The organism is Rhizobium sp. L9 (assembly GCF_002531885.1).
Taxonomy (GTDB): Bacteria; Pseudomonadota; Alphaproteobacteria; order Rhizobiales; family Rhizobiaceae; genus Rhizobium.
Genome location: NZ_NWSZ01000036.1, coordinates 1 through 55,545, shown reverse-complemented (window position 1 = coordinate 55,545; position 55,545 = coordinate 1). Strand labels below are relative to the sequence as shown.

At 61.1% G+C, this 55,545-nt stretch carries 56 protein-coding genes and 3 pseudogenes (1 of these 59 only partly in view); 28 read left to right on the top strand and 31 right to left on the bottom strand.

All coding sequences use genetic code 11. The annotated features are described in order from the left end of the window. Positions 1–1,143, bottom strand: the 5' portion of a protein-coding gene (locus CO660_RS28890) for a murein L,D-transpeptidase (protein ID WP_097601489.1). 759 nt of this gene lie to the left of the window's left edge; the window shows 1,143 of its 1,902 coding nt (coding positions 1–1,143); the start codon lies at positions 1,141–1,143; its stop codon lies off the left edge, out of view. Positions 1,144–1,218: 75 nt separating this feature from the next. Then, positions 1,219–1,548, bottom strand: a complete 330-nt coding sequence (locus CO660_RS32985; RefSeq protein WP_141504936.1) for a hypothetical protein — start codon at positions 1,546–1,548, stop codon at positions 1,219–1,221. On the opposite strand from CO660_RS32985, the gene fumC reads away from it, so the two are divergent. Then, complete coding sequence (gene fumC / locus CO660_RS28885; RefSeq protein ID WP_097601488.1) at positions 1,547–2,938, top strand: class II fumarate hydratase; 1,392 nt, start codon at positions 1,547–1,549, stop codon at positions 2,936–2,938. The genes CO660_RS32985 and fumC overlap by 2 nt on opposite strands. Before the next feature lie 176 nt (positions 2,939–3,114). Here the strand turns inward: fumC and CO660_RS28875 are convergent, their stop codons facing one another. Continuing rightward, complete coding sequence (locus CO660_RS28875) at positions 3,115–3,942, bottom strand: VCBS domain-containing protein (protein WP_097601487.1); 828 nt, start codon at positions 3,940–3,942, stop codon at positions 3,115–3,117. Positions 3,943–4,190: 248 nt separating this feature from the next. Here CO660_RS28875 and CO660_RS28870 point away from each other — a divergent pair, with 248 nt between their 5' ends. The 3 genes from CO660_RS28870 (at position 4,191) to CO660_RS28865 (ending at position 7,488) form a co-directional block, all read left to right on the top strand. Then, a complete protein-coding gene (locus tag CO660_RS28870; RefSeq protein ID WP_097601486.1) occupies positions 4,191–5,798 on the top strand; it encodes a fumarate hydratase in 1,608 nt (535 codons plus the stop codon). A 202-nt stretch (positions 5,799–6,000) separates the two neighbouring features. Next, a complete protein-coding gene (locus tag CO660_RS32980) occupies positions 6,001–6,183 on the top strand; it encodes a hypothetical protein (protein WP_141504934.1) in 183 nt (60 codons plus the stop codon). Positions 6,184–6,420: 237 nt separating this feature from the next. Next, positions 6,421–7,488, top strand: coding sequence for a GGDEF domain-containing protein (locus CO660_RS28865; protein ID WP_085778392.1), 1,068 nt, complete (start codon positions 6,421–6,423; stop codon positions 7,486–7,488). A gap of 191 nt (positions 7,489–7,679) precedes the next feature. Here CO660_RS28865 and CO660_RS28860 read toward each other — a convergent pair whose 3' ends face one another. Then, complete coding sequence (locus CO660_RS28860) at positions 7,680–8,291, bottom strand: pyridoxamine 5'-phosphate oxidase family protein (protein WP_097601485.1); 612 nt, start codon at positions 8,289–8,291, stop codon at positions 7,680–7,682. Positions 8,292–8,327: 36 nt separating this feature from the next. Further along, on the bottom strand, positions 8,328–9,302 hold the full coding sequence (locus tag CO660_RS28855) for an alpha/beta fold hydrolase (RefSeq protein ID WP_097601484.1): 975 nt from the start codon (positions 9,300–9,302) through the stop codon (positions 8,328–8,330). A gap of 47 nt (positions 9,303–9,349) precedes the next feature. Between CO660_RS28855 and CO660_RS28850 the strand changes: the two genes are divergently transcribed. After that, positions 9,350–9,817, top strand: a complete 468-nt coding sequence (locus tag CO660_RS28850) for a MarR family transcriptional regulator (protein WP_097601483.1) — start codon at positions 9,350–9,352, stop codon at positions 9,815–9,817. A gap of 102 nt (positions 9,818–9,919) precedes the next feature. Here the strand turns inward: CO660_RS28850 and CO660_RS28845 are convergent, their stop codons facing one another. Continuing rightward, on the bottom strand, positions 9,920–11,110 hold the full coding sequence (locus CO660_RS28845) for a low temperature requirement protein A (RefSeq protein WP_097601493.1): 1,191 nt from the start codon (positions 11,108–11,110) through the stop codon (positions 9,920–9,922). A 28-nt stretch (positions 11,111–11,138) separates the two neighbouring features. Next, positions 11,139–11,513: a DUF971 domain-containing protein gene (locus tag CO660_RS28840; protein ID WP_020921463.1), complete on the bottom strand. Its 375-nt coding sequence runs from the start codon at positions 11,511–11,513 to the stop codon at positions 11,139–11,141. A 183-nt stretch (positions 11,514–11,696) separates the two neighbouring features. On the opposite strand from CO660_RS28840, the gene moaA reads away from it, so the two are divergent. Further along, positions 11,697–12,743, top strand: coding sequence for a GTP 3',8-cyclase MoaA (moaA, locus tag CO660_RS28835; RefSeq protein WP_097601492.1), 1,047 nt, complete (start codon positions 11,697–11,699; stop codon positions 12,741–12,743). Positions 12,744–12,950: 207 nt separating this feature from the next. Here moaA and CO660_RS28830 read toward each other — a convergent pair whose 3' ends face one another. The 4 genes from CO660_RS28830 to CO660_RS28815 form a co-directional block, all read right to left on the bottom strand. Beyond that, positions 12,951–13,901 carry a sugar-binding transcriptional regulator gene (locus tag CO660_RS28830; protein WP_097601482.1) on the bottom strand — a complete coding sequence of 317 codons (951 nt, stop codon included), beginning with the start codon at positions 13,899–13,901 and terminating at the stop codon, positions 12,951–12,953. Between the two features lie 21 nt (positions 13,902–13,922). Next, entirely contained in the window at positions 13,923–15,389 is a 1,467-nt protein-coding gene (locus CO660_RS28825) for an FGGY-family carbohydrate kinase (RefSeq protein ID WP_097601481.1), read from the bottom strand. Positions 15,390–15,455: 66 nt separating this feature from the next. Continuing rightward, the gene (locus CO660_RS28820; protein WP_097601480.1) at positions 15,456–16,412 is read right to left on the bottom strand and encodes a transketolase family protein; all 957 of its coding nucleotides are present in this window, start codon (positions 16,410–16,412) and stop codon (positions 15,456–15,458) included. Further along, a complete protein-coding gene (locus CO660_RS28815; protein ID WP_097601479.1) occupies positions 16,412–17,221 on the bottom strand; it encodes a transketolase in 810 nt (269 codons plus the stop codon). The genes CO660_RS28820 and CO660_RS28815 overlap by 1 nt, the downstream gene beginning before the upstream one ends. Positions 17,222–17,433: 212 nt before the next feature. On the opposite strand from CO660_RS28815, the gene CO660_RS28810 reads away from it, so the two are divergent. The 5 genes from CO660_RS28810 to CO660_RS28790 all read left to right on the top strand — a co-directional run bounded on the left by CO660_RS28810 (position 17,434) and on the right by CO660_RS28790 (position 22,835). Next, positions 17,434–18,414 (top strand): ABC transporter permease, encoded by a 981-nt coding sequence (locus CO660_RS28810; protein WP_097601478.1) that lies wholly within the window; start codon positions 17,434–17,436, stop codon positions 18,412–18,414. A 116-nt stretch (positions 18,415–18,530) separates the two neighbouring features. Beyond that, positions 18,531–19,460, top strand: coding sequence for a sugar ABC transporter substrate-binding protein (locus tag CO660_RS28805; protein ID WP_085778401.1), 930 nt, complete (start codon positions 18,531–18,533; stop codon positions 19,458–19,460). Between the two features lie 28 nt (positions 19,461–19,488). Then, complete coding sequence (locus tag CO660_RS28800) at positions 19,489–20,967, top strand: sugar ABC transporter ATP-binding protein (RefSeq protein WP_097601477.1); 1,479 nt, start codon at positions 19,489–19,491, stop codon at positions 20,965–20,967. A gap of 124 nt (positions 20,968–21,091) precedes the next feature. Next, positions 21,092–21,880 carry an SDR family oxidoreductase gene (locus CO660_RS28795; RefSeq protein ID WP_097601476.1) on the top strand — a complete coding sequence of 263 codons (789 nt, stop codon included), beginning with the start codon at positions 21,092–21,094 and terminating at the stop codon, positions 21,878–21,880. Positions 21,881–22,052: 172 nt separating this feature from the next. Further along, positions 22,053–22,835: a glucose 1-dehydrogenase gene (locus CO660_RS28790; RefSeq protein ID WP_097601475.1), complete on the top strand. Its 783-nt coding sequence runs from the start codon at positions 22,053–22,055 to the stop codon at positions 22,833–22,835. Positions 22,836–23,094: 259 nt separating this feature from the next. On the opposite strand, the gene CO660_RS28785 is transcribed toward CO660_RS28790, so the two are convergent. Beyond that, complete coding sequence (locus CO660_RS28785; protein ID WP_097601474.1) at positions 23,095–23,862, bottom strand: SDR family oxidoreductase; 768 nt, start codon at positions 23,860–23,862, stop codon at positions 23,095–23,097. A gap of 332 nt (positions 23,863–24,194) precedes the next feature. On the opposite strand from CO660_RS28785, the gene CO660_RS28780 reads away from it, so the two are divergent. The 3 genes from CO660_RS28780 to mobB are packed head-to-tail and all read left to right on the top strand — an operon-like array spanning position 24,195 to position 26,260. Then, on the top strand, positions 24,195–25,103 hold the full coding sequence (locus tag CO660_RS28780; protein WP_097601473.1) for a DMT family transporter: 909 nt from the start codon (positions 24,195–24,197) through the stop codon (positions 25,101–25,103). Between the two features lie 9 nt (positions 25,104–25,112). Continuing rightward, positions 25,113–25,742 (top strand): molybdenum cofactor guanylyltransferase MobA, encoded by a 630-nt coding sequence (gene mobA, locus CO660_RS28775; RefSeq protein WP_097601491.1) that lies wholly within the window; start codon positions 25,113–25,115, stop codon positions 25,740–25,742. Next, positions 25,739–26,260: a molybdopterin-guanine dinucleotide biosynthesis protein B gene (mobB, locus tag CO660_RS28770; RefSeq protein ID WP_097601472.1), complete on the top strand. Its 522-nt coding sequence runs from the start codon at positions 25,739–25,741 to the stop codon at positions 26,258–26,260. The genes mobA and mobB overlap by 4 nt, the downstream gene beginning before the upstream one ends. Here mobB and CO660_RS28765 read toward each other — a convergent pair. The 3 genes and pseudogenes from CO660_RS28765 to CO660_RS28755 form a co-directional block, all read right to left on the bottom strand. Continuing rightward, a complete protein-coding gene (locus tag CO660_RS28765; RefSeq protein WP_097601471.1) occupies positions 26,192–28,354 on the bottom strand; it encodes a hybrid sensor histidine kinase/response regulator in 2,163 nt (720 codons plus the stop codon). The two genes, mobB and CO660_RS28765, sit on opposite strands and share 69 nt — an antisense overlap. Continuing rightward, the gene (locus CO660_RS28760; protein WP_097601470.1) at positions 28,329–29,840 is read right to left on the bottom strand and encodes an ATPase domain-containing protein; all 1,512 of its coding nucleotides are present in this window, start codon (positions 29,838–29,840) and stop codon (positions 28,329–28,331) included. The genes CO660_RS28765 and CO660_RS28760 overlap by 26 nt, the downstream gene beginning before the upstream one ends. Positions 29,841–30,003: 163 nt before the next feature. Next, a pseudogene (locus CO660_RS28755) lies at positions 30,004–30,898 on the bottom strand (LysR family transcriptional regulator). Positions 30,899–31,018: 120 nt separating this feature from the next. On the opposite strand from CO660_RS28755, the gene CO660_RS28750 reads away from it, so the two are divergent. Both CO660_RS28750 and CO660_RS28745 read left to right on the top strand, forming a co-directional pair. Continuing rightward, positions 31,019–31,414, top strand: a complete 396-nt coding sequence (locus CO660_RS28750; RefSeq protein ID WP_097601469.1) for a cupin domain-containing protein — start codon at positions 31,019–31,021, stop codon at positions 31,412–31,414. A gap of 12 nt (positions 31,415–31,426) precedes the next feature. Then, positions 31,427–32,001 (top strand): annotated as a pseudogene (locus tag CO660_RS28745) (aldo/keto reductase); the annotation flags it as partial. 64 nt (positions 32,002–32,065) lie between these two features. On the opposite strand, the gene maiA reads toward CO660_RS28745, so the two are convergent. The 6 genes from maiA to CO660_RS28720 form a co-directional block, all read right to left on the bottom strand. After that, a complete protein-coding gene (maiA, locus tag CO660_RS28740; RefSeq protein ID WP_097601468.1) occupies positions 32,066–32,701 on the bottom strand; it encodes a maleylacetoacetate isomerase in 636 nt (211 codons plus the stop codon). 11 nt (positions 32,702–32,712) lie between these two features. After that, positions 32,713–32,847, bottom strand: coding sequence for a hypothetical protein (locus CO660_RS34405; RefSeq protein ID WP_280953019.1), 135 nt, complete (start codon positions 32,845–32,847; stop codon positions 32,713–32,715). 40 nt (positions 32,848–32,887) lie between these two features. Then, entirely contained in the window at positions 32,888–33,304 is a 417-nt protein-coding gene (locus tag CO660_RS28735) for an organic hydroperoxide resistance protein (protein WP_097601467.1), read from the bottom strand. Between the two features lie 179 nt (positions 33,305–33,483). Continuing rightward, a complete protein-coding gene (locus tag CO660_RS28730; protein ID WP_097601466.1) occupies positions 33,484–34,806 on the bottom strand; it encodes an ATP-binding protein in 1,323 nt (440 codons plus the stop codon). Next, on the bottom strand, positions 34,803–35,543 hold the full coding sequence (locus CO660_RS28725) for a response regulator (RefSeq protein ID WP_097601465.1): 741 nt from the start codon (positions 35,541–35,543) through the stop codon (positions 34,803–34,805). The genes CO660_RS28730 and CO660_RS28725 overlap by 4 nt, the downstream gene beginning before the upstream one ends. Positions 35,544–35,653: 110 nt before the next feature. Next, positions 35,654–36,706 (bottom strand): alpha/beta hydrolase, encoded by a 1,053-nt coding sequence (locus tag CO660_RS28720; protein WP_097601464.1) that lies wholly within the window; start codon positions 36,704–36,706, stop codon positions 35,654–35,656. A 357-nt stretch (positions 36,707–37,063) separates the two neighbouring features. On the opposite strand from CO660_RS28720, the gene CO660_RS28715 reads away from it, so the two are divergent. Then, a complete protein-coding gene (locus tag CO660_RS28715) occupies positions 37,064–38,839 on the top strand; it encodes a cytochrome c biogenesis protein DipZ (protein ID WP_097601490.1) in 1,776 nt (591 codons plus the stop codon). A gap of 52 nt (positions 38,840–38,891) precedes the next feature. Continuing rightward, positions 38,892–39,650 (top strand): alpha/beta hydrolase, encoded by a 759-nt coding sequence (locus CO660_RS28710; protein ID WP_097601463.1) that lies wholly within the window; start codon positions 38,892–38,894, stop codon positions 39,648–39,650. Positions 39,651–39,738: 88 nt separating this feature from the next. On the opposite strand, the gene CO660_RS28705 is transcribed toward CO660_RS28710, so the two are convergent. Beyond that, positions 39,739–41,934 (bottom strand): OmpA family protein, encoded by a 2,196-nt coding sequence (locus CO660_RS28705; protein WP_097601462.1) that lies wholly within the window; start codon positions 41,932–41,934, stop codon positions 39,739–39,741. Between the two features lie 330 nt (positions 41,935–42,264). On the opposite strand from CO660_RS28705, the gene CO660_RS28700 reads away from it, so the two are divergent. From CO660_RS28700 to CO660_RS28685, 4 genes are all read left to right on the top strand, one after another. Next, positions 42,265–43,038, top strand: coding sequence for a transporter substrate-binding domain-containing protein (locus tag CO660_RS28700; RefSeq protein WP_085778417.1), 774 nt, complete (start codon positions 42,265–42,267; stop codon positions 43,036–43,038). Between the two features lie 113 nt (positions 43,039–43,151). Continuing rightward, positions 43,152–43,958 (top strand): ABC transporter permease, encoded by an 807-nt coding sequence (locus CO660_RS28695; protein WP_097601461.1) that lies wholly within the window; start codon positions 43,152–43,154, stop codon positions 43,956–43,958. Further along, positions 43,955–44,785: an ABC transporter permease gene (locus tag CO660_RS28690; RefSeq protein ID WP_097601460.1), complete on the top strand. Its 831-nt coding sequence runs from the start codon at positions 43,955–43,957 to the stop codon at positions 44,783–44,785. The genes CO660_RS28695 and CO660_RS28690 overlap by 4 nt, the downstream gene beginning before the upstream one ends. A 211-nt stretch (positions 44,786–44,996) precedes the next feature. Further along, positions 44,997–45,263, top strand: a complete 267-nt coding sequence (locus tag CO660_RS28685; RefSeq protein WP_097601459.1) for an usg protein — start codon at positions 44,997–44,999, stop codon at positions 45,261–45,263. Between the two features lie 10 nt (positions 45,264–45,273). On the opposite strand, the gene CO660_RS28680 is transcribed toward CO660_RS28685, so the two are convergent. Continuing rightward, on the bottom strand, positions 45,274–45,999 hold the full coding sequence (locus tag CO660_RS28680) for a DUF2270 domain-containing protein (protein ID WP_097601458.1): 726 nt from the start codon (positions 45,997–45,999) through the stop codon (positions 45,274–45,276). A gap of 114 nt (positions 46,000–46,113) precedes the next feature. On the opposite strand from CO660_RS28680, the gene CO660_RS28675 reads away from it, so the two are divergent. From CO660_RS28675 to CO660_RS28660, 4 genes are all read left to right on the top strand, one after another. Beyond that, positions 46,114–46,932, top strand: a complete 819-nt coding sequence (locus CO660_RS28675; RefSeq protein WP_097601457.1) for a methyltransferase — start codon at positions 46,114–46,116, stop codon at positions 46,930–46,932. Between the two features lie 102 nt (positions 46,933–47,034). Further along, the gene (locus CO660_RS28670; protein WP_097601456.1) at positions 47,035–47,721 is read left to right on the top strand and encodes a glutathione S-transferase family protein; all 687 of its coding nucleotides are present in this window, start codon (positions 47,035–47,037) and stop codon (positions 47,719–47,721) included. Next, positions 47,718–48,059, top strand: a complete 342-nt coding sequence (locus tag CO660_RS28665; protein ID WP_085778424.1) for a metalloregulator ArsR/SmtB family transcription factor — start codon at positions 47,718–47,720, stop codon at positions 48,057–48,059. Before CO660_RS28670 ends, CO660_RS28665 begins: the two co-directional genes overlap by 4 nt. After that, on the top strand, positions 48,056–48,532 hold the full coding sequence (locus CO660_RS28660) for an SRPBCC family protein (RefSeq protein WP_097601455.1): 477 nt from the start codon (positions 48,056–48,058) through the stop codon (positions 48,530–48,532). The genes CO660_RS28665 and CO660_RS28660 overlap by 4 nt, the downstream gene beginning before the upstream one ends. 16 nt (positions 48,533–48,548) lie before the next feature. On the opposite strand, the gene CO660_RS28655 is transcribed toward CO660_RS28660, so the two are convergent. From CO660_RS28655 to CO660_RS28625, 7 genes are all read right to left on the bottom strand, one after another. Next, complete coding sequence (locus tag CO660_RS28655; protein ID WP_097601454.1) at positions 48,549–49,004, bottom strand: DUF1801 domain-containing protein; 456 nt, start codon at positions 49,002–49,004, stop codon at positions 48,549–48,551. A gap of 34 nt (positions 49,005–49,038) precedes the next feature. Next, positions 49,039–49,506: a DUF1801 domain-containing protein gene (locus CO660_RS28650; protein ID WP_097601453.1), complete on the bottom strand. Its 468-nt coding sequence runs from the start codon at positions 49,504–49,506 to the stop codon at positions 49,039–49,041. A gap of 10 nt (positions 49,507–49,516) precedes the next feature. Then, on the bottom strand, positions 49,517–49,738 hold the full coding sequence (locus tag CO660_RS28645; RefSeq protein ID WP_097601452.1) for a hypothetical protein: 222 nt from the start codon (positions 49,736–49,738) through the stop codon (positions 49,517–49,519). A 47-nt stretch (positions 49,739–49,785) separates the two neighbouring features. Beyond that, positions 49,786–50,196 carry an SRPBCC domain-containing protein gene (locus CO660_RS28640; protein ID WP_097601451.1) on the bottom strand — a complete coding sequence of 137 codons (411 nt, stop codon included), beginning with the start codon at positions 50,194–50,196 and terminating at the stop codon, positions 49,786–49,788. Then, positions 50,193–50,516: a metalloregulator ArsR/SmtB family transcription factor gene (locus CO660_RS28635; protein ID WP_097601450.1), complete on the bottom strand. Its 324-nt coding sequence runs from the start codon at positions 50,514–50,516 to the stop codon at positions 50,193–50,195. Before CO660_RS28635 ends, CO660_RS28640 begins: the two co-directional genes overlap by 4 nt. Positions 50,517–50,782: 266 nt before the next feature. After that, entirely contained in the window at positions 50,783–51,958 is a 1,176-nt protein-coding gene (ssuD, locus tag CO660_RS28630; RefSeq protein WP_097601449.1) for an FMNH2-dependent alkanesulfonate monooxygenase, read from the bottom strand. A gap of 373 nt (positions 51,959–52,331) precedes the next feature. Continuing rightward, entirely contained in the window at positions 52,332–52,703 is a 372-nt protein-coding gene (locus tag CO660_RS28625; RefSeq protein WP_097601448.1) for a hypothetical protein, read from the bottom strand. A gap of 164 nt (positions 52,704–52,867) precedes the next feature. On the opposite strand from CO660_RS28625, the gene CO660_RS28620 reads away from it, so the two are divergent. Together CO660_RS28620 and CO660_RS28615 are read left to right on the top strand one after the other, a co-directional pair. Further along, positions 52,868–53,737, top strand: a complete 870-nt coding sequence (locus CO660_RS28620) for an NAD(P)-dependent oxidoreductase (RefSeq protein ID WP_097601447.1) — start codon at positions 52,868–52,870, stop codon at positions 53,735–53,737. Continuing rightward, entirely contained in the window at positions 53,734–54,417 is a 684-nt protein-coding gene (locus tag CO660_RS28615) for a DNA alkylation repair protein (RefSeq protein ID WP_097601446.1), read from the top strand. Before CO660_RS28620 ends, CO660_RS28615 begins: the two co-directional genes overlap by 4 nt. A 22-nt stretch (positions 54,418–54,439) precedes the next feature. On the opposite strand, the pseudogene CO660_RS28610 reads toward CO660_RS28615, so the two are convergent. Continuing rightward, positions 54,440–55,076 (bottom strand): annotated as a pseudogene (locus CO660_RS28610) (LysR substrate-binding domain-containing protein). Between the last annotated feature and the right edge of the window lie 469 nt (positions 55,077–55,545).

The following is a 55,545-nucleotide window of genomic DNA, read 5'->3' as shown; positions in this document are numbered from 1 at the left end:
CTTCGAGGCATTGGTGTCGCCGCCGGTCATGGCGCGCACTGTCGCCTGGCCGATAACACCATCCGGCTTCAGGCCGTGCTCTTTCTGGAAGTCCTCGACGAGTGAGACGATGTCTGGCGAATAGTCGCTGCCTCCGGCGTAAGCTGCGAACGTCGCCACATGATTGGTCTTCAGTGTCTCGGACCCGTGCTTCTGCAGCGCCTTGACGATATTGGCGATCTCGGGCGAGCTGTCGCCGGGTCTGAGCAGGCCCTGGAGCGAAATGACGATCTGCTCCTCATTGCTATCGGCAGCGCGAAGCTTGGCAAGCTCCGCCTTCAGCGCCTCGAACTGCGTACTATCGGGCGAACGACTGGCGATGTAGGCGCCGGCATTGGGGCTCATGCGGGCAAGCTTCAGCACCGGCGCCAGATTGACGACCTTGCGCTGGAAATCGTGATAGCCGGAAATCTTGTTCGGATCGATGCGGCCGCGGACCGTGTCCTGCACGAAGGCAAGCACCTTGGCCGAAAGTTCGAGCTCGAACTGCGTCAGCGCCCGGTCGCGCGCAGCAGGATCGGGATTGGCCGGATCGACCGCCGGCGCCTGCACGGCGTAATCGGCAGGGTCGAGACCCACGGAAGCCGCATCGGCCAGCGCCGCCATTGCCGACTGGGCGCGCTCGTTGATCTGGTTACCGTCGACCCAGACGAGCGGATTGCGGCTGTCGCTGTAATAGGTTTCGAGCGCCTTGGCGACGTCGGCATTGGCACGAACCTTGGCCTGCGCCAGGAAGCGGCGCTGCGCCACCGGTTCGGAATCGCTCCCAGGAGAAACCTCAGCAACCGCACCAGTGACGATAGGATCGGCAAACTTGCTGGTATCGACGAACTGCAGGGCTTCGGTCTTATAGGTGTAATAACGCGGACCGCTGACCTTCGGCAGCGGCGCCTCCGGATCAAGCCCGCCAAGCGATCCGCCTTCGCCGCCACGTGGCGCCACCCGCCCGGGCGGCATCTGATCCATGAAAATGGTGCTCTGGGTCCGCTGCCTGTCGCCGCGCAGCATATCCATCAGCGTATAGGCATGCGCGGGAGCGGCCATCATTGCCAGGCCGCAGGAAAGTGCCAATGCGGATACCGCGCTTTTCAAAACGAACGTCATATATATTCCAGTCCCGATGTCATGCTGTTCTCAGCTCAAATCCCGCGAAACTCAAGCAGCGTAGGGCCTCATTGATCAGAAACCGGCCTTCGCCGCCAGCGCTGGCGGACTCAATTTCATGTGAGAGAAATCCTGCGCGGCGCCGCACAGCAGTTCACACAAAATTATGAAATTATTAGTTAATTTTTTACCGAATTTTCGCCGCCGGACCAGTACGGCAAAAACGCGCCGATGCATAAAATTTCCAACGTGGCCGAAAAGGCACGCCGCTCGGCCGGCGCAAACATGACTGTGAGTATCAATATTTCGCACAGCATCCTGTTTTGTTACCCTGGTTTCCAACCTATAAGACCACATCTTTCGAAGATGCCAGAAAACAGCATGCGAGAGGAAGGCAAGGCTCATGACCGCGACCCGCACCGAAACCGATACTTTTGGCCCCATCGACGTCGCCGCCGACCGATATTGGGGCGCCCAGGCGCAGCGTTCGCTCGGCAATTTCAAGATCGGCTGGGAAAAGCAGCCGCTGTCGATCGTCCGCGCACTCGGCATCGTGAAACAGGCGGCCGCCCGCGCCAACATGTCGCTCGGCCAGCTCGATCCGGCGCTGGGCAAGGCCATCGTCGACGCCGCCCAGGAAGTGATCGACGGCAAGCTCGACGAGCACTTTCCACTGGTCGTCTGGCAGACCGGTTCCGGCACACAGTCCAACATGAATGCCAACGAGGTGATCTCCAATCGTGCCATAGAAATGCTCGGCGGCGTCATGGGTTCCAAGAAGCCGGTGCATCCGAACGATCACGTCAATATGAGCCAGTCGTCGAACGACACCTATCCGACGGCCATGCACATCGCCTGCGCCGAACGGATCGCCCATCACCTGCTGCCCTCGCTGAAGCACCTGCATGCCGCCCTGGATATGAAGGTCACGGAGTTCAGCCACATCATCAAGATCGGCCGCACCCATACTCAGGATGCCACACCACTGACGCTCGGCCAGGAATTCTCCGGCTATGCCGCCCAGGTCGGCTCGGCCATCAAGCGCATCGAAATGACCCTGCCCGGCCTCTGCGAGCTCGCCCAGGGCGGCACCGCCGTCGGCACCGGCCTCAACGCGCCGGTCGGCTTTGCTGAGAAAGTCGCCGAAGAGATTGCAGATATCACCGGCATCCCCTTCGTCAGCGCGCCGAACAAATTCGAGGCGCTTGCCTCGCATGACAGCATGGTCTTTTCGCATGGGGCCATCAATGCGGCGGCTGCCGCCCTCTTCAAGATCGCCAACGACATCCGCCTGCTCGGCTCCGGCCCGCGCGCCGGTCTCGGCGAGCTGGCGCTGCCGGAAAACGAGCCCGGCTCCTCGATCATGCCCGGCAAGGTCAACCCGACCCAGTGCGAAGCGCTGACGCAGGTCTGCATCCACATCTTCGGCAACCACGCTGCACTGACTTTTGCCGATAGCCAGGGCCATTTCGAACTCAACGTCTACAATCCGATGATGGCCTATAATTTCCTGCAGTCGGTGCAACTGCTTGCCGACGCCGCCGTCTCCTTCACCGACAACTGCGTTGTCGGCATCGAGGCGCGCGAGGACAATATCAAGGCCGGCCTCGAGCGCTCGCTGATGCTGGTCACCGCCCTCGCCCCCAAGATCGGCTACGACGCCGCCGCCAAGATCGCCAAAACGGCGCACAAGAACGGTACGACGCTGAAGGAAGAAGCGCTTGCCAGCGGCCTGGTGACGTCGGAAGAGTATGACGCGATCGTGCGCCCGGAAACGATGATCGGGCCGAAGTAAAAGGGCGCGATACGCAGCCCCTCATCCGCCTGCCGGCACCTTCCCGCTTGCGGGGCTAAGGGAGGTAGCCGCAACCCCTTCGTCCCTCGCCAATCTCTCGCAGGGCACGTCCCCTCGCCCCGTTTTTACGGGGAGAGGGTTAGGGTGACGGGCACACACGGCACACCAGACAAGCCTCAAACCAACAGCGAAAAATTGTCCATCACCACCGAATTGCCCATGAAGTCGAAGCGGATTTCTTCGATGTCTTCGATATCGACCTCGAGATTGGGCCCGGTAACCTCGAGTTCCTGCTGATAGACGATCTGGCCGTCGCTCAAGGCTGTGAGCGTCAGGTGAAAGGGCGACGCCGACAATTCGGCGATCGAAACGCTCTGAAAGGTGAACTCCCCGCCATCGACCATCTTCAGGGTTACGGGCGCAGAACCCGGCGACAGAACGGTATCGCTGAAACGGTCCTCGGTAATGGCGTCGACGCCCGGAATGGTATCATAGACGATGCCGTTCAGAAGCGTCAGGTCGTGGCTGCCGTTCACGGAGAGCGCAAAGCCACGGTAATTGGGAAGAGAGAAATCATCTGCCCTGGATAAGACTCCCATATCATCGAAATCCAGGACCTCGTGGTATTTTTCGTCTTCGTTGACGCCGTCGATCGCCAGGGTCAGCACGCCGAGATCCGTGCCCCCGGAGCCATCGGACATCTTGTAATTCAGCTTTTCGATGAGCTGATCGGACTTACCCAAATTCTTCACCACGTCGAGCGTGTAATCCAGCTCATATGTGAAGTGACCGTCAGGTGTCACTTTGAAGGTTCCGTACTTGCCCTCAATGATCGTTTCGTGGTCAGGCCCATGTTTGGCGTCGATGCGGACGCCATTGACGAAGCGAACATACATGGCCGCTCCTTCGGGATCGCTGGCGAGGCGCAGCAGATCGCCCCTGATCCAGTCATGTTCGAAAAAAACGAGAAGGTCGTCGACAGCAGTTGGCTTTGCATTTGTCATTGGAAGCCCCGGCAGGTTAACGCTGCCGGGAATATGAACCGGGCTTGAACTGAAGGCAACCTGAAGTCGGCCGCTTCGCGACAGATCTCGCTTTCGCCTCGCTTATTGCGTGTGCCGGGCAGGTTGCAAAATGTGGCACGATATGGCCCCAGCTCCAGACTCCGCCCCATCCTAATTGCATTTGCTTCGCAGCAGATTTAGACCGGGTCCAATTTTAGCGACGCACGCCCACCAGAAAGGTCACTTGGATGGCTGACGATCTCTTCCCGCTTGGCAAGGATGCCACCCCCTATCGCAAGATCAGCAGCGATTACGTCTCGGTCGACAATTTCAAGGGCCAGGAAATCCTGACGGTTGATTCCGAGGGAATCCGGCTGCTTGCCGAAACCGCCTTTGCCGACATCAACCACCTGCTGCGCCCCGGCCATCTGAAGCAGCTTGCCGCCATCCTCGACGATCCTGAAGCGACCGACAACGATCGTTTCGTTGCCTATGATCTGCTGAAGAACGCCAATATCGCCGCCGGCGGCGTGCTGCCCATGTGCCAGGACACCGGCACGGCGATCATTATGGGCAAGAAGGGCCGCAAGGTCTGGACAGAGGGCGGTGATGCGGCGGCGCTTTCGAGAGGCGTGCTCGACGCTTATGAAAAGAAGAACCTGCGTTATTCGCAGCTCGCGCCGATCAAGATGTTCGAAGAGAAGAACACTAGGAATAACCTGCCGGCGCAGATCGATATCTATGAGGAAGGCACGGACTCCTACGACTTTCTCTTCGTCGCCAAGGGCGGCGGTTCAGCCAACAAGACCTTCCTCTATCAGGGTACGCCTTCGCTTTTGACCCACGACCGGATGATCGACTTCCTTAAGGAGAAGATCCTGACGTTGGGGACGGCAGCCTGTCCTCCCTATCATCTGGCGATCGTGATCGGCGGCACCTCGGCGGAGATGAACCTGAAAACAGTCAAGCTTGCATCGACCCGTTATCTCGACGAACTGCCGACCGAAGGCTCCGAGAGCGGCCATGCCTTCCGCGACATCGAAATGGAAAAGGAAATCCACAAGCTGACGCAGCAGATGGGCGTCGGCGCTCAGTTCGGCGGCAAGTATTTCTGCCATGACGTGCGCGTCATCCGCCTGCCCCGCCACGGCGCCTCGCTGCCGATCGGCCTCGGCGTCTCCTGTTCCGCCGACCGCCAAGCCAAGGGCAAGATTACCCGCGACGGCATCTTTGTCGAGCAGCTCGAAACCGATCCGTCGAAATACATGCCGGAGATCGACGAAGCGAAACTGTCGGAATCGACCGTGCATATCGACCTCAACAAGCCGATGGCCGAAGTGCTCGCCGAACTATCGAGGCACCCCGTCAAGACGCGCCTTTCGCTGACGGGCACCATTATCGTCGCCCGCGACCTCGCCCATGCCAAGATCCGCGAACGGCTGGAGAAGGGCGAAGGCATGCCCGACTACCTGAAAAATCACCCGGTCTATTATGCCGGCCCCGCCAAGACGCCGGCCGGTTATGCCTCCGGCTCCTTCGGCCCGACGACGGCCGGCCGCATGGACAGCTACGTCGACCAGTTCCAGTCCTTCGGCGGCTCGATGGTGATGCTCGCCAAGGGCAACCGCTCGCGCGCCGTGCGCGAGGCATGCAAGAAACATGGCGGCTTTTACCTGGGTTCGATCGGCGGCCCCGCCGCCCGCCTCGCCAAAGACTGCATCCGCAAGGTCGAAGTGCTGGAATATCCTGAGCTCGGCATGGAAGCGGTCTGGAAGATCGAGGTCGAAGACTTTCCCGCCTTCATCGTCATCGACGACAAGGGCAATGATTTCTTCCAGGAACTGAATTTGGGGTGATTGTCTGGTGTGTCTTTGAAGTCAGGTGAAGGGGCAGCTGACGGCTTGCCGTAAAGCCCCTCATCCGCCTGCCGGATAAGGCGCCGCACGGCGCGACCTTCCGATATTTGCGCGCTTACTGATTATCTGCGGCGCTTATCACATCTCCATCATCCACCCGCGCCAGAATCTCCGTCCGGAATGCGCCGGCAAAGAGACGGGCATGCTCCAGCAGCAAGGCACCGCCTGCGAAGACGATGAAAACGAGGATGACGAAAAAATGGCGCGGCCGCTTTCCATGATCTTACGTCCTGGCTTTTTGGCGGTGTCGGGTTTGGCGGTGAACTGTCATTCCGCATTGCTTCCGAAAATAGGAAACAACCAAAACTTGCTGTCGACAAGATGAATACGATCTCTAAGGAGAAGAGAACTGTAAGTTTTTTAAATACCGCCTCCCGCGCAACGGGTATGCACTGTCCCGATAAGGATACGTTTTTCCTTGAAAAATCATAGACGTACTTGAAGTACTGACCGACCGCGAAGTTTTCATATGTAATCTTTGGTATATGTCGCTTTAATCTTTTCCCAAGAAATTTAAGCTAACAAATAAATATTGCCTTCGAAGAAATGAGGAGTTTGCCGGATGAATACGGCTGTCGCGCCCAAGGTGCAGGTTCCCGACGTAGCGGGCCAGATCACCTACGCAATGCGCTCGATGGGCGTCGCGCCGATACCCCGCAATTACGAACTCTTCTACGAGGCCTATATCGGCTCCAATCCGGCGCTCACCCGTGAACTCGCAGCTCTCGGCAGCCAGGCGACCCAGGCCGAACTCGATGCGCTGGGCGCGCAGTATTTCACCAGCAGCCCCGCACGCGTCTTCGACGATGCCCATACGCGCATATCAGGCGAACTCGACGGCCTGCTGCGAATCCTGAGGCAGGAGCAAAGTTCGCTCGAAAGCTATACAAGGCTGCTCGGCGAGACCCATAAGCGCATCACCTCCAAGAGCAATGCCAGCGCCGAATTGATCGAAAGCGCTATCGAACTTTTGAGCCAGGCGACTGGCGATACCATGGCGCATGGCGAACGCACCGTCGAGGACGTCGTCCAGCGCTCGCAGGAGATGGACCAAGTCCGCAAGGAACTCGATGAATACAAGCGCATCGCCAACACCGATTCACTGACGCGCCTTTCCAACCGCCGCGCCTTCGATGACCGGCTGTCAGCGGTCTTCAACAATCCCGGCATGCGGCCGGTAACCGCCCTGCTGCTCGCCGACATCGACAACTTCAAGAAGATAAACGACACCTACGGCCATCCCGTCGGCGACAAGATTCTCGCCACCGTCGCCTCCGTCATCCGCAGCAATGTCCGGCGAGACGTCTTCGTCGCCCGTGCCGGCGGCGAGGAATTTGCCCTGATCATCGAGGGCAACACAGCCGAGGAAGTGACGGCTATCGCCGAACGCATCCGCCGCACGCTGGAAACTACGCCGTTCAAGAATTCCCGCACGCGGGTGAATTACGGCCCGATCACCGTTTCGATCGGCATCTGCATGGCCTCGAATGCGGAGGATGCCGGCGAGCTTTACAGCAAGACCGACATCGCCCTTTACGGCGCTAAGAACGCCGGCCGCAACTGTATCGTCCTCTATCAGGACGGCATGCAGAAGGACTTCAGCAAGAGCTGGCTGATCTACAAGGCCTAACACGGAACCCTCATGATAAGCACGCTGTCGCCACAAGGTGACAACCTTTCTTTCGTCGTGCTCGGGCTTGTCCCTAGCATCTGCCGCCGGTGCAGCAGATCCTCGGCACAAGGCAGCACAAGGCCGAGGATAACATCGAGTAAAGGGCGAACTCTGTCAAAACTGCGCCGTCACAATGAGATGACAGCGGTTCACCACATCGTCTTCGCCGCCCGTCCCGGCCATTCCCGGTCGTAGGTTTCCTGATCGAAATCGCTGACGGCAGCCTTCAGCATCTGGCCCGGCGTCGGCAAGCTCGCCGGATCGGTAAAATGCCCGGCATTCCAGAGTTCGGCGCGTATCACGGCGCGCGCACACTGGAAATAGACCTCGTCGATCGAAATGACGATGACGGTGCGCGGATGTTTGCCGTCCATCTCGAAACTCGAAAGCAGCGCCTCGTCGTTCGAGACGACGCCGCGGCCGTTGATGCGCATCGTGGTGTTGGAGCCGGGGATCAGTAACATCAGCGCGAGCCTGGGATCACGCACGATATTGGAGAGCGAATCCACACGGTTGTTGCCGCGCCAATCCGGCAGATACAGCGTCTCGTCGTCGACGACGCGCACTACGCCGCCGAGATCGCCACGTGGCGAACAATCAAGCCCTTCCGGCCCGACGGTCGCAAGCGCCGCAAACGGCGAGATTTCGATCATCTGACGGTAAAGCGGCGTCAACCGCTTGGTCACCTTGTCGACCGAAGCCTGTGATAGGCCGGCGCCATAGATGGTATTGAGCTCTTCGATGCTGCTGATGATTTTCATAAAGCGTCCCGCCGCGGCTGATCTTTGCCACGGACGCTACAATGCCGCGCGCCTCGCCGGAAGCTCAAAAAACGGAATGATCTCCGCATCTTTTTTGATGCTTTCGTCGGTTCCCTCGTCCGCGCCGCCTGCGAGAAAGGCCGCGATCGCGCCGAGCACCGGAGGCGCGCCGATTATGCGCCGATGGCCGAAACCTTTCGCCCAGAACAGCCGCACTCTCTTACTCGCCGCGCCGTAACGCCGGGCATGGGCCGCTGACACTTCCTTGTCGTCCTCGGCGTGGATCACCAGGACCGACCGGCCGATCGAGCCCGCCGTATTGTTGGCGTCGAAATCTCCGAGTCTTCGCCCAGTGACACGATGAACCTCATTCTCCAACGCAGCCTGCGCGGCGGCGCGAAGCCCGATCATCCGTCCGAAATCAGTGAAAAGCCAGGCCATATCGCTCGGCGCGCCGATCAGCACCAGTCGCTCCCCGGTAACGGGCGCAGCATCCGGGATCAGGCCCGCCGCCGAGACCATCAGCGCCGCGCCCCCGAAGGAATGGCCAATCGCCGCGTCGAATGCACCGAAGCGCTCCCCTGCTGCCGCGATCGCCTGGACCGCAAGCCCCATATGCAGGAAACGGCCACCCGCGCGCCCATGGCCGGGAAAATCGAGCGCCACCACCTCGGCACCTGTCGCCGCCAGCATCGAAAGGAGATCGGCCATGTAGACGGCGCTCGAGCCCCAGCCATGCGTGACGAGGTAGCGCTTGCGCTGACCGATCGCACCGCCGTTGAGGCGATAGGCATGCGCTTTGGCGCCGCCGGCAAGCCTGAGGACAAAGCGTTCCGCGCCGGCAAGCAGCGCCGCACCAGCCGCATGTGCCGTCTTTGCCTTCTCTCCCTTCGGCCGCGGCGATGGTGTGCGGCAGAACAGCAGGAATGCCGCCCTGCCCGCCAGCCGCGGCGATATCGCCTGCAGAACCCGAAATCCGAGGCGGGTGACCTCAAGCGCGAAATTTGCCATAGTGGGAATCCAAAAGACTGTTCAACACTGAACAATAAAGTACAACGATGAACAAAAATCAATCCCTGCCCTGGGATCATCCGCGTTTTCGCAGCTGGATCGCGGTGGCGCGCGCCTGCCAGCTGATGCAGCAGTCCCTGACCCGCTCGCTTGCCGATCTCGATATCAAGCCGCCACACCTCGATATTCTGGTCAATCTCTACCGTTTCGAGGCCATTTCGCAGCAGGAACTGGCGCGCAAGCTCCTCGTCGGCCGCTCCAATATGAGCATGCTGCTGCCGCAGATGGAGCAACGGGGTCTGATCGAACGGCGCGGCGACGAGCGCGACAAGCGGGTGCTGCGCCTTTATCTCACCGGCGAAGGCCGCAAAGTGACCGAGGCGGCGATGGCGATCCAGACCGATCTCATCGAACGCACCCTCTCTGAGGAGCCGATCGAACAATGCATGGCGACAGCCACCTCGATGGAGCGCATCATCACCGTGCTGCTGAAAGATCTGCGCGACGATGACTGATGCATGTCGCCCAAAAGTGGGCAGCGGTTTTGGAAGGACGACATGCATAAAAGACCCTCAAGCGCCTCGCATGAACCAAGTTCGAGGCGAGGCGCTTGAGGTTCAATGCAGCGACGGCGCCGTCGATGTGCCGCTCAGCGAGCGATATTCCCAGGCAGCGACGATGATCAGCACTAGCGTCGCCAGGATGCCGAGCAGATAGACCTCGAGGAAGGGCGCTGCGAAAGCTAGCAGGACCACCAGCACCAGGCCGGCAAGATGCGACAGTGGCATCTGCCCGCTGGTCGCGCCCTTGAACCAGAGATTGCCGGCGAGGAACAGACCGGAGCCGCCGAGCACCGCCGCCGCGACGCCGAAGTCACCCGTCTCGTGCGGATGCGAGAACATGAATTCGACCGCCACCGCATGCACGATGATGCCGGCCAGGATCGGGATATGCGCGTAGGTGAAAGCCTGCCGCGCCAGAGCCCCCGGCGTCTCCTCATGCTCGATGCGATGAGCGGCGCGCCCGTGGCCGAAGCGGAAATAGAGCCACCACATGGTGACCGTGCCGATAAAGGCAGTCACGAAGATCAGGCTGGTCAGACCCGAAATCGCCAGCTCGGAAAAGGTGCGGCCTGAAACGAGAATCGCCTCTCCGAGGCAGATGATGACGAAGAGCGCGCAGCGCTCAGCCATGTGCGCGCCGGAAACGTCCCAGTCGCCAGGCCTCGATCGGCCAAGCCCAGGCACCGCAAAGCCCGCGGCTGGCCCCGCATATTCGATCGCAAGTGCTATCAGCCATGCGATAAGCCGGGCTTCATGCTCCAAGAGCCCGCCGGCGATCCAGAAGATGGCGGCGACCGCAAGCCAGCTTGTGATGCGCGCGAAATTCAGCGTATTGGCCCGGTCGACACGCGTCATCGCATAGGTGGCAAACAGCGAGCGGCCGACCTGCATCGTCACATAGGCGCCGGCAAAAAGCAGTCCCTTGTCGCCGAAGGCCTCGGGGATGGAGGCGGAAAGCACTAGGCCCAGCATCATCAGCACGACCAGCATGCCGCGCACCGGCATCTTGTCGGGATCAAGCCAGTTCGTCACCCACGCGGTGAATATCCACACCCACCAGACGGCGAAGGTCATCACTGCCGCTTCGGCAGCGCCGAGAGGCGTATAATGGGCGGCAAGCGCATGCGAAAGCTGCGAGATCGAAAAGACGAAGACCAGATCGAAGAACAGTTCGAGGAAGGTCACCTTGCTGCCGGCGGCGCTGCCTTTGGCGCGCAGCCAGTTCTTTCGATTCGCTTTCGCCATGTGTCCCCCGATGGCCATATATTGAGATTCAGCGCGGCTTTTCCGCCGTGTCGCGGTTCATGCCCTTTTCCCGGAGTTCGTCCTCATAGGCCGAAAACAGCTCCGCCCCCCGTTCGCCCAGTTCGCGCAGGTAGGTCCAGGTGTAGATGCCGGTATCGTGCATATCATCGAAACCGATTCGGACCGCATAATTGCCGGTTGGCGTCATCGAGACGATCGCGACATTGCGTTTGCCCGGCACCGTCACCTTCTGTCCCGGCCCGTGGCCCTGCACCTCGGCCGACGGTGACAGAACGCGCAGGAGTTCGGCCGAAAGATCGAAGCTCTGGCCGTCGTTGAAGGTCACCACCAGCCGCTGCCGGTCCTTAGAAACGCGAAGTTCGCTCGGCCAGATATCGCTCATCTCTATCACCCTCTTTCCCTTGGAGAAGTAGGCGTTCGGCATTTTCGAGGCAAGCGCAAATTAGCGTGTGCGAAATCCGTTTCCCTTGACGGGGCAATCACATATGCACAAATAGAAAGATGTCGCTTGAAAACGGGGCCCATCCCGATCGGCGCGCTTCAAATCCCCGCCGCGGAGGAATTGGTGAATAAGAGAGTGGGAACGATAGGCAACGCATCGCCGCTCACGGCAGATGCGCATCCGATGATCGACCCTTTCGGCCGGGCGGTCACCTATCTCCGCGTCTCCGTCACCGACCGCTGCGACTTCCGCTGCACCTATTGCATGGCGGAGAATATGACCTTCCTGCCGAAGAAGGATCTTTTGACGCTCGAAGAGCTCGACCGCCTCTGTTCGGCCTTCATCGCAAAGGGTGTCAGCAAGATCAGGCTGACCGGCGGCGAGCCGCTGGTGCGCAAGAACATCATGTATCTCGTGCGCAAGCTCTGCGAAAAGATCGGCTCCGGTCTCGATGAGTTGACGCTGACGACCAACGGCTCACAGCTTTCCCGCCATGCCGCCGAGCTTTATGATTGCGGCGTGCGCCGCATCAACGTCTCGCTCGATACGCTCGATCCCGACAAGTTCCGCAAGATCACCCGCTGGGGCGATTTCGACAAGGTCCTGGAAGGCATCGACGCCGCCCAGAGGGCCGGTATCAAGATCAAGCTCAATGCCGTCGCGCTGAAAAATTTCAACGATGCCGAGATGCCCGATCTCCTGCGCTTCGCCCATGGTCGCGGCATGGACCTCACCGTCATCGAAACCATGCCGATGGGCGAGATCGAAGAGGACCGCACCGATCAATACCTGCCGCTCTCAGAGTTGCGCGCCGACCTCGAACGTCAGTTCACGCTAACTGACATTGATTTCCAGACCGGCGGCCCGGCGCGTTACGTCAGGGTTTCCGAGACCGGCGGCCGCCTCGGCTTCATCACGCCGATGACCCATAATTTCTGCGAGAGCTGCAACCGCGTTCGGCTCACCTGCACCGGCACGCTCTATATGTGCCTCGGCCAGAACGACGCCGCCGATCTCCGCGCCGCACTGCGCGCCACCGAAGACGACGCCCTCCTCCACGCCGCGATCGACGAAGCCATCACCCGCAAACCCAAGGGCCATGACTTCATCATCGACCGGACTCATAATCGGCCAGCGGTCGCACGGCATATGAGTGTTACGGGTGGGTGAGGCCCGGCGCCCGCAAAGCGGGGGAGCGATCGATCCAGTGAATCGATCGCAGCGCCGAACACCCTGAGTTCGAACGAGGGGCCGGCATACGGTGCGGCAAACTCCCAAGTATCCAGCCGGGCTCGCGGGAGAGCCTCAGGCCACGACGATCAGCCGTCGTTCTAGAGTGGACCCCCCGGGCGGGTGCGGCGGGCGCTATCCTACCCTTCAGTCGATCAATCGCTGCGCGGTAAACTTGTCGGTCACAAGCATGTCGATGACCCCGACGCGGAGCGCGCCTGCGATCGCGTCGGTCTTTTTGGCTCCGCCGGCAAGGGCGATGACCCGGTCCACCCGTTCGAGATCCTCGAGCGGCAGCCCGATGACCCGGTCGTCAAGCGGCGTCTTCACCGGCTTGCCGTTCCTATCGAAGAAGCGAAGCGAAATATCGCCGACAGCTCCCGCTTCCGCGAGATCGGAGAGCTCGCGGGACGAAAAGATGTTGCCGGAGCGTGCGAGAAGCTCGGACGGTTCCACGGCTCCGATGCCGACGATCGCAAGCGTTATGCTGCCAAACAGGTCCATCGTCTCGCGCACGAACGGGTCGGCCTGCATCAGAAGTTTTGCTTCCCTTGATGTCGTAACGCCCTGTACGGGCAGCAGTTTAGGCTCGGCGCCGGTCAGTCGTGCAAGCCGCGTGGTCAGCTGCGTCGCATGCGTCTGCACCGAAGGATCGCCCATGCCTCCAAGGGTCTGGACGACGAATTTCGCCTGAGCGCTCTTCTGAGGATGGATGTTCTCGACCATCTTGAAGATGGTCTGGCTCCAGCTCGAAACGCCGATGATCTCCCCTGGCGCCAGCGTCACCTCCAAGAGATGCGCCGCTGCCTCGCCGATCCGGGCCATGATGGCCCCGTCCCGATCTTCCGTGCACTCGACGACGATCGCCTCCGGCAGACCGTATTTCTCGCGAAGCGCGCCCTCGAGTTCGCTATAGGTGCCGACGGGAGGGATCACGCTGGTTCTGACGATATCCTCGGCCTCGGCGCGCTTCAGCATGCGCGATACCGTCGCCTGCGACAGGCGAAGGTGCTCTGCGATTTCCGCCTGCCGCCGCCCCTCTATGTGGTACATCTGGGCGACCCTTGAAATGAGGCGGAGTTCGTTGAGGCGAGTCATCGCTAATCCCAGAGTGAATTTTTATTCACCTTTAGCCTGTGTTTCGCGGAACGTCGAGCGGGCGAGCGCATCATTCCAGCTATCGAGAAGTCCCGCGCGATCGACGGGTTGCGGCTCGATGATCTCCGTGTTTCGCGGCAACGCCGCGACAATTTCGAGATCGCTCCACATGCCGAGCGACAGTCCCGCCAGATAGGCAGCGCCCAGAGCCGAGGCCTCGGGTGCTTCGCATTGGATCACGGGATGTTCGATGAGGTTCGACACACATTGCATCAGGAAGCGGTTTTGGCTCGGTCCGCCATCCACATAGAGCGCGCCGAGTTCGCCGCCGCTTTGCGTCCGCATGGCCGCGATCACGTCATGCACCTGGAAAGCGATGGAATCGGTCACCGACCGGGCCATTTGCGCGCGAGTCGTGTTGAAGTTGATCTGGGAGAACAGGGCGCGGGCATCGGCATTCCAGTAAGGCGCCCCCAGTCCAACGAATGCCGGCACGAAGCCGGGTCCGCCCGGCTCGGCGCTCGCCGCAAGGTCGACGAGGGCCGCAACATCCTCAAGGCCGAGAATATCGGCCATCCAGGGGAGACTGGCGGCGCAAACGAGAATATTGCCTTCGAAAGCAAATGTCGGCTTTCCCCCGAGACGCCATGCGACTGTTGCCGTGACGCCGTTGCGTGGGGGAATGAAGTGCGAGAGCGTCGTCATGACCGAGGAGCCCGTCCCGAAGGTCACCTTGCCGTCGCCCGGCTTGAAGGCTCCGTGACCGAAGAGGGCAGCGTGGCTGTCGCCGATCGCGGCCATGATGGGCGTGCCGTCAGGCACTCCCGGCAATCCTTGGGTTCTGCCGAAATCGGCGGAGCTGTCGAGCACCTCGGGCAGCAGCGCGATATCGACGCCGAATATCCCGCCGAGCTCCTCACTCCATCTCTGCTCCCTGAGGTCGAACAACTGGCTCCTGGCGGCATTCGACGCATCGCAGACATGCCGGCGCCCGCCCGTCAGGCAATGGATGAGCCAACTGTCGATCGTTCCCAGCCGCACTGATTGCCCGGTCGGAATGCGGTCGAGCAGCCATCGGAACTTCGAACCCGGAAACATCGGGTCCAACGGCAGGCCTGTGAGCGCCTGCACCCGGTCAAGGTGGCCTTCGGCAATGAGCCGTTCACAATCCTGGGCCGTTCGCCGGCACTGCCAGCTGACCACCGGTCCCAGCGCCTCTCCAGTGTCGGCATCCCAGGCGGTGACGGACTCGCGCTGATTGGAAATGGCGACAGCCTCGATAGCCACATCGGGGCCAGCCTTCAGGCAAGCGTCGACGGCTTCGCAGACCGATGCGTAGAGCCGTTGTGGGTCTTGTTCGACCCAGCCCGGCTTCGGATAGCCGATACCGACAGGAGCCGAACCTCTGCCGATGATTTCTCCCTTCTCGGAAACGAGAACTGCCTTTGAATTGGTGGTGCCCTGGTCGATTGCCAGAATTGCCCGCATTCTATCCTCCCCGAATCAGGTGACGCCGCGGCAAAAAATGCGCTCCGGCCGGTCACGTGATCCCAATTACTTGCGCTCGATCAGCGACTGCGCGGCGTCGGCGATTGCGGACGGCGCCATCCCGAATTCGTCGAGCAGGAACTCTGCCGAACCGGTCGGGGCGTAGACGCCGGGAACCCCGAGACGCTTCATCGGCACTGGAGCATGGTCGACCACCACTTCGGCCACCGCGGAGCCGAGCCCGCCAAAGATTGAGTGCTCTTCGGCCGTGACGATCGCTCCGGTTTCCCTAGCTGCGGCTATGATGGCCTCCTCGTCGATCGGACGAACCGTTGCGAGATTGAGCACCCTGGCATCGATGCCGCGGTCTGCGAGAATCTCGGCAGCCCTCACGATGCGATGCGTCAATGTCCCGTTGGCGATCAGAGTGACTTGGGAACCTTGGCGAAGGAGATTCGCCTTGCCCAGTTCGAACGTATGGCCTTCCGGAAGCAGGTCGGGCACACCGACCCGCGACAGACGCAGGAAGCAGGGCCCGCTGTAGGTTGCCGCCCAGGCGACGGCAGCGGCGGTTTCGATCCGGTCGCAGGGCGCGATGACCGGGAGATTGGGCAGGACGCGCGTCCAGGCGAAGTCTTCGATCGAGTGATGAGTCGGACCGAGTTCGCCATATGCCATTCCGGACGAAATGCCGACCAACTTGACGTTGGCGTTCGAGTAGGAAATGTCGGCCTTGATCTGCTCCAGCGACCGGCCCGTGAGAAACGGAGCAGCGCCGCACACGAAGGGCAGCCGTCCGCCATTGGCAAGCCCTGCACCGACGCCGACCATGTTCTGCTCCGCGATGCCGACATTGACGAGGCGCTCCGGAAACTTCGACTTGAAGCCGCCGAGCTTGGAGGAACCGACGGAATCATTGCAGACGGCAACGATCGTTTCGTTTTCGGCAGCCAGCCGCTCGAGCGTGGAGGCGAATGCGTCGCGGCAATCGTGAAGCTTGGGTGGGTTTACTGGCGCGTTCATCACAGTGCCTCCGACAATTCTGCCAATGCGATTTCGTATTGTTCCCTACTCGGAACCTTGTGGTGCCACTCGACCCGGTCCTGCATGAACGAGATTCCATGGCCCTTGTTGGTGTGGGCGACGATGCAATGTGGCCTTGATCCCCGGTGTTCGAGAGCAGGAACGACTTCGCTCATCTTGTTCCCATTGATTTCGGTGACTTCCCAATCGAAGGCTTCAAGCTTCGGACGAAGAGGGGCGAGATCATTGGTTTCGGCGAGCGCAGCTCCCTGCTGGAACCTGTTGTGATCGATGACCAGCGTCAGATTATCGAGCTTGAACTGGGCGGCCGCCATGATCGCTTCCCAGTTGGACCCCTCCTGCATCTCACCGTCTCCGGTGACGACGTAGGTGTGAAATTTCCCGCCCGAGAGTTTGGCGGCCTTCGCCATTCCGACTGCGACCGGAAGACCGTGGCCGAGCGGCCCCGTGTTCGTCTCGACGCCAGGAACCTTATTGCAATTCGGATGTCCGTTCAGCCTCGAATGCGGCTGCAAGAAGGTGGAAATCTCCTCTTCCGGAATGAAGCCGCGTTTTGCGAGCGTCACGTAGAGAGCGCAAGCCGTATGCCCCTTTGAAAGCACGAACCTGTCGCGGTTGGGGTGTTTGGGCTGATCAGGCCAGACATTCAGCACACGAAAATAGAGGGCGGTCAAAATGTCGATGACCGACATCTCTCCACCAATATGGCCGGCGCCAGCTTCAAAAACCGCCTGGAGATCGCGCAATCGGATTTCGCGGGCGATACGCTCGAGTTCTGTCGTATCCATGGGCTCCTCGTGTGCATAAATATTCAGTCACCAATATTTTTGCACAACAGATCGATTAGTCAACCCCTCTGGCGAAGCTCTCGAGAGCGTACATCACCGGAAATGTTATTGACAGCCGGAAAGCAAGTTGTTAATGAATTTTCCAGCAGGCATGAATATTTATTCTGCACTGAACGAATAACGGATACAGGCCTAAAGCATAGGGAGGAGCAATGGTGGCGCTCGATATCAATGAACACAGGCTTTCGTCCGGTGCGTGGCTGGGCAAGCTCAAGGGAGCTACCGGCCCGCTCGTGGGTCTGCTCGCGCTATGCATCTTTCTGAGCTTCAGCACGGACACGTTTCTGTCGGTTCGAAACGGCCTGAACATTCTCGACCAGATCACCGTTCTCGGCATTATGGCGGTCGGCATGACGTTCGTCATCCTGATCGGCGGCATCGATCTCTCCGTCGGCTCGGCGCTCGCCTTGGCGATGATGGTCATGGGCTGGACCGCAAACGTCGCCGGCCTGCCCCTGCCCGTCGGCATCGCCTTTGCGCTGATCGCCTCGGCTGTTTGCGGACTGATCGTCGGACTTCTGGTGACGCAGTTCAGGGTTCCGGCCTTTATCGCCACCCTGGCAATGATGTCGGCCGCCCGCGGCGTTGCCAACATGATCACCGACGGCCAGCAAATCGTCGGCTTCCCCGACTGGTTCATGATGCTGGCGATCGATCGCCACTTTGGCGTCATGACTGCCACAGTCTTTCTTATGCTTGCGGTTGTTCTGGCGGCATGGCTTTTCCTGCACTTCCGGTCCGAAGGTCGCATGCTCTATGCGGTGGGCGGAAACGCCGAAGTTGCGCGCCTGGCCGGCATCAACGTCCCGCTCGTAACGATCAGCGTCTATGTCGTGAGTGCGGTCCTTGCGGGACTTGCAGGCGTCGTGCTCGCAGCCCGACTCGATTCCGTCCAGCCCTCCAGCGGCCTCGGCTATGAGCTCGACACCATCGCCGCGGTCGTCATCGGCGGGACGTCGCTCTCCGGCGGTGCGGGCGGCATCGGAGGAACTCTGATCGGCGTTCTCATCATCGGAGTGCTGCGCAACGGTCTCAATCTTCTCAACGTCTCACCGTTTCTTCAGCAGGTGATCATCGGCATCGTCATCGTGCTTGCGGTCGGCGCTGAAACCATTCGTCGGCGTCGAGCCTGACGAGCAGGCTCCGCCGCTTTGGCGGACCCGGAATTCCGCCCTGAAAGATCGGGGCGGATCAATAACCCGAGGGGGAGGACATACCCGAGGGTGCCATTAACAACGGAGGAACTACAATGAAAATAGCGCGCACCATGCTCGCATCTGCCGCACTGCTCGGTCTCATGCTCGGTCCGGTACACGCGGCGGAACTGAAGAAGCTCGGCCTCGCCGTCGCCAACCTGCAGGCAAACTTCTTCAACCAGATCAAGCAATCGGTCGAGGCCGAAGCCAAGAAGCGCGGCATCGAGGTCATCACGGTCGACGCCAAGGGCGACGGGCCGACACAGGTCAACCAGATCCAGGATCTTCTGACCCAGAAAATCGACGCGCTTATCTACATTCCGGCAGGTGCGGCCGCTGCGAGCGTTCCGGTCAAGCTCGCCAAGAATGCCGGCATCCCGGTGGTTAACGTTGACCGCAACGCAGAGGGGGCCCCGGGCGACACATTCCTCGCAACGGATTCCGTCGCCTCTGCCAAGGCCGTCTGCGACTATATCCTGAAGGAAGCCGGCGGCAAGGGGAAGATGGTCATCATTCATGGCCAGAAGGGCACGACCCCGGAAGTCGATCGCTCGAAGGGCTGCGGTGAATCTCTTAAGGCCAACCCGGATGTGAAGGTCGTCGCCGAGCAGTACTCCAACATCTGGAGCCAGGATGAAGGCTTCCAGATCATGCAGAACATGCTGCAGGCCAACCCGGACGTCTCGATCGTATTCGCTCAGGCTGATGCTCTTGCACTCGGCGCCGCGCAGGCAATCAAGGTCGCGAAACCTTCCCAGAAGATCGTGGTTGGCGGCTTCGACGGCGACACCGCAGCGCTCGAAGCCCTCAGCAAGGGCGTCTTCGACGTTACGGCCACTCAGCAGACACAGAAGATGGGCCGCGACGCCGTTGAAAATGCCGCCAAGCTTGTCGCCGGCGAGAAGGTACCCCCGGTCCAACTCATGGATGCCACGCTGACAACCAAGGAAAACGTCGCAGGCTTCATCGCCAACCATCCCTGATAAAGCCGAGGTCTTGAGGAGGTGTGCCATGACTGATCCCGTTCTCTCCCTGAGGGGCATATCCAAGTGGTATGGGCCGCTCCAAGTGCTGAAGAATGTCAGCCTGGACGTCTATCCCGGCGAAGTGGTTGCTCTTCTGGGTGAAAACGGAGCAGGCAAGTCCACGCTGTCGGGCATCATAGCCGGTTCCCGCACGCCGTCCGAAGGATCGATGACATGGCTGGGGCAGCCCTATGCCCCGGCCAATCCCAGGGAGGCGATCGACAAGGGCATTGTCCTGATCCACCAGGAACTGCAGCTTCTGCCACAACTCTCGGTCGCCGAAAACGTCTTCATCGGACGCTGGCCGATGAAAAACGGCGTCGTCGATCGTGCCCAGATGGTTCGCCGCGCCCAGGACCAGCTCGCTCGCTTGAACCTTCACATACCGGCAACGCGGAAGGTCGCCGGCCTTTCCACGGCAAATCAGCAACTCATCGAGATCGCCAAGGCGCTGGCGCTCAACGCAAAGCTGCTGATCCTCGATGAGCCGACGGCCGCCCTCGGCGGCGCAGAGACGGAAGCTCTGTTCGAACAGGTTCGCAAGCTTCGGTCGGAAGGCGTGGGCATTGTCTACATTTCCCACCGTATGGAAGAGATCAAGAAGATCACTGACCGGATCGTCGTTCTTCGCGACGGCGAGCGGGTGCAGGAATTCGCAGACAGCGCCACCCCGGTGCGAACCATTGTCGAGAGCATGGTCGGTCGCCCGCTTGACCGCCTGTTCCCCGCCCTGCCCGTTCCGACGGACCGTCCGGTCCTTCAAGTCTCCGGCCTGAGTTCGCCGGACGACTCGTTCCGTGACATCACCTTCGAGGTGCGGGCCGGCGAAATTCTCGGCATCGCCGGGCTGGTCGGCGCCGGCCGCACCGAACTGGTGCGTGCGATTTCGGGCGCAGATCCGATCAGCGCCGGTTCCATCAGGCTGGAAGGCGAGGAACTGAGCCTGCGCGATCCCGCGGACGCTATCGCGAGGGGTATCGTGATGGTTCCCGAAGACCGCAAGGAGCAAGGCCTCGTCGTCGGGCACCGGATCAGCGAGAACATCGTCTACGCCAATCTCGACAAACTGGGCGGCGGCTGGATCACGCCGCGCATCAAGCGCGCCTTTGCGGAAAAGGCCGTCGCCAAGTTCGGCGTCAAGGGCCGTGCCGAGCAATACGCCTCGGACCTATCAGGCGGCAATCAGCAGAAGGTCGTCATCGCCAAGTGGCTCATGCGCGATCCCAAGGTCGTCGTGCTCGACGAACCGACGCGAGGCATTGATGTCGGCGCCCGCGCCGGCATCTACGACATTATCGTAAATCTCGCCAAACAGGGCGTGGCGGTCATCGTTGTAAGCTCGGACCTCGAGGAAGTCCTCGGCGTCTCCAATCGCATTCTCGTGCTTGCCCAAGGCAAGCAGGCGGGAATTCTTAATCGTGACCAGGCGAATGACGTTTCGGTCATGGAGCTCGCCACCATCTAAAACAATTCCAACAAAAGTGTGAAGCGGTTTTGCGTCAGGAATTGCGTGAAAACAAAGAGGTAGGGCATTTGCGTGATTCGAAGAAAAACGGAAATGCTCTGAACAACCAGAGAAAGGAAGAGCGGTGTCCGACATCACTCTGAACGCCCCGAAGCTTTTCGATCTCAGCGGCCAGGTCGCCATCGTCACCGGCGCCGGCAGCGGCATCGGGCAGCGCATTGCCATCGGCCTTGCCCAATGCGGCGCCGACGTGGCTCTGCTCGACCGCCGGACCGATGACGGACTGGCCAAGACGGCTGAACATATCAGCGCCGCCGGCCGCCGCTCGATCCAGATTGCGGCCGATGTAACGAGCAAAGCCTCCCTTGCAGACGCCGTCGCGCGCACCGAAGCCGATCTCGGCGCCCTGACCCTTGCAGTGAATGCTGCCGGCATCGCCAACGCCAACCCGGCGGAGGAGATGGAAGAGGACCAATATCAGACGCTGATGGATATCAATCTGAAAGGCATATTCCTTTCCTGCCAGGCCGAAGCCCGTGCAATGTTGAAGAATGGACGCGGCTCCATTGTCAACATCGCCTCCATGTCCGGTGTGATCGTCAACCGGGGACTGAGCCAGGCGCATTACAACGCCTCTAAGGCGGGCGTCATCCATATGTCGAAGTCTATGGCCATGGAATGGGTCGACCGCGGCATTCGCGTCAACACCATCTCCCCCGGATACACCGCAACGCCGATGAACACCCGTCCTGAGATGGTCCACCAGACCAAGCTCTTCGAAGAGCAGACGCCGATGCAGCGCATGGCAACCGTCGACGAAATGGTAGGTCCGGCGGTGTTCCTTCTGTCGAATGCAGCAAGTTTCGTGACCGGCGTCGATCTTCTCGTCGATGGCGGTTTCTGCTGCTGGTGATGAGATGAGAAGCCGGCAGCTGGACAATGAACGGTCTCGCTCCCTCCCTGGCTGAGACCGAGGCGCTGAAGGGACCAACGGGCACGACGGCGCGCGATATCGTCGTCTTCACGCCGGACAGCCGCGGGCCGCGCCCAGATTTGCTGTTATGTCAGGATACGAGGGAAAGAGCATGAAACGCTTCGAAAACAAGACTGTCGTCATTACCGGAGGCAGCCGCGGCATCGGCGCTGCCATCGCCAAACGCTTTGCCCGCGAAGGCGCCAATCTCGTCGTCTCGGCAAATGAGGACTTGGTCCATGGCGTTGCCGAAGGGATCAGATCCGAAGGCGGCAAGGCGATCTCCTTCATCGGTGACGTTACCGACAAGGCGAGCGTCATCGCGCTCTACGATGCCGCCGAAAAGGAATTCGGCACCGTCGACGTCTCTATCCAGAACGCAGGCGTCATCACTATCGCCCGCGTCGAGGATCTGACCGAAAACGAGTGGGACAAGGTCATGGCCGTCAACACCAAGGGCGTTTTCCTCTGCGCCCAGGAGGCCATTGCAAGAATGCGCAAGCACAAGCGCGGAGGCCGGATCATCAACACCGCCTCCGGCCAGGCCCGCGACGGTTTCATCTTCACGCCGCACTATGCCGCCTCGAAAATGGGCGTCGTTGGCATCACCCAGAGCCTCGCCAAGGAAGTCGCGACCGATAACATCACCGTCAACGCCTTCTGCCCCGGCATCATCGAGACCGACATGTGGGCCTATAACGACCAGGCCTGGGGCAAGCTGCTCGGCAATTACGGCCCGGGCGAGCTGATGAAGGAATGGGTCGAGGGCATCCCGATGAAACGCGCCGGCTCCGGCGAGGACGTCGCCGGCCTGGTGACCTTCCTCGCCAGCGACGACGCCGCTTACATCACCGGCCAAACGATCAATGTGGATGGCGGGTTGATTATGTCCTAGGCGGGCTGGGAAGGCATTGAAGCTGGAACCTGAAGCAGCCATATACCTTTCGCTTGCCGCCGACGCTCCTCGCTCCCTCATCTGCCCTGACGGGCATCTTCTCTCCGCTGTGGAGAAGAGGGAGCAAGGCGCCGCCACGAGTCCCTTCTCCCCTCGGGGAGAAGATGCCGCCAGGCAGATGAGGGGGCCACACGGCACGCCCTTCATTGCCTGGCTTCGCTGAGCACCAGCGAAGACAAAATGAACGCCCCTCACCCAATTACGTCCGGCTGATCGACACCCCACCATCCGCCAACATCGCCGTCCCCGTCACGAAGCTAGACAGGTCGGACGCCAGGAAGAGCGCCGCATTGGCGATCTCTTCTGGCAGCGCCATGCGTTTCAACGCATGAAGCCCATTGACGAAGGCGAGCAGTTCCGCGGTGGCATCGGGCGCGTTAGTGATGCTGGCAGGCGTATCGGTCCCACCAGGCAGCAGCGCGTTGACGCGGATTTTGCGGGACGCAAGTTCAACGGCCAGCACCTGCACGAGACCGATTAAGCCGGCCTTGCTCGCCGCATAGGCGCCCATGCCGGGCATGCCGGCAGTGTAGCCGACGAAGGTGGAGGTGAAGATCAGCGAACCGCCGCCCTCTCCCATCGCTGCCGACTGGTGCTTGGCGCCGAGGAAGGCGGCCGTCAGATTGGTCTCGATCGTCTCGCGCCAGCCCTCCAGTGACACTCCTCCGACCGGCCCCATCTCGCCGAGTCCACCGGCATTGTTGAAGGCGATATCGAGCGTGCCGAACCGCGAAATCGCTGTTTTGGCCAGCCTTGCTTGCAGCGCCTCGTCCCTGACGTCGCCGGCAATGGCGACAGCCTCCCCGCCCTCTGCCTCGATCTCGGCGACGACGGCATCGAGCGCCTCCTGCCGCCGGCCGTTGATTACCAGTCTCGCGCCTTGGCGTGCAAAAACCTTCGCGGCCGCACGGCCGATGCCTGAGCTTGCGCCGGTGATAATCGCGGTTTTGTCGTTCAGAAGTGTCATGTCCGTTTCTCCTCAGTTGTCGAGGCATCCCAGATCTCAGACATCAGCCGATGCAGCCACCCGTTTCCCGCGCGCAAAGGCAAAACTCGCCGAATGCGCATGGTCTTGATCAGCGATCAGTTTCGCAACCGGGTTGGGAAGGAAATTATACTGGCCACATCGGATTCGCGAGCTAGATCGGCATTTGACGCAAGTTCCATATAGTCGCCTGCCGTAACGTCAGCGTCATTGTGCGCTGCATCATCGATTTATCCCAGGGTGTGACATTCATTCGATTCCCTTCATTTATCTTCCCGACTAAGAAGGAGCGCACAGGTAAAGGGAATCTCTTCATGTCGCGGTCACGCAATACCGAGGGCGCCATCTATATGAGCATGGCGATGGCCGGCTTTTCCGCGAGCGACGCACTCTCCAAATCGGTGATCGCCCATATGAATGCGGGCGAGATCATGTTCCTGCGCGGCCTTTTCACCAGCCTGCTCATCTTTCTGATTGCGTGGAAAATGGGCGCGCTGCGCTCCTGGCGCGTCGTGCTGAAGCCGATGATCATTCTCCGCATCATCTGCGAGATGCTCTCTGCCGTCACCTATATCACCGCGCTCGGCATGATGCCGATCGCCAATGCCTCAGCGATCCTGCAGTCACTGCCGCTGGTCGTCACCTTCGGCGCCGCGCTCTTCTTCAAGGAGCCTGTCGGCTGGCGGCGCTGGTCGGCGATCCTCGTCGGTCTCGTCGGCGTGATGATCATTATCCGCCCCGGCCCCGAAGGGTTCACCGCCGCCGCCCTCCTCTGCGTCGGTGCGGTCATGACGACGGCCGGCCGCGATCTCGCCACCCGCTCGATCGATCCGGAGATTCCATCGTTGATGATCACCGTCATCACCGCGACCTCCATCTCCTTCTTCGGCGCGCTTCTCATTCCCGTGCTCGGCGGCTGGCAGCCGGTCAGCGTGACTTCCCTTGGACACCTCCTTCTCGCCTCAGTGCTGGTACTCGTCGGCTATCAGTCGGTGATCCTCGCCATGCGCACCGGGGAAATTTCCTTCGTCGCGCCCTTTCGTTATACCAGCCTGATCTTCTCCTCGCTGCTCGGCTTTTTCTTCTTCGCTGAAGTGCCTGACAGCTGGACACTCCTCGGTGCCGCAATCGTCATCGCTTCCGGCCTCTATACGTTCTATCGTGAAGCCAAGCGCCGCGTGCCCCCGATCGCGCAGGAATCGGCGCCGCGCTCACCGGTTTGAGGCAGGATGATGGCTGAACTCCCGCTCGACAGATCCGACATAGCAGGCGTCGTGCTGGCCGGCGGCCGCTCGCAGCGCATGGGCCGCGACAAGGCGGAGGTGATGCTCGGAACCGAGAGCCTGCTTCGCCATGTGCTGCTCCGTCTCTCGCAGCAGGTCATCTCAGTTGCTGTCAACGCTGACGCAGTCGCCGAGGACGTGGCCGCGGTTCCCGACCGCATTCCTGGCAAGGCCGGGCCGATGGCCGGCATCCACGCGGCCATGGTCTACGGCGCTGGCCTTCCGGCGATTTCCCATGTCGTAACCGTCTCTGTGGATTGCCCGTTCTTTCCCATCGATCTCGTCGCCCGTCTGGCCGCAGCCCTGGAGCACCCGTCGCAGATCGCCATTGCCGCCTCCGAGGGCCGCAGCCATCCGGTCTTCGGTCTCTGGCCGGTGACACTGGCCGCCGATCTGGAAGCCTGGATCGCTACCGACGAGAAACGCCGCGTGCGTGACTTCCTGTTGCGGCATGACGTTACGGAAGTGGTATTTCCGCTGCATCCGACCCGCGCCAGCCTGCTCGACCCCTTCTTCAACATCAACACGCCTGACGATCTCATCGAGGCAGAACGCTGGCTGGAGGCCCTGCGCACATGACCGCACCGAAAATCTTCGGCATCGCCGGCTGGAAGAACTCGGGCAAAACCGGACTTGCCGTCCGGCTGGTGACGGAGTTCACCCGCCGCGGCTACAGCATCTCGACGATCAAGCATGCCCATCACGATTTCGACATCGACAAGGTCGGAGCCGACAGCTACCGTCACCGCCAGGCCGGCGCTCATGAGGTCACCATCGTCTCCGGCACCCGTTACGCCATCATGCATGAGCTCCGCGGCGCCCCAGAGCCCGCGTTCGAGGAAATCCTCGCCCGGCTTGCCCCTTGTGATCTCGTCCTGATCGAAGGCTATAAGCGCGAGCCGATCCCGAAGATCGAAGCTCGACGCCTGGAGGCCGCCAATCGCGAACCGCTCGCGCCGACCGATCCTCATATCTGCGCGATCGCCGCCGATCACGCGGTAGTGGACACGTCCCTGCCGGTCTTCGATCTAGACAACACAGGCGCCATCGCCGATTTCATCGCGGCTGTCGTCGGCCTTGGACAGGTGAGCGCCTGAAGCACCTGCATTGCGGCCAGGTCTCAAAATCGGAGGCGCGGCGCTTGCCATTGCCTTGGTAATTTCCTTGGCGAGTTGAGCCTGATTGTAGGGCTTTCCCAATCGCGGAAGATCAATGTCCGTGCCGGCGGGAAGATCGGCATAACCTGTCGCCAGAACGATCGGCAGGTGCGGGTACAGGCCCCGCACCGACTGGGCGAGCTGCGCGCCCGTCATGCCGGGCATCGAATAATCGGTGATCATCAGGTCGAAATGCTCACCGCTCCTGATGAGCTCGAGCGCCTCGGAGCCGGAATTTGCTTCGACGACCTCGTGGCCGAGATCTTCCAGTATGTCGACCGAACTCATCGCGATCAGCGCATCGTCATCGACCAAAAGAATCCTCAACCTCGACGCGGCTTGAGGTGCAGGCAATTCATCGACCGGCCGCTCGGGGCACAGTCCGGTCGCCGGAAGCCACAATTCCGCGGTCGTTCCCACCCCAACTTCACTTTCCAGAACAAGAGCGCCGTTGAGCTGGACGGCAAGCCCGTGGATCATCGACAGGCCAAGACCTGTCCCCTTTCCGAGCTCCTTGGTCGAAAAAAACGGATCGACCGCCTTCTTCAGCGTGTCCGCATCCATACCGATGCCGCTATCGGCGACCGCAAGCACAAGATAGCTGCCCTCGCCGACATCGCGATCATTACCTATAACCTGTTCCTCGCGCAGGGATATGCACAGCGTGCCTCCTTCCGGCATCGCATCACGGGCATTGACCGCAAGGTTGAGCAGGGCCAGTTCCAGCTGGTTCGCATCGGCGAGCGCCGGCGGCAACGCAGCCGGCAGCATGGTCTCGATGCTGACCGAGGGGCCGACCGAGCGCCGCAGCAGGTCGTTCATCCCCAAAACCAGTTCGGCGAGATCGACGGGCTTGACCTGCAGATCCTGCTGTCTTGCAAAAGCCAGCAATCGCTGCGTCAGCGCCGCTCCCCGCCGTGCCCCCTGCAGTGCACCTTCGACCAGACGCGTCGCCTTGGCATCTCCGGCGACATGCTTTCCCAGCAGCTCCAGATTTCCAAGAACGACCATCAGCAGGTTGTTGAAATCATGGGCGACGCCGCCCGTGAGTTGGCCGATTGCCTCCATTTTCTGGGATTGGCGAAGCTGCTCCTCGGCGCGTTCACGCTGGGCAACCTCCTCGATCAGGGTCTGATGGGCAGCGTTGACCTCCCTCGTCCGCTCCCTGACGCGTTCTTCGAGATTTTCGTTGAGCCGTCTCAGATTTTCCTCGGCGGTCTTGCGAGCCGTGGTGTCGGAGCAGACGCCGACGAGCTTCTTGGCGGAACCATATCTGTCGGCATAGAGCTGCGCGTGGACCTCTGTCCAATGCAAGGATCCATCCGGCCAAATCGTCCTGTGCTCGATCGAATAGTCCCGCCCCGTGTCGATCGTCTGGCGCAGGCTTGCCTGCACCAGATTCCGGTCCTCGGGATGGATGCTTGCGATCAAATCGTCGTAAGTCACTTCATCGTCTGGATCTCGGCCGAAAATCGCCTTGCATGTCGCCGAGACGGACAAGGCCGTCGAGGACAGTTCCAGCTCCCATGCCCCGAGACGACCAGCGGCGAGCGCCGTCTGCAGCCGCCGCTCTCCCTCGCTGAGGGCCTCGAGCTGCGCGCGCGCTTCGTACTGGCGCTGACGTCCCTTCAGGGCGGTCCGGGCAACGCTGATGAAGGACGTTGCATGGAACGGCCTTTCGAGGAAGGTGACGTTGCCGAGTACCTCGGAAAGCCTGGCCGCACCCGGATTTCGCTCAGGCCCGCCACCCCGCGTGGTGAGGACTATGAACGGCAGGTCCGACCAGCTCGGCTGGGCCGAAACCCAGGCGGCGATCGCCTTCAGATCGCTCGAGCGAACCGCTTCTTCCGTCAGAACGCCGAACGCGATGTCATCGCTGAGTGACGAGGCGAACATGGAGAGGTCGGCCGCAGCAATCGATGCCAGTCCGGCCTCGTCGATCAACGAAATGGCCACCCAGGCGTCACGCCCGGCCGGGGCGTAGATCAGTGCTTTCGGTTTGCCGGAATTAGGAATTGCCGCTATCCCCACCATCGCTCGACAGGAGCGGCGCCGAAGTGCCGATGAATTCAGGCACGCCGCGAAGCACGCCCTGGAACCCGATGAGGGGCTCTCCAAGCGTCAGCCCGGAAGCGTCGATGCGGTACTCCCGGATGGTATCTTCGTGAAAGCCGGTCCGCTTCTTGATCACCGAAACCGCCCGCCGTACCTTTCCCGCAGCCTCGAAGTAGCGCAGAAGAATGACGGTATCGGCGAGATACGTAACGTCGACAGGTGCCTTCATGTCACCAACCAGGCCATGTTGGGCGACGGTCAGAAAGGTGTTGGCGCCACGCCTGTTCAGATATTGCAGCAGCTCATGCATGTGAAGGATCAGCGAGTTCTCATCCGGCATTGAAGACTGATATCCGTTGATACTGTCGATGATGACTGTTTTTGCTCCCGATTTGTCGACGCAGTCGCGCACCCGGTGGGCGAATTCGCCCGGCGACAGTTCGGCGGCATCGAGCTGTTCGATGTGGATTTGATCCGCATCCCTCATCGCTTCGAGATCGAATCCGAGCGCCTTCAGGCGCGCAAAGAGCAAGCCGAGCTCCTCGTCGAAGATGAAGGCCGCCGCCTTCTCGCCCCGTGCGACCGCCGCCGCCAGGAACTGAAACGAAAACGTGCTTTTGCCTGTGCCGGAAGGACCGAGGATAAGCGTGCTGGAACCTCGTTCAAGGCCGCCCCCAAGAAGAAGGTCCAGCTTCGGGATATTGCAGGAAATCTGATCACGGAGGTACGTCGATCTGTGTTCGGCGGCAACAAGGCGGGGAAACACCATGACGCCGCCGGTCTGAATTATGAAATCGTGATAACCGCCCCGGAAGGCTTGTCCGCGATATTTTATGATTCTTAGACGTCGGCGCTCGGAACCATAACTCGGCGCCAGTTCCTCGAGATGGATGACGCCGTGAACGACGCTGTGCACCGTCTTGTCGAGCACGTCGGAGGTGAGATCGTCAAGCAGAAGGACCGTCGCGCCCCGTCGGGCAAAATAATGTTTGAGCGCCAGGATCTGGCGGCGATAGCGAAGTGAGCTTTGTGCAAGCAGCCTTATTTCCGAAAGGCTGTCGAGAACCACGCGACGAGGATTGACCCGCTCGAAAGCGGCAAAAATCTCCTTTGTCGTCTCCCCAAGTTCGAGATCCGATGAATAGAGCAGGCTCTGCTGCTGATCGGCATCAAGCAGGCTTTCCGGCGGCACGACCTCGAAGACCTCGATATTGCCGTCGATCACCATCCCATGCGACGCGGCGCCGGCCCGCAATTCGCTCTCCGTTTCCGAAAGGGTGATGTAGAGCCCTTGCTCGCCGAGTCGTGCGCCTTCGATAAGGAACTGCAGGGCAATGGTGGTTTTGCCCGCTCCCGGATTCCCTTCCAGTAGAAACACGTGGCCCGTGGAAAGTCCGCCCGCCAGAATTGTGTCTAAACCGGACACTCCAGTCCGAGCTTTCGTGGCAGCCACAGCAGTATTCATTCATTGTTTCCTTCAGTTTTTATTTGAAGTAGCGGCGACCGATAGAATGTCAAATCAGCCGCGCAGTGCCATTTGCCGCGGCTTCAAAGAGCTATGGAGGTCCGTTTGGGAAGGTCGTCGGCGCTGATCTGCATGCGTGGGCTGTCGGCCGGGAAACAGGCCTCTATCGCCGAAGGCGAAGGGCATCCACGACCAGCGCGAAAGCCGCCGAAGCATGCCGGCGGCTCGGATAGTAGAGATGGTAGCCGGGAAACGGCGGGCACCAGTCTTCTAGCACGCGCGTGAGCCGGCCGCTGGCAACATGCAGTTCCACGGCATCCTCCGGCATATAGGCCAGCCCCGCTCCGGCGAGCGCCGCGTTCAGCCGCAGCGCAATATTGTTGAACACCAACTGTCCTTCGACGCGAACCTTCAGCTCGTGTCCGTCCTTCTCGAACTCCCACGCATAGATGCCGCCATAGGTCGGCAGGCGCAGGTTGATGCAGTTGTGGTCCATAAGATCCTGCGGCCTTAGAGGTTTCGGCCTTCTTTCGAAATAGGCGGGAGCGCCGACCACCGCCATGCGCATGTCAGGGCCGATGCGCACCGCGATCATGTCCTTCGCCACCTGTTCCCCCAGCCGCACGCCCGCATCGTAGCGTTCGGCGACGATGTCGGTCAGGCCGTAATCGACGATGATCTCGACATTGATATCGGGATAGTCAGGCAGGAGCTTTTCAAAAGCCGGCCAGAGCACCGTCTCCGCGGCATGCTCGCCGGCATTGATGCGGATGGTGCCTGCCGGCTTCTCGCGGAAAAGCGCTGAGAGCTGCGAGTTCGGCCTCGATCTCGTCCATCCGCGGACCGATGGTGGCGAGCAGGCGCTGACCGGCCTCCGTCGGCGAGACGCTGCGCGTCGTGCGCGTCAGCAATCGCAGCCCAAGCCGCTCCTCCAGCCCCCGGATCGTGTGGCTGAGCGCTGATTGCGATACGCCCAGCTTCCCTGCCGCCTTCGTGAAACTCTGTGCGCGGGCAACGGCAAGAAAGACGACGAGATCATCAATGGCTGGGCGCGGCATTTATGAAACTTTCTCATAGGTCCTTGCCGCTGTTACCATCTAATCCGAGCCAAAGCCACGCGCTACCTATTCTAGAACGCGGACAATCCTGTCCGGACCGCAGACACAGGAAGCACGATCATGGAAATCAAACGAAACGGTTCGCAGCCTTCGGCCAAGGGGCCGAAAGACTGGTTTACCGGCACGGTGCGCATCGACCCGCTGTTTTCCGTCACCGGTCCCGCTCGCGCCGCCGGCGCCAGCGTCACTTTCGAACCCGGCGCCCGCACCGCCTGGCACACCCACCCGCTCGGTCAGACGCTGATCATCACGGCAGGCTGCGGCCGCGTCCAGCGTGAAGGCGGCCGCATCGAGGAGATCCGTCCTGGAGACGTGGTCTGGTTCGCTCCGGGCGAGCGGCATTGGCACGGCGCCGCGCCAATGACCGCGATGACCCACATCGCCATCCAGGAACAGCTCGAAGGCAAGGTCGTCGACTGGATGGAGCATGTCACCGACAGCGAATATCGAGGCTGAAGGGAAAGGGCTATGCGGTTGCGTCAACGTCGAAACAGCGGACTTCAAGTCTCGGACATCGGTCTCGGCTGCATGGGGCTGAGTTATGGTAATGGGCCGGCGACAGTATCCAGGATGCCGTCGCACTGATCCGGCGGGCCGTCAAACGCGGCGTGACATTCTTCGACACCGCCGAAGCCTATGGCCCCTACAACAACGAATCCGCAGAGCGAATATTCGCTCTGGTGGCGCGAAGCTGAGCAGGACATCCTGCCGGTGCTCGAAGAACTCGGCACCGGCTTCATTCCATTCAGCCCGCTCGGCAAGGGCTTCCTCACCGGCGCAATCAGCGAGGCTACTACATTCGACAGCAAGGATTTCCGCAACATCGTGCCGCGCTTTTCGCAGGAAGCACGAAAGGCCAACCGCTCGCGGACATCGCCGCGCGCAAACGCGCCACCTCCGCTCAGGTGGCGCTCGCGTGGCTGCTTGCCCAGAAGCCCTGGATCGTACCGACCCCAAGTACCACCAAGCTGCATCGCCTGGAGGAGAACATCGGGGCAGCGCAGCTCAACCTGACTGCCGGGGATCTCGGCAGCCTCGAAAGTGACCCTCGCCACGATGATCGTTAGAAAGCCGTTATCAACCGCGGCCGCTTCTCCATCGTTCACGTCATTTCCTTGGCGCCGGGGCATTCTCCTGAAACGCCGGTATCGCCTCGAGCTTCGCAACGATGTCCGCAATACCAGGCCATTGGGCGAGATCGAAGCCCAAGCGCCGGGCACTGATTGCCTGCGGGAAGAGGAAAATATCGGCAAGACCAGGCCGATCGCCGTTGGCGAAGGAACCATGCCTGCGGCCAGCGATCATCCTCTCGACCGCACCCATCCCCTCGCCAATCCAATGACGGCTCCAGGCGGCAATGGCATCGCCATCCGCCTGAAAGGCGGTCTTGAGATGCAGGCCGATCCGCGGCGGCAGAAGCGCGTGGATCTCGGCGGCAATCGCCAGCGCGATCGACCGGGCCTGCGCCCTGTCTTCGGCGGTCTCAGGCATCAGAGGCGGCTCAGGCTGAATCTCGTCGAGATATTCGACGATCGCCAGCGACTGGGTGATGAGCGCGCCGCTATCCGTCAGCAAAGCCGGCACCAGCCCCTGAGGGTTGACGCTGCGATATCCATCCTGCCGGCTCTCGGCCTCTTCGCCGAGGATCGAGACCGGCAGTGCTTCGGCCGTCAGTCCCTTCAGGGCGAGCGCGATCCGGACCCTCGATGTGGCCGAAGAAATTTCATTCTGGTAGAGTTTCACTGTCTTTCTCCCTATTGATCCGAGGAGGCTGCGGACGCCGCCGCGACGAGGCTCGCCAGCGGCGAAGGCTCGCGCGAACTCACGTCATAAACGCAGGGCGCGGCGAAGACCGTAGCTCCCAGAATGCAGATGATCATCAATCTCATCAAATCCTCCATCCTGAGGCCGACCGGCAATCCCTGTGCGTCAGGCAACGGTCACTTCGACGTGGACATTGCCGCGCGTCGCCTTCGAATAGGGGCAGGTCCGGTGCGCCTCATCCACCAGCGCCTTTGCCACATCCGCTTCGATGCCAGGTAGACTGACCTTGAGACGGGCCTGCAGGAAATAGTCGCCATCGGTCGCACCGAGGTCGACCTCGGCATTCACAGCGGTCTCTGCCGGCAGCCTGACCTTCAGCTTGCCGGCAGCAATGCCGATCGCACCAATGAAGCAGGCCGACCAGCCGGCTGCGAAAAGCTGTTCGGGATTGGTGCCGGGCCGGGCGCTGCCGGGAGGCGAGAGCCTGATGTCCAGCTCTCCGTCATCGCTCTGCGAGGCGCCGTCGCGTCCGCCGGTGGTGCGGGTCCTGCCGGTATAAAGTACCTTGTCGATCTTGGTCACGGAAACACTCCTTGTTGCGTCGCTTCATGCGACTGGCCGCTACCGCGGCCGGGTTGACGGAGTGCGGTTTGACGGATCGATATATCCAGCATGTTTCCGGAATCGGCGGAAATGTCACAAAACGTAGCATCCGGCGTCCAGGACATTTTCCCGTACAATCCATTCCGATAATTTCAACATCACCGAATGATGACTTCCGCCGCCAGTCCGCCACCCGAGCGATTGTAGAGCTTCAGAGAACCGCCGATCTTGGCCGTCAGCTGCTGGGCGATTGCCAGCCCGAGACCTGTGCCGCCCGTCTCCCGGTTGCGAGATTGCTCGAGCCGGAAGAAGGGCTGCATCGCGGCTTCGAGCATATCATCCGGAATGCCGGGTCCGCGATCCATAACGCTGATGACGACGGAATTGTCAGCGCCTCGCTCGACGCTGATCTCGGCGGCGCCGGCAAACTTCAAGGCATTGTCGATGAAATTCGACAGGATACGGCGAAGGGCGTGCGGCCTGGTGAAGGCGGCGCCTTCAACCAGACCGACGACCGTAACGGCCTTTCCAGTGTCCTGATAGTCGTAGGCTATACTGTCGATGAACGAGGCGAGATCGATGCGGGCGTTCTTCTCTCCGCTGCCGTGGGCGCTGCGCGCATAGGCGATGCCGTCCTGGACGAGACGCTGGATCTCGGCGAGATCATGCACCAGCTTGTCCTTCTCAGGTGAATCCTCCGCCATGTCGGCGCGCAGCCGCATGCGGGTGATCGGCGTCTGCAGATCATGCGAGATCGCCGCCAGTATCTGCACCCGTTCCTCGAGATAATGGGCGATCCTCTCCCGCATCGCATTGAACGCTCTTGCCGCATGCGCCACCTCGCTCGGACCGGCCTCGCTCAAAACCTGACCGTCCTTATCAGGATCGAGCGCATCGGCAGCAGCGGCGAGCTCACCGAGCGGCCGGATCGCCTGGCGGACCGCAAACCAGGTGCAGAGAACGAGCAGCGCCATCTGGATCGCGAAAACATAAGGCAGCCATGCGGCGATCGGCATCACGCCTCTCGGTGTGACATCGATCGTCAGAGGAGTTCCGTCGCTCAGCGTCAGATGCGCTTGCAGCCGGTTCACCTCCCCTGGAATCCGTTCGATGCGGATCGGAAAGCGGTGCGCCACGGCCGCCTCTATCTTTCCGGCGATCTCCCTCGCCTTGCTGGAGCTGTCGGGCGCACCGGCAAGGCCAGTCCCAAGTTCGAAACGGTAGTTGCCGCGGCTCAGCCAGTCCAGAAGGTCGCCGCGCTCACTTGCCGGAAGCCGATCGAGAACGGCAATCGATGTCGCGACGTCGTTCTCCAGCGTGCCGAGCATCACCGCCTTGGCCGACATGTAGCGCTCCATGTAGAGAACACTGAAGGAGAGCCCATAGGCGAAGGCCAAACCGATCAAAAGAATGAGAAATATCCGCGATCGCAGAGCTCTCGGCCACGTCAGGTTCGCCAGGATGGGAATATCGGCTCTCATCGGCGCGGCTCAGAAATTTCGACCGGCACCGAGAAGACATAACCTTCGCTGCGCACCGTCTTGATATAGGTCGCCTCGCGCGCATCGTCCCCCAGGCGCTGCCGCAGGCGGCTGACAAGAAGATCGATCGAGCGATCGAAGAGTTCGGCGTCGCGGCCCTGCGTCAGGCTCAGAAGCTGGTCGCGGTTGAGCACGCGCTGCGGATGGTCGATGAAGACACGAAGCAGGCGGTATTCGGCACCGCTCAAGGCAATCGCGGTCCCTTCCTTGTCGAGAAGGTGACGTGCGACCGTGTCGAGCCGCCAGTCACCGAAGGTCAGCAATTGACCAGCCTCACTGATCTGCAGGTTGGGCGGCAGCATGCGGGTACGCCGCAGCACCGCCTTGATGCGGGCAAGAAGCTCGCGCGCGGCAAAGGGCTTGGCAAGATAGTCGTCGGCGCCCATCTCCAAACCGAGGATTCTGTCCATCTCGTCGGTGCGGGCCGTCAGCATCAGGATCGGGATCGCCTTGTGCCGGCCGGCGCGCAATTCGCGGCACAGCACCAGCCCGTCGTCGCCGGGCATCATCACGTCGAGCACGATCAGGTCGACGGCATTCGCTTCCAGAAAACTGCGCATCTGCCGCCCATCCGCGGCAACGCTGGTCCTGAGGCCATTCTTCTGCAGATAGCCCGAGACCAGCTCGCGGATTTCACGATCGTCGTCGACGATCAGGATGTGATCGACATGATCCATATTGCCTATTCCTCACGATTGCGGCCGCGCCCGCCGCCTCGCTCTTATCGAAGTGCCAGATGCGACCTACGCATATTCCGCCGGCCCCGGCAACGTGCCTCTATCGTCGATCAGAAACGATCGACGTCGATGACCGCCTGGGCGAAGGCCTGCGGCGCCTCCTGCGGCAGGTTATGGCCGATGCCGCCGCCGATCGTGCGATGCTCATATTTACCGGAGAATTTTCCGGCATAAGCGGAAGGTTCCGGATGCGGCGCACCGTTTGCATCGCCTTCCATGGTGATCGTCGGCACCGAGATCATCGGCAGAGCGGCAAGCTTCTTCTCATAGGAATCGTATTTCGCCTCGCCGTCGACAAGCCCCAGGCGCCAGCGGTAATTGTGGATGACGATCTCGACGTGGTCGGGATTGTCGAAGGCGGCAGCGGATCTGTCGAAGGTCGCATCGTCGAAATTCCACTTCGGCGACGCCGTTTGCCAGATGAGCTTTGCAAAGTCGTGTGTATTGCTCTGATAGCCCAGGCGGCCGCGTTCGGTGGCGAAGTAGAACTGGTACCACCAGGCAAGTTCCGCCTTCGGCGGCAGCGGCTTCTTGTTGGCCTCCTGGCTGCCGATAAGGTAGCCGCTCACCGATACCATCGCCTTGCAGCGCTCGGGCCACAGCGCGGCCATGATATTGGCGGTCCGTCCGCCCCAGTCGTAACCGGCAATGACAGCCTTTTCGATCTTGAGCGCATCGAGCAGGGCGATCATGTCGGCGGCAAGCGCCGAAGGCTGGCCGTTGCGCGGTGTCTTGTCATCGAGGAAGCGGGTCGTGCCGTAGCCACGCAGATAAGGCACGATCACCCTGTAGCCGGCCGAGGCAAGCAGCGGCGCGACATCGACGAAACTGTAAATATCGTAGGGCCAGCCATGAAGCAGCAGCACGACCGGGCCATCCGCCTTTCCAGCCTCGGCATAGCCGATATCGAGCACATCGGTTCTGACCTGCTTCAGCGCTTCGAACGACGTATTGGTCCCGGCCTTTACGCCAGGCAGCGCTGCGCTAGAAGACTGCGGCTGTTGGGCTGCGGCCGCTCCGGCCACGCCGAATTCGACGGCTGCAAGTGCGATTGCCGTCATGCCGAAGAAACGGCGGCGGTGATGATTGATTTGCTCTGACATCTGTCTCTCCTGTCGAATGGATCACGGCGCTCAGATGACGTTCGGCTTGTATCGCCCATATGTCACAGGCTGCGGATTTTGAATGCAAGTGTAACCTCCGCCTGCCGAGATACATTCTGATACAAAAGCGCCGCCTCGGCAGGGCATCCGGCGGGCTATGGCCGTTTTCACCGCCGCCTCTGCGGAAAGGCAGTTTGTATTCTTTTGTATCGCGGGCACTCCAGCGCGATAGTTCGGTACATTTTCGCATCAAACCAGACACATCGGAGATACCTCCGCCAGGCTATCTCCCCGCCGTTGCTGGTTCAGGCGCATCGCCGTCCAGAGCCCGATCAATCGGTTTCAAAGGAAACGATGATGACACTTCTGATCATTGCCTATCTTGGAGGCGTGCTGACCATCCTCAGCCCCTGCATTCTCCCCATCCTCCCCTTCGTCTTCGCCCGAGCCGGTCAGCCCTTCGTCAAGAGCACACTGCCGATGCTGGCCGGCATGGCCGCCACTTTCGCGCTTGTCGCCACGCTTGCCGCCGTCGGCGGTAGCTGGGCCATTCGCGCCAATGAATATGGCCGCCTCGCCGCGATCGTCCTGCTCGGGCTCTTCGGAGTGAGCCTGCTGTCGCCGCGCTTCGCGAGCACGCTGGCCCGCCCGATCGTCGACCTCGGCAACAATCTTCTGAACGCCAGCGGTGGCGGACGCACTGCGCCGTCGGTCAGGAGCGCGCTCATCCTCGGCGTCGCCACCGGCCTGCTCTGGGCGCCCTGCGCCGGACCAATTCTCGGCCTTGTGCTGACCGGCGCGGCATTGCAGGGCGCCAACCTGCAGACAACCGCCCTCTTGATTGCTTATGCCGCCGGTGCTGCGACGTCGCTTGCCGTCGCCTTGCTGATCGGCGGTAAAATCTTCGCCGCGATGAAGCGCTCGCTCGGCGTTGGCGATCGAATCCGCCAAGCTGTCGGCGCTACCGTGTTGGCGGGCGTGGCGGTGATCGCGCTCGGTCTCGACACCAGCCTCTTGGCGCGCCTTTCCTATGCCAGCACCGCCTCGCTGGAACAGACCCTGCTGGACAGGCTGCATGCCAAGCCCGTCGCCGGCACGCCCTCTGAGGTGGCGAGCAGCGACGCAATCATTCCCGCGGCCGATGGAAGCAAGCCTTTCCACAGTGATCTGCCCGTCGAAGCTTACGCGCCTTCGTTCGACGGCGCGGTCGAATGGCTGAACTCGAAGCCTCTGACCAAGGAGCAGCTGCGGGGCAAGGTGGTGCTCATCGACTTCTGGACCTATTCCTGCATCAACTGCATTCGCACCATTCCTTATGTCAGAGCCTGGGCGGAAAAATATGCGGATCAGGGCCTGGTTGTCATCGGCGTGCACGCGCCGGAATTTGCCTTCGAAAAGAAGATCGACAACGTCAAGAAGGCTGTCGGCGACTTTCAGATCGGCTATCCCGTTGCGATCGACAATGACTACAAAATCTGGCGCGCCTTCGAGAACAGCTACTGGCCTGCCGCCTATCTGATCGATGCCAAAGGTCAGATCCGCTATCACCATTTCGGCGAAGGCAATTACGGCAGGACTGAAAAGGCCATCCAGGACCTGCTGCGCGAAGCAGGCAACCAGATGGTGGAAACGGCCCCGGTTGCGCCCGATGCCAAGGGTGTGGAAGCGGGTCCCGACCTCGCCAACATCGGCTCCGGCGAGACCTATCTCGGCTACGCACAGGCCGAAAATTTCGTCTCTCCCGAAGGGCTGCAGGCCGATACGCCGCAGAACTACTCGATCGCCAAGCCCGGCATCAATGCATGGGGCCTGTCTGGCGCCTGGACCGTCGGTAAGGATCAGGCAACGCTCGACCAGCCCGGGGGCGGCATCGCCTATCGTTTCAGCGCCCGCGATCTGCACCTCGTGCTCGGACCCGGCGCCGACGCCAAACCGGTCCGTTTCCAGGTGAGGCTCGATGGCAAGGCGCCCGGAGCCGATCATGGCTCCGACATCGACGCCGACGGCAATGGCACGGTCACCGCAACGCGGCTTTACCAGCTCGTTCGCGAGTCCGGCGCCGTCACCGCCCGCACCTTCGAAATCCGCTTCCTCGATCCGGGCGTCCAGGCTTACGCCTTCACCTTCGGCTGAACCCTAAGAATTTCAAATCTCGCCCTTCAACATCACCAAAAGGAGTGACCCCATGAATAAGCATCTGATTTTCATCGCAAGCCTTGCATTTGCCACCGCCGGAATCGCCTTTGCTGCCGAGGCTGCCGCGGTCAAGAACATCGTGATCGTCCACGGCGCGCTGGCCGATGGCTCGGGATGGCGAAAAGCGACCGAGATCCTCGAAAAGCGCGGCTTCAACGTCACCGTCGTCCAGGAGCCCCTCACCTCGCTCGACGACGACGTGGCGGCAACGAAGCGGGTTCTCGACCTCCAGACGGGACCGGTCCTGCTCGTCGGCCACAGCTATGGCGGCATGGTAATCACTGAAGCTGGTCACGATCCACATGTCGCTGGCCTCGTCTATGTCGCAGCATTCCAGCCCGACAAGGGGGAAAGCCTGCTGAGCCTCGCCAGCTCGAAGCCGGCCGGCAGTATGGATATCAAGGAAACGAAGGACGGCAAATATCTCTATCTCGATCCGGGCGCCTTCGCCGCGGCTTTCGCGGCCGATCTGCCGAAGGCCGAGGCCGATTTCCTGGCAAGATCGCAGGTCTTCGCCGCCAAGCAGGCCTTTTCGGCCAAAGTCGGAAGTCCGGCATGGCGGACGAAGCCGAGCTGGTCGATCGTCGCCACCGAGGATCGCTCCATCAATCCCGAGCTGGAGCGTGACATGGCCAAACGAGCCGGCAGCGACATGACCGAGATCAAGGGCAGCCACGCCGTCTTCGCATCCCAGCCGGAGAAAGTCGCCGATGTCATCGAAAACGCGGCTACGAAAGCCGGCCGGTAGAGAGGGTAAGAAAAGGCCGCTTCCCCTTCTCCCGGCGGGAGAAGAGGAGGTCAGCGCCCCTCCCTGACGCCAGGGAGGGGCGGATCAGCTACTGGTTGGCGGCGACCGGACGCACCAGCGGAGTGACGCGACGGATGGTGACGCGGCGGTTTTCCTGTTCGGGGCCTGGCGTGTTGACCTTCAAGTAACGTTCGCCGTAGCCCTGCGTCGCCATGTTTTCCGGCGGAATGCCATAGACGTCGGAGAGCACATTGGCGACCGATTCCGCCCGCTGGTCGGAGAGGACCAGGTTGCTCTGGTCGGAACCGACGGCATCCGTATGGCCCTCGATCAGGAAGGTCTCGCTCGGATCTTTCTTCAGAACCTGGCTGATCGCGTCGGCAACCTTGCGCAATGTGCGCGCCTGGGTCATCGGGATCTCGGCGCTGCCGGTCGCGAAGGTGATCGTATCGAGGTCGATGCGGCGCACCTTGTCGCGAATGCGGGCAGAATACTTCACTTCGTCAAGCGAATAGACACGCTCCACCTGCTCGACGGGCGGCTCGCTGAGGAATTCGTAATAGTCCCGGTCAGGATCGCTGCTGGTGTCGATGATATAGTCGTTAAGCGGGACACGCAGCCGCATCGGCGGCAGATCAGCGCCCGGGTCATCGAAATAGCCGCGATCAGGATCCTCGTAGAGATCAGGTGAGTAGTAGAGCACGTATTCGCGCCCGCGGGAATCGACGCGCGACCGCTGGATGATGTCGCCGTAGCGGTTACGGATGGTGACGATCCGATAGCCTTCCGGCCGGGTGATGATCTCGCGATAGCGATTGTCCGGGAGCTCTTCATAGATCGGCCGTTCACCGTCGCGCAGGAACCGCCTGTCGTCGTCGCTACGCACGATCACCTGATTGTTGTACTGGATGATCACCCGGTTATCGTCCGTTTGATCCTCGATGCGCGCTCCCTCGGGACGGGCAAATTGCGGCCGGGTGTCGAGCCTCGTGCCCTTCTCGCTGGTGACCGCCTCGAGCTTGATCGCCGGCGCCGCAGCGGCGGCAGGAGCCTGCGCATCCGCATCCGAGGTCGGCACCTTCACCTCCTGGCTTTCGGCCCGCAGCTTGTCGCGGTCACGGCGACCTTCCCGCCCCTTGCTGCGATCGGCATCCTTGTCGCTGTCAAGCACGGCGGCACCGTTCTCGACCGGCAGCACGACGGTCTCGTTGCTCTTGGCCGGATCTGCGGCGATCTTTTTCCGGCGCTCCAGCTCCTCGGGAGAAACCTTTTCCGGTGCCGGAATGGCCTGCTCCACCTGCTGGCCGCCGCTGGCATCCGGCAGCGGCTGGGCCGTGTCGGTGGCGGGCGCAGCCGGCTGTTCGCCGGCGGGCTGTTTGGCGGCGGGTTGCTCAGCGGTGGGTTGCTCAGCGGTGGGTTGTTTGGCGGCAGGCTTGGCAGCCGTGCCATCCGTCGGCGCTTCGGCAGGCGCAGCTTCGGGAGCGGCCGCCTTGTCTTCGGCTGGCTTCACCGCCGGGGCTGGAGCCTCGCCCTTCTTCGGCTTCTTGGCTGGCGTTTCGGCAGCGGGTTTTGCTTCCGGCTCAACTGCAGGCTTGGCCTGTTCCTCGGTGGGCGTCACCGCCTCGGGAGCGGCGGTCTCGGTCTTAGCCTTGCTCTTATCTCGGCTCTGGGCCTTGTCCTGACCCTTCTTGCCGCCTTCCGGCTTGACCTCGGGCTGGGCCTGTTCGGTCTCCGGCTGGGCTTGCTTTGCCGCCGGCTGCTGTTCAGGGGCCGGCTGAGCCTCCGGCTCGGCCTGCTCAGTCTGCTGCTTCTTCGGCTTTCTCGGCTTTTCCTGCGTTACCGGCTGCTGTTCTTCCTGTTGCCGCTCGGCCTCCGGCTGGGCTGCCTGCTTGGCTTTCCGCTCCGGCTTGCTCTCGGCCTTCGGCGCGGGCTCCTCCTTCGGCGCTTCGGCCTTCGGCGGTTCCGGCTCCGCCTTGGGTTCGGGCGCAGGCGCCTCCTTGCGCTCGGCCTTCGGCTTCTCGGCAGGCGCCTCCTTCGGCTGCTCGGCGGCCGGCGCCTGTTCTGCCGGGGCTTCCCCCTTCTGCTTGCGCTTCTTCTTCAAGAGTTCCTCTTCGGAGGGCGCGTCCTGCGCCACTTCGTAGCTGCCCTGTTCGATCTGCCGCACGGCCGCAGCCTCGGTCGTAGCGCCGCGTGCGGCCGCCACTGCCGATGCCGGCTGCAGCGCCAACGAGAGAGAAAGCAGCGGGAAAGCTGCGCTTGCAAACAATCTTGATTTTTTGCCCATCGGGTTTCCTCGATCCTGTTTGAGCTTCCTGAAGGCCGACAGGCCTCGGTTCGCCCTAGTTTCGCAATGAGGCGAAACGGCGAACTGGCAAAGTGCCAAACCGCCGATTTGTTCCGTTTCTAGGAATCAGCGGATTAACCTCCGGTGAATGTTGCAGTCTGCTTTCGTTCATCTCACCTGTTATTTGCACCGCACAATTGGTGGGAATTTCTGTTGCATTTCCGTAAAAAAAAGTCTGATTATCGCCGCAAGGCGGTGCCCGTCACCGTTGAACAGCAGCCGTCAGCCCAAGAGAAAAAAGCGCGATGGCTACCAACAGAGAGGATCCTCATGCATATCTCCACCCGTATCTTCGCGGCAGCCTCGATCGCGGCAATGTCGCTCTTTGCCGGTTCGGCCATGGCCGATGGCGAGAAATACGTGATCGGCACCGATTCGACCTATCCGCCCTTCGAATTCGTCGATGCCAGCGGCACCATCCAGGGCTTCGACATCGATATCGCCAAGGCGCTCTGTGCCGAGATGAAAGCTGAATGCTCCTTCGTCAGCACCGATTGGGACGGCATCATCCCGGCTCTGAACGCCAAGAAGTTCGACATGATCGTCTCCTCCATGTCGATCACGCCGGAGCGCCTGAAGCTCGTCGACTTCTCCAACAAGTACTACAACACGCCTCCGGCCATCGCCGTGCCGAAGGATTCGAAGATCACTGACGTTGCCGGCCTCAAGGGCAAGGTGATCGGCGCACAGACTTCCACGACGCATGCCAACTACGCCGAGAAGCACCTCGCCGATACCGAGCTGAAGCTCTATCCCACCGCCGACGAATACAAGCTCGACGTTTCCAGCGGCCGTGTCGATGCCGTCATCGACGACGTCGTCGTTCTCTCCGAATGGGTCAAGTCCGACGCCGGCGCCTGCTGCAAGATCCTGACGACCCTGCCGGTCGACAAGGAAATCAACGGCGAAGGCGCAGGCATCGCCATCCGCAAGGGTGATCCGCTGAAGGAAAAGCTGAACACGGCGATCGCAGCGATCCGCGCCAACGGCGAATACAAGAAGATCCAGGACAAGTACTTCGATTTCGACGTTTACGGCGAATAAGAAATTCGGTATCTGGCCGATCAAGCGAATGGCGGAAGGCTTGCTCTTCCGCCATTTTTGTTTGACAAAGGTGGCAAGATCAAAACGGCAAAAGCCGTGAGGGGAATTCTCGCATGGGCGGATTGTTTTCCGCGCTTGGCTCCTTCTGGAGCTCACTTGTGCACATTTTCGATCCGCTATGCGGACCCGTCGGCATCTTCACCTGGTTGGGTCAGTCGACGATACTTGCCTGTGGCGATACTGGCTGGGGCGACGAGATCGCCCTTGGGCTGCAGGTCACCGTATCGGTGGCGATCGTCACCCTGCCCATCGGCCTCGTCATCGGTTTCCTCGTCGCGCTCGGCCAGCAGTCGGACGAAAAGTCCCTGCGGCTGGCGGCCGGTATCTATACGACGATCTTTCGCGGCCTGCCGGAGCTTCTGACGCTCTTCATCATCTATTACGGCATGCAGATGCTCATCCAGTCTCTCCTGGAGCTTGCCGGCTATGTCGGGCCGCCTGTCGAGATCAATGCTTTCTTCGCCGGCGTCATCGCGCTGTCGGTCGTCTTTTCCGCCTATTGCTCGGAAGTACTGCTCTCGGCCTTTCGCGCCATTCCCAGGGGCCAATATGAGGCCGGAGACGCGCTGGGCCTGCATCGCGGCCGCACTCTGCGCCTCATCGTTCTGCCGCAGCTCATACGCATCGCGCTACCCGGCCTCACAAATCTCTGGATGGTGCTTCTGAAAGACACATCCTACGTCTCGATCATCAGCCTTGCCGACATCCTGCGCCAGACGAATGTCGCCGTGCGGGTGACCAAGGAACCCTTCTTTTTCTATGGCATCGCCTGCTGTCTCTATCTGGTGCTCGCCATCCTCTCCTCCTTCCTGCTCGCCTATGTCGACCGCTGGGCTAAGCGTTCGGAGGTCCGTCGATGAGCTACGCCGAAACATTGATCCCGCCGCAGCCCGCGCCGCGCCAGGTGGCGAAGCCGATGACGGCGGCACGTCTTGCCGGCTGTATCTTCGTCGCATTTTGGGGCCTGCTGGCAGCGCTGCTGATCTTCACCGTCATCAATGGCTGGGATATCGAGAAATTCACCCGCTATGGCCCCCGCTATCTGCACGGCCTCTGGGTGACGCTCAGTCTTGTAGCCATTTCCGTGGTCTGCGGCGCACTCCTGTCGCTGCCGCTTGCTATGGCGCGCTTGTCGAAAAACAAGCTGCTGAACTGGCTTTCCTATGCCTATATTTATTTCTTCCGCGGCACACCGCTGCTTGCCCAGCTCTTCCTGGTCTATTACGGCCTCGGCGTATTCCGCCCCCAGCTGGAAGCCGTCGGCCTCTGGTGGTTCTTCCGCGACGCGTGGTATTGCGGCCTGCTCGCCATGACCATCAACACCGCGGCCTACCAGGCGGAGATTCTGCGCGGCGCAATCGAAAGCGTACCGCACGGGCAGCGCGAAGCAGCGGCTGCCCTCGGAATCCATAAGAGCATCGCCTTCCGCAAGATCATCCTGCCGCAGGCCTTCATCGTGGCGCTTCGCCCCTACGGCAACGAGATCATCCTATTGATCAAAGGCTCGGCCGTGGTCGCCATCATCACCGTGCTCGATCTGATGGGCGAAACCCGCTACGCCTTCTCGCGCACCTTCGACTACCAGACCTATCTCTGGGCAGCGATCTTCTATCTCACCATCGTCGAGGCGCTGCGCCATCTCTGGGCCTGGATTGAGCGTCGCCTGACGCGGCATCTGAAACGGTAAGGCATAACGCCGAAAAGTATAATCGTTTCTGGGACAGCGATTGCTCAAACCGGCATGGCAGCACTCGCTTCGCTATGCTGCCAAGCCCTTGAAAATAAAAAAGAATACTTACTCGGCAACGTATCTGTTAAGCTTGCGTTAACCATTCGCATGTTTCCATTTCATCTAGCGCTAATAAAGCGCGAGTGGGAACGAGAAGAAGCTGAATACGATGCACAAGGACATGGAAAAGCAACTGCAGGGTTACGGTCTGACCACCGCCCAGATCCTCTACCGCCTGCCGGATCACCCTACGATCCTGCAGACTTATGTCTGGCAGGATTATGACCTCGCCCCTGATTTTCCCGAAATGCGGTGTTTTCTGAAGTTCTGGCAGGAAAAGCTCGACGGACCGCTGCATTCGGTGCGCTACGTCCACCGCAAGCTGATCTCGGCCACCGAGTGGCGGGCGCTGAAGGGCGAGTTCATCCTGCACTGATCTGAGCGCGTCAGACATGCGCTTCGCCGTGGCCGAATTCGCCTTCGTCACGATCCGGGCGCAGCGCGAAGACGAGGATGCCGAGGTAGAAGACGACGACGCCGATGATGACGGCAAGGCCGGGAACCGGCCCGAGCACTGCGTTGTCGATGACATAGGTCCAAGACTGCGCCTGCAGCGCTGGCATGCCCTCCGTCTGTAGCTTCGGCGTCGTGATCTTCAGACACCATGCCAGAAACAGGATGAAATACATCCAGCCGTAATTACGCTTAAGCCGCCGGTGCATCGCCTCATGATAGCTGAGCAGAAAACGCGGCTTGCGCAGGCTGTTGGCGATGACCGTGGCCCATTCGCCCCGGGCCGCCGCGTCAGGCGCCAGGATCTGCGCGAAATAGTTTCGTTCGATTTGCCGGATTCGGGCACGGTAGATATCAAAGAAGCGGTAGCGCCGCGCCTCGATCATCAGAAGCAGCGTCACCAGCATGATACCGAACAACAGCACGCCGTGATGCGAGGTCGGCGTCGACAACGACACCGAAAGCAGCGCCGCCACCACGGTGATCGCCCAGTTGGACGTCCGGTCGATGCGGTCGCGCCAGCTCGTCATCCGCCCGAGCTCGCCGCGGTAATAGTGGCTAAGTGTATTGGTGATCTCGCCCGGCGTCGTGGGCAGCAGCAAGGGGCGCTCACCCTCTTCTTCCCTTGCCGGTCGCATCCTGTCTTGCTCCGCTTTCATGGCATTTCCTCCCGTCGTCTTCTTTTCGGCTATTCTGCGCCTGTAGCCGCGCCATTGCAAAACATCGAAAGCCGCCGTAGAGCCATGCCTGAAAACAGAAGGACATGAACCGCGATGGCAAAGAAGATCGACGAAGAAGCCCTTGCCGAGGCCTATAACCGCGCGCTGGCGCTGGAGAAATCCGGTGATGTCGACGCGGCGGTGGCGGCCTATGAGGACGTTTTGGCGATCGATCCCGAGGATCACGGCGGAGCCGCCGTGCGCATCGCCGCGATGGGCCGCGGCGAAATCCCGGTCAAGGCGCCTGACGCCTATGTCGAAACCCTGTTCGATCAGCATGCCGAGGTGTTCGAGGACGTACTCGTCGAGCAGCTCGGCTATCACGTGCCGATGCTGGTGCGCCAGCGCCTGCAGGCATTGAAGCTCGGGCCGTTCAAGCGGCTGCTCGATCTCGGCTGCGGCACCGGTCTCACTGGCGGTGCGCTTCGCGACCTGTGCGAGGACATGACCGGCATCGACATATCGGAGAAGATGGTCGAAATCGCCCATGAAAAAGATCTTTACGAGACGCTATTCGTCGCCGAGGTCGAGGATTTCCTCGACGACAACGACGAGGAGACTTTCGACCTCATCACCGCCACAGACGTGCTCCCCTATCTCGGCGCGCTCGAACCGCTCTTCTTCGGCGCCGCCGAAAACCTGACACCGGGCGGTCTGTTCATCTTCTCCTCCGAAACCCTGCCCGAAGAGACGCTTGCCGGCCGCGCCTATATGGTCGGGCCGCATCAGCGCTTCGCCCATGCCGATGCCTATGTCAGGGAACGTCTGACGGCGACCGGTTTCGAAGTCGTCGAGGTATCGGAGATCAACGTCCGCATGGAAGACGGTCAGCCAACACCGGGCCACCTGGTGATCGCTCGATACATCGGCTGAGAGAATAGTTGCATGACTAGCGAAGTATCTATTGCGCGGCGCTTTCGGACCTGATACTTAGTCCTTCGGTAAAGTTTTCTACCGGATAAGAAAGGTCGCCGCATGTCGCTCGTGCTCTATGGGCATCCGCTCGCCTCCTTCTGCCACAAGGTGCTGATCGCGCTTTATGAAAACACGACTCCGTTCGAAAATCGCCTCGTCGATCTGTCCGACGAGGCTTCGCGCGCAGATCTCTTCCGCTTCTGGCCAATCGGCAAGATGCCGCTGTTGAGGGACGAGGCGCGCGACAGCACCATTCCCGAAACCACGATCATCATCGAATATCTCGACCATTACTACCCCGGTTCCGTGCGCCTGCTGCCGCTGGAGATCGATCGGGCGCTGCAGGTCCGCCTCTGGGACCGCTTCTTCGACCAATATGTCCAGGTGCCGATGCAGACCCTCGTCAGCCATCGCCGGCGTCCAGAGGGCACGGCAGACGAAATAGAGATGGCCGCCTGCAAAGCGACGCTCACCACTGCCTATGCGATGATCGAAAAGCAGCTGGGCGAAAGCCCTTGGATAACAGGCGATGCCTTCACCATGGCTGATTGCGCTGCAGCCCCGGCCCTCTTCTATGCCGAGACGCTGGTCCCGTTCTCACAGGAGCAGCCGAAACTTGGCGCCTATTACAACAGGCTGCTGGCGCGCCCGTCCTTCGCCAGGGCGCTGGAAGAGGCCCGCCCTTATTTCAAGTTCTATCCTTATCAGGACAGGCTGCCCGCCCGCTTTCGGGATGCGGCGGAATGATCGAAAATCAGGCGGATCTCGACCGCATGTTCCACGCGCTTTCCGACCGCAGCCGCCGCGGGATGATCGATCGCCTCGGCCGCGGCCCGGCCTCGGTCACCGAACTGGCCGCACCGCTCGCCGTCGCCCTGCCGACGGTGATGAAACATCTGCAGGTGTTGGAGGAGAGCGGCCTCGTGCTGTCCGAAAAATCCGGCCGGGTGCGAACCTATCGCCTGCAGCAGGATGCGCTCGCCGCTATCGAGCGCTGGGTGGAACAGCGAAAGACCCGCTGGAACGCCGCCTTTGACAGGCTGGATCAATTTCTCGCCGACGAGCCGGAGACCCTCCCCGAATGACGACACGCTCTGCCGAACATACCACCTTCGTCATCGAGCGCCGCCTGAAGGCGCCCGTCGCCCGGGTCTTTCGCGCCTGGTCGACGCCGGAGTCGAAGCGGCAATGGTTTGCCTGCCACGGCGAATGGGTGCCGCTGGAATATGCGCTCGATTTCAGGCCGGGCGGCACAGAGAGGAACTATACCGCCGACACCGATGGGCTTCTGCACGCCTTTGACGCCCACTACATCGATATCGTGCCGGATACCCGCATCATCTATGCCTATGAGATGAAGCTCGGCCAAACCCGCATCTCAGCCTCGCTCGTCACCGTCGCCTTCAACGTCGAACCCAGCGGCACCAGAATGGTCTTCACCGAGCAAGTGGTTTTCCTCGACGGCTACGCCGACAACGGCGCTCGCCTTCAGGGCACTGAGATCGGCCTCGACAATCTCGAGCTCTTTCTCGAACGCAAGGCAAGCCCAATTCACTAACGCGGCCGATGACCCGTCACGCGCTGCTTGATTTCTTCCGCGAGCCGGCCGCGCGCACCGACGTATTCAGCGCTGCCGCGGCTCGAATGAGCGCCTTCAGCGCCTCCTCGTCGATTTCGTCGCCTTCATGAAAGTCGATGGCGCGCCGGGTATTCCCGTCGAGGCTGGAGTTGAAAAGCCCGTTCGGATCCTCAAGCGACGCTCCTTTGGCGAAGGTAAGCTTGACCACGCTCCTATAGGTCTCGCCGGTGCAGATGATGCCGGCGCGCTCCCACACAGGAACCCCTCGCCACTTCCATTCCTCGACCACCTCGGGTTCGGCTTGCTTGATGAGTGCCCGGACCCGCGCGAGCATGTCGCCGCGCCAATCCTTGAGCTCCTCGATCCTCGCATCAATCAGTTGAGAGGGAGAGGCTTGCCCGTTCCCTTCCTTGGAATCGGTCTTCTTCATGGTTGCCGTCGCCTTCTTCATCTTTGTCGTTCTCCCGTCGCCGCGCATCAAAACCTCACATCCGTTCGCCGGGCAACCGGCTCGCCTGCTCTACCCAGGAGGCGATCTGCGCCTCGTCGAAGGGATCGTCCTCGCGGATATCGAGGTAACGCACCTCTTTCTGCTTGGACTCGCCCGGCGGCAGAGGATGCAGCGACGCGCCCTTGAAGAAGGCCACCTTGACATAGCTGGCGTAGCAATGGACGCCGAGGAACCAACCCTGACCTTCCATGCCGTAAAAGGGCGAGTTCCACTTGACCGCCTTGCAGACGCCGGGCACGGTTCTGGTGATCAGCGCATCGAGGCGACGCCCGACCTCACTTGTCCAGTCCGGCATGGCGGCGATGTAGGCTTGCACGGGCGCATCGCCGTAACCCTTGGGGATTTGCGGGTTGCCGCCCGACAGAAGCTTCGGCGCCGCCCCCGCCGGTTTGGCGGTCTTTTTCGTGACCTTCTCCGCGCCTTTCGACGTTCTGCCCGCCATAGATTTCCTCCTAACCGCCGATGCCTACCACCTCGCGCCGTGCCGCGGCATAGGGCAGTACGAACAAGGTGAGACCGGTAACGAGAAGCAGCCCGAGCGGCAGCAGCGCCAAGAGCCCAATCCAGACCGCCGACTCCTCCTGCACCATGGCGATGATATTGGCGATGGCGACCAGCGTAAAGGCAACGGACAGCCAACGGTGGACCTGCCGAAACCGGTTGTTCAAGTTCAATGAAGCTCCTCGAAATCAGCCCGACGGCCCGCCCGCTCGGCGATGGATCAGTCAATCCGCGCCAACACCTGCTCCAGTTTGTCGAAGAATTGCGGCCACCCGCTCCTGGCGCCGCCATAGGCCTGCCGCTGGTCCGCCCGGAAACCCGACTGCTCCATGCGCAGATGCGTACCCGCGCCCGTGGATGTGAGCGTCCAGGTCACGACGGTTTCGAGGCCATAGGCGCCCCAGCTGTAAGCGAGGGTCTTGTGGGGCTCGACTTCCAGAACGCGGCAGTCGACCGCACCCCAATCGGCGTTGAAGTTAAAGCGATGGTCGACGACCGGCTTGAAGTCGCTTTTCATCAACCACTCCTGAATCAGGTGCGGCTGGGTCAGCGCCCGCCAGATCTTTTCCGCCGGAAAAGGCATCTCCCGCTCGATGACGACGGAACGTGTTTCGGTCGATATGTCTGTCATTGATCCATCCTCTTCAACAAATCTTCGAGGGCATTGAAGCGGCTTTGCCAGAAGCCGGCCATCTCGCTCGTCCAGTCGACGAGCGGCGCAAGCGCGCCGAGCTGCGCGCTGTAATGCGTCTGCCGCCCCTCATGACGGTCGCGCACCAGGCCGGCTTGCTTCAGCAGCCCAAGATGTTTCGAAACGACCGGCTGCGAGACCCCGGCCTGCGCCGTCAACGCTCCGACCGTCTTCTCCCCTTCCCGGCACAGCCGCTCGAAAAGCGCGCGCCGGGTAGGATCCGCAAGCGTCCTGAAAAGCACGTCCTGAGCGTTCGACATGAAGACACATACCTGTACAGCTATGAATTGACATATAGCCATCGAGATATACGTATGTCAAGCGACGATAGAAAGCGACAAATGGATTGGAAAGACCTGGGGCCAGCCCGCGAGCATACAACAATCGAAAAGCCACGAACACATCCAGCATAGCCCATCGGCTATGCATAATTGCGACTCGCCAGCCTGAAGGGCAACCGACATGCGGAAAAACGCCGGAAGCCGCAGACGGCTTCCGGCGATACATGCTCTGCATCTTTTTGAATTCAGGAGCCTGAGACGACTTTCAGGTTGCCGCCATGGCTGCCGCCGGCGAATATCTGCTTGCGGCCGAATTCATTGTTGAATGCCAGACGCTGCTGCTCGCGAGTAATGCCGAGCTCGGGGAAGAGCAGCTCGGCCACACGATAGGCCTCTTCGAGATGCGGGTAGCCGGAGCCGATCACTGTGTCGATGCCAAGTTCCTGATATTCGCGCAGGCGGGCAGCCACCGTCTTCGGAGAGCCGACAAGCGCGGTGCCTGCGCCGGCGCGCACCAAGCCGACGCCGGCCCATAGGTTCGGCGAGACCTCAAGCTTGTCGCGGCGGCCGCCGTGAAGAGCGGCCATACGCTTCTGTCCGACTGAATCGGATTCGTGGACAAAGCGCTCCTGCGCCTCGCGGATCGTTTCGTCGTCCAGATGACGGATCAGCCGCTCGGCCGCCTCCCATGCCTCCTCGTCCGTTTCCCGCACGATGAAATGCAGGCGGATGCCGAAGGTCACCTCGCGGCCACGATCAGCAGCCGCCTTGCGCACCTTGGTGACCTTCTCGGCCACCTGCGCCGGCGGTTCGCCCCAGGTCAGGTACTTGTCGACGCGGCCGACCGAGAAATCGATGCCGGCATCCGACGAGCCGCCGAAATAAAGCGGCGGGCGCGGGTTCTGCACCGAGGGAAAGCCGAGGCGCGCATTGGTCGCCTTGATGTATTTGCCGTCGAAGCTCGCCGTCCCCTTGTCCAGCAGCTCTTCGAACACAGTAAAGAACTCCTCGGCATGGGCGTAGCGCTCGTCATGCTCGAGATGGATGCCGTCGCCGGCAAGCTCCGCCGGGCTGCCGCCCACGACGATGTTGAGCAGCAGGCGGCCGTTGGAAATGCGGTCGAGCGTTGTCGCAAGACGCGCATAATAGGCAGGCGATGCCGTACCCGGGCGGATCGCCACCAGGAACTGCAATTTCTCGGTCTTTGCCGCCAGTGCGGCTGCCGTCACAAAGGATTCCTCGCACGCAACCCCGGTCGGCAACAGCACGCCAGAATAGCCCAGCCGGTCTACGGCCTGCGCGATCTGGGTGAGATAGCCGATCTCCGGCGCCCGGTTGAGGTCGGAAGAGCCGAGATAAGTGCCGTCGCCCGATGTAGGGATGAACCAGAGAAAATTGATGGGATCAGAGGTGGCGGTCATGAAAACGGTCCTTTACTGCGAAATTCGAAGATCAGCTCGCGCGGTGAGCCTGGCATGGCTGCACACCGCCGCCATGCGAATGCTCGGAAGGGCCGCGGTGGCGGTGCGAAAATGGTCCGGGCGCCTGTCTACGCTTGAGCATTTGAATGTCCTGTCGGTCGACGGCGGTTATCACGCTCCGTTCCAGAGCTGGCCCCCAATTCGCACAAATACTGACATAGACTACAGATTATATCGACAATACGAGTTTGCCATTGTTGCGCCTTTCGCGGAATATTTTTTCGCGTTTGACGTGGTGAGGGCTCTTCCCATGCCGCCTTCGGTAAACTCGCCCGGAATCGCGATCAGGCGGAGTTCCTCACGCTCTGCCTCGCTACTTCTCTCGACGTTCGGCAGCCAATTGCTCGCGAATGAAGGCGGGACCGCCGGCAAGACGTTTCCCAAGCAGGCTCGCCGGATCGACCATGCGCCAATATGGCGTCACTGTCGAAAGCGGTTCGCCCTTCTCCAGCGCGCCGAAGGATAATTCGGCGATCGCACGCAAATGCCGCTGCACCGTCACCGGACAGCAGGCATCCGCTCCGTACTGGGCCGCGAGCCGGCGGCGCAGGACGCCGGCCTCAGTAAGAACACCTTCAGGCGCCAATCGAATCTGATCTTCGATCATCTGCCGCGACGGAATAAGCATCGCCTGGGTGCCGCTGCGGCCCTTGCGACGTGGCTCGATCGTTGGAACTTCGTTCATGTCACCCCTCGGGAACCGTTATTCGTCGTTCCCATCTAGGGCTCGACTGAATGGCGACCAGCCTCATATGCGCCAAGCGGAAGGAAGTCCGTCTTCACGGCTTTTCTGCTTGCGCCGTTTCGGTTAATCCTCATGGCCTCTCACTCAGGATAAGGATAGGACATATGGCTAAAGTCGCGTTCATCGGTCTCGGCGTCATGGGCTTCCCCATGGCCGGTCATTTGAAGACGAAGGGCGGCCACAATGTCACCGTCTACAATCGCACGGCCGAGAAAGCCGCTGCCTGGGCCGAGAAATTCTCGGGCAAATCCGCGCCCACACCGGCAGAGGCTGCGGCCGGCGCCGACTTCGTCTTCGTTTGCGTCGGCAATGACGACGATCTCCGTTCGGTGACCTCGGGTGAGAACGGCGCTCTGCACGGCATGAAGCCGGGTTCCGTGCTGATCGATAATACCACCGCCAGCGCCGAAGTCGCCCGCGAGCTTTATGCCGCGGCAAAGGAAAAGGGTGTGGATTTTATCGACGCTCCAGTCTCCGGCGGCCAGGCCGGCGCCGAAAACGGAGTGCTGACCGTCATGTGCGGCGGCGATGGAGCCGTCTTCGAGAGAGCCCGGCCAGTGATCGACGCCTATGCGCGCATGGTCGGCCTCATGGGGCCGGCTGGTTCCGGACAGCTTACCAAGATGGTCAACCAGATCTGCATCGCCGGCCTCGTCCAGGGGCTTTCTGAAGCGCTGCACTTCGGCAAGCGCGCCGGCCTCGATATTGAAAAGGTCGTCGAGGTAATCTCGAAAGGCGCGGCCGGCTCCTGGCAGATGGAAAACCGCCACAAGACCATGAATGCCGGCAAATATGATTTCGGCTTCGCAGTCGACTGGATGCGGAAAGATCTTGGCATCGTGCTCGCCGAAGCGCGCAGCAACGGCGCCAAGCTGCCGGTCACCGCCCTCGTCGACCAGTTCTACGGCGACGTGCAGGCAATGGGCGGCAATCGCTGGGACACCTCCTCGCTGCTCGCCCGGCTTGAGAAATGATCGGTTCCTCCTCCGATCCGGCTGAACTGATCGCGCATCTCGAAACGCTGCGCTCGGAGGAGAATGCCGCCGGACTGGCGCGATTCGGCATCGTCACCGACCGCGCCCTCGGAATTTCCAATCCTGATATCAGGGCAGTCGCCAGATTGGCGAAGAGGAATCACCTCAGGGCAATGCAGCTCTGGCGAAGCAATATCCGCGAGGCTCGGCTGCTCGCTCTCTATACCGCCGAGCCGAAGCGGCTGACGCCAGAAGAGGCAAGAAACTGGGCTCATGATTTCGACTCCTGGGAAATCGTCGACTGCGCCGCCGATCTCTTCGTCGAGGCGGGCCTGGACGAGCTCATTCCGGAATTCGCTGCCGAAGAGCGCGAATTTGTCCGTCGCGCCGCTTTTGCGATGATCGCTGGCGCCGCCGTCCATCGAAAGGGCGAGACCGATATGGCCATCCTTTCCTGGCTGCCGCTGATCGAGGCGCATTCCGGCGATTCCCGCAACTTCGTTCGCAAGGCGGTCAATTGGGCACTGCGCAGCATCGGCAAGCGCAATCGCACCTGCCATGGGCCGGCGCTGGGGTTGGCGAAGCTGCTGGCTGAACGTCCAGATAAAACCGCCCGCTGGATCGGCAGGGATGCGGTCAGGGAACTGAGCGGTGAAAAGCTGTTGGCGCGGCTGAAATAGCGCTGAGAATTTCGCCTCGTCGTCAATGGGGCCTGGAGTTTTCCACCAGAAAATCGATCAGCACTCTGACTGCCGGGGACATGGCCTTGGCCGTCGTGAAGACGATATAAAACTGGCTTTCCTCCGACTGCCATTCGGCAGCACCCGCACCAGCCTGCCGGCCTGCAGATTCACCTCGCACGCGCTTTCGAGCAGAAGCTCGAAGCCGAGGCCGGCGCAGGCGGCATCGAGAATGGCGGTCATGCTGCGGCAGGTTAGCCTCGGCTGATGCCGGACTACCCGTTTGTCGTCATTCGGACCGATGAGTTCCCAACTATGGAACGACACCCACGGGGTCATCGCCAGCGTCGGAAGCTCGGCGAGATCGTCGACGCGATTTAAACCGCCGATACGTTCGATGAGCGACGGACTTTCTCGGTGACGATCGATTTGGCGCGATCGGCCTCCTGCAGAATGGTCTGGCATCTTTCGTAAAAAGCTTGACCGATCTCTATCACCCGGAAGTGACGGGTCGAACGCTCTATCAGCCGTGCGCCAAGCCCGTCCTCGAGGCGACTGACTCGCTTTGAGCGCGGTATTTTCAGATTGCGACTGGCAGAAGCAAAACCACCGCTGGAAACGACGGCTGCGAATTAATAATAGTCGTTGAGATCATCCATGCGAACAAGCTGTCCGAGAGTATGAATGAATGCCGCCCCGAAAGGGTTGTATCCTCTCTCCAGCAAAGCTGTAATCACATTGTCGGCATTGGATTCTTCTTTCCACGAACCGTCGCGGCAAAGCCACCCAATGCCCCATGTCAACCCAAACTCTCTTGAGAATAAGAATGGCCTCAATCAAGGCCTGCAGGATGCCGACGTGCGATACACAACATGCCGGTTCGGCTTACCTGGATGGTGCTCCGAAATGCAGCCACAAGAGCGCGTGTCAAAAACACTGCAAGGACGGTCCGGCAGGGAAGACCGGACCCGTCCCCGTAGCTGGAGGTCACTCGGATCAGAAACTGATTTGAAGCGTCCCCGGCCCGAAGACCGGGGACACTCACCAATTGGATTAGAACGAACGCTGCAGGCGGAAGTAGCCCGTCGTGGAGTCGTCAGCGTCTTCCGGATCGAGGTACTGAACCGA

Coding starts and splice junctions, on each gene's coding strand:
- fumC (WP_097601488.1), top strand. CDS start 1,547: ATGACCGCGACCCGCACCGAAACCGATACTTTTGGCCCCATCGACGTC.
- CO660_RS32985 (WP_141504936.1), bottom strand. CDS start 1,548: ATGAGCCTTGCCTTCCTCTCGCATGCTGTTTTCTGGCATCTTCGAAAG.
- CO660_RS28875 (WP_097601487.1), bottom strand. CDS start 3,942: ATGACAAATGCAAAGCCAACTGCTGTCGACGACCTTCTCGTTTTTTTC.
- CO660_RS28870 (WP_097601486.1), top strand. CDS start 4,191: ATGGCTGACGATCTCTTCCCGCTTGGCAAGGATGCCACCCCCTATCGC.
- CO660_RS32980 (WP_141504934.1), top strand. CDS start 6,001: ATGCTCCAGCAGCAAGGCACCGCCTGCGAAGACGATGAAAACGAGGAT.
- CO660_RS28865 (WP_085778392.1), top strand. CDS start 6,421: ATGAATACGGCTGTCGCGCCCAAGGTGCAGGTTCCCGACGTAGCGGGC.
- CO660_RS28860 (WP_097601485.1), bottom strand. CDS start 8,291: ATGAAAATCATCAGCAGCATCGAAGAGCTCAATACCATCTATGGCGCC.
- CO660_RS28855 (WP_097601484.1), bottom strand. CDS start 9,302: ATGGCAAATTTCGCGCTTGAGGTCACCCGCCTCGGATTTCGGGTTCTG.
- CO660_RS28850 (WP_097601483.1), top strand. CDS start 9,350: ATGAACAAAAATCAATCCCTGCCCTGGGATCATCCGCGTTTTCGCAGC.
- CO660_RS28845 (WP_097601493.1), bottom strand. CDS start 11,110: ATGGCGAAAGCGAATCGAAAGAACTGGCTGCGCGCCAAAGGCAGCGCC.
- CO660_RS28840 (WP_020921463.1), bottom strand. CDS start 11,513: ATGAGCGATATCTGGCCGAGCGAACTTCGCGTTTCTAAGGACCGGCAG.
- CO660_RS28830 (WP_097601482.1), bottom strand. CDS start 13,901: ATGACTCGCCTCAACGAACTCCGCCTCATTTCAAGGGTCGCCCAGATG.
- CO660_RS28825 (WP_097601481.1), bottom strand. CDS start 15,389: ATGCGGGCAATTCTGGCAATCGACCAGGGCACCACCAATTCAAAGGCA.
- CO660_RS28820 (WP_097601480.1), bottom strand. CDS start 16,412: ATGAACGCGCCAGTAAACCCACCCAAGCTTCACGATTGCCGCGACGCA.
- CO660_RS28815 (WP_097601479.1), bottom strand. CDS start 17,221: ATGGATACGACAGAACTCGAGCGTATCGCCCGCGAAATCCGATTGCGC.
- CO660_RS28810 (WP_097601478.1), top strand. CDS start 17,434: ATGGTGGCGCTCGATATCAATGAACACAGGCTTTCGTCCGGTGCGTGG.
- CO660_RS28805 (WP_085778401.1), top strand. CDS start 18,531: ATGAAAATAGCGCGCACCATGCTCGCATCTGCCGCACTGCTCGGTCTC.
- CO660_RS28800 (WP_097601477.1), top strand. CDS start 19,489: ATGACTGATCCCGTTCTCTCCCTGAGGGGCATATCCAAGTGGTATGGG.
- CO660_RS28790 (WP_097601475.1), top strand. CDS start 22,053: ATGAAACGCTTCGAAAACAAGACTGTCGTCATTACCGGAGGCAGCCGC.
- CO660_RS28785 (WP_097601474.1), bottom strand. CDS start 23,862: ATGACACTTCTGAACGACAAAACCGCGATTATCACCGGCGCAAGCTCA.
- CO660_RS28780 (WP_097601473.1), top strand. CDS start 24,195: ATGTCGCGGTCACGCAATACCGAGGGCGCCATCTATATGAGCATGGCG.
- mobA (WP_097601491.1), top strand. CDS start 25,113: ATGGCTGAACTCCCGCTCGACAGATCCGACATAGCAGGCGTCGTGCTG.
- mobB (WP_097601472.1), top strand. CDS start 25,739: ATGACCGCACCGAAAATCTTCGGCATCGCCGGCTGGAAGAACTCGGGC.
- CO660_RS28765 (WP_097601471.1), bottom strand. CDS start 28,354: ATGGTGGGGATAGCGGCAATTCCTAATTCCGGCAAACCGAAAGCACTG.
- CO660_RS28760 (WP_097601470.1), bottom strand. CDS start 29,840: ATGAATACTGCTGTGGCTGCCACGAAAGCTCGGACTGGAGTGTCCGGT.
- CO660_RS28750 (WP_097601469.1), top strand. CDS start 31,019: ATGGAAATCAAACGAAACGGTTCGCAGCCTTCGGCCAAGGGGCCGAAA.
- CO660_RS34405 (WP_280953019.1), bottom strand. CDS start 32,847: ATGAGATTGATGATCATCTGCATTCTGGGAGCTACGGTCTTCGCCGCG.
- CO660_RS28730 (WP_097601466.1), bottom strand. CDS start 34,806: ATGAGAGCCGATATTCCCATCCTGGCGAACCTGACGTGGCCGAGAGCT.
- CO660_RS28725 (WP_097601465.1), bottom strand. CDS start 35,543: ATGGATCATGTCGATCACATCCTGATCGTCGACGACGATCGTGAAATC.
- CO660_RS28720 (WP_097601464.1), bottom strand. CDS start 36,706: ATGTCAGAGCAAATCAATCATCACCGCCGCCGTTTCTTCGGCATGACG.
- CO660_RS28715 (WP_097601490.1), top strand. CDS start 37,064: ATGACACTTCTGATCATTGCCTATCTTGGAGGCGTGCTGACCATCCTC.
- CO660_RS28710 (WP_097601463.1), top strand. CDS start 38,892: ATGAATAAGCATCTGATTTTCATCGCAAGCCTTGCATTTGCCACCGCC.
- CO660_RS28705 (WP_097601462.1), bottom strand. CDS start 41,934: ATGGGCAAAAAATCAAGATTGTTTGCAAGCGCAGCTTTCCCGCTGCTT.
- CO660_RS28700 (WP_085778417.1), top strand. CDS start 42,265: ATGCATATCTCCACCCGTATCTTCGCGGCAGCCTCGATCGCGGCAATG.
- CO660_RS28695 (WP_097601461.1), top strand. CDS start 43,152: ATGGGCGGATTGTTTTCCGCGCTTGGCTCCTTCTGGAGCTCACTTGTG.
- CO660_RS28690 (WP_097601460.1), top strand. CDS start 43,955: ATGAGCTACGCCGAAACATTGATCCCGCCGCAGCCCGCGCCGCGCCAG.
- CO660_RS28685 (WP_097601459.1), top strand. CDS start 44,997: ATGCACAAGGACATGGAAAAGCAACTGCAGGGTTACGGTCTGACCACC.
- CO660_RS28680 (WP_097601458.1), bottom strand. CDS start 45,999: ATGAAAGCGGAGCAAGACAGGATGCGACCGGCAAGGGAAGAAGAGGGT.
- CO660_RS28675 (WP_097601457.1), top strand. CDS start 46,114: ATGGCAAAGAAGATCGACGAAGAAGCCCTTGCCGAGGCCTATAACCGC.
- CO660_RS28670 (WP_097601456.1), top strand. CDS start 47,035: ATGTCGCTCGTGCTCTATGGGCATCCGCTCGCCTCCTTCTGCCACAAG.
- CO660_RS28665 (WP_085778424.1), top strand. CDS start 47,718: ATGATCGAAAATCAGGCGGATCTCGACCGCATGTTCCACGCGCTTTCC.
- CO660_RS28660 (WP_097601455.1), top strand. CDS start 48,056: ATGACGACACGCTCTGCCGAACATACCACCTTCGTCATCGAGCGCCGC.
- CO660_RS28655 (WP_097601454.1), bottom strand. CDS start 49,004: ATGAAGAAGGCGACGGCAACCATGAAGAAGACCGATTCCAAGGAAGGG.
- CO660_RS28650 (WP_097601453.1), bottom strand. CDS start 49,506: ATGGCGGGCAGAACGTCGAAAGGCGCGGAGAAGGTCACGAAAAAGACC.
- CO660_RS28640 (WP_097601451.1), bottom strand. CDS start 50,196: ATGACAGACATATCGACCGAAACACGTTCCGTCGTCATCGAGCGGGAG.
- CO660_RS28635 (WP_097601450.1), bottom strand. CDS start 50,516: ATGTCGAACGCTCAGGACGTGCTTTTCAGGACGCTTGCGGATCCTACC.
- ssuD (WP_097601449.1), bottom strand. CDS start 51,958: ATGACCGCCACCTCTGATCCCATCAATTTTCTCTGGTTCATCCCTACA.
- CO660_RS28625 (WP_097601448.1), bottom strand. CDS start 52,703: ATGAACGAAGTTCCAACGATCGAGCCACGTCGCAAGGGCCGCAGCGGC.
- CO660_RS28620 (WP_097601447.1), top strand. CDS start 52,868: ATGGCTAAAGTCGCGTTCATCGGTCTCGGCGTCATGGGCTTCCCCATG.
- CO660_RS28615 (WP_097601446.1), top strand. CDS start 53,734: ATGATCGGTTCCTCCTCCGATCCGGCTGAACTGATCGCGCATCTCGAA.